Raw genomic sequence first — 44199 nt, forward strand, 5'->3', positions numbered from 1 at the left:
GACCTACTACGACCAGGTCTCCAAGCTGAACAACAACTACGACATCTTCCACACCGCGTGGGGTGCCGACTGGCCGTCCGCCTCGACCGTCATGCCGCCGCTGTACGACGGCCGCGTGATCGCCGACGGCGCGCAGAACTACTCGCAGATCAACGACCCGAAGATCAACAGCGAGATCGACCGGATCAACAAGATCACCGACCCGGTCAAGTCCGCGGCCGAGTGGGAGAAGCTGGACCAGTACATCGTGAAGGACAGCGTCAACGTCGTCCCGACCGCGTACTACAAGCAGACCCAGATCGCCGGCTCCAAGGTCGGCGGGCTCGTCTACGACGACGTGCTCGGCGGCATCGACCCGCGTCGCCTCTACATCAAGTAACCGTCCCCGTCCGGTACCCGGCGCGCTCCCGCAGAAGGGGTGCGCCGGGTACCGCCCGGACCGCCGACGTCTGAGAGCTGCCCTGTCATGCTGCGCTTCCTCGTCCGCCGGATCATCGGTGCCGTCGTCATTCTGTTCCTGCTGAGCATCGTCACGTTCGTGCTGTTCTTCGGGGTGCCCCGGGACCCGGCGTTGCTGATGTGCGGCAAGACCTGCAATCCCAACAGCATCGCGAACATCCACCATGTGCTCGGCCTGGACAAATCCATCCCCGAGCAGTACTGGATCTTCCTGCACAACCTCGTCATGGGCAGCGACCAGTTCGCCCAGGGCCCGTGCCCCGCTCCGTGCTTCGGCTACTCGTACCACACCAACGAGCAGGTCTGGAGCACGCTGCTGGACCGCCTGCCCACCACCATCTCGCTCACCCTCGGCGCGGCCGTGTGCTTCCTCGTCATCGGCCTCGGCACCGGCCTGCTCGCCGCCTGGCGGCGCGGCACGCTGATCGACAAGACGGCCACCGCGGGTGCCATGGTCATCAGCGCCCTGCAGATCTACTTCCTCGGCCCGCTGGCCCTGGCGATCCTCGTCTACCAGACGCACTGGTTCGACAAGCCCTCCTACACCGATTTCACCCGGGACCCCGTCACCTGGTTCTCGGGCCTGATCATCCCCTGGGTGGTCCTCTCCACGATCTTCGCGGCGCAGTACACCCGTATGTCACGGTCCTCGATGATCGAACAGCTGCAGGAGGAACACGTCCGCACCGCCCGCGCCAAGGGCATGTCCCGGCGGTACGTCTTCTTCCGCTACGCCTGGCGCGGCTCGCTGATCCCGATCGTCACCATCTTCGGCATCGACCTCGGCTCCCTGCTCGGCGGCGCGATCATCACCGAGTACACCTTCTCGCTGCCGGGCATCGGACAACTCGCCGTCCAGTCGGTCTTCTTCAGCGATCTGCCGCTGCTGCTCGGCGTGATGCTGTTCGCCGCCAGCATGATCCTGCTGTTCAACATCGTCGTCGACGCCGCGTACGCCTTCATCGACCCGCGCGTGCGGCTGTCCTAGGAGCACTGTCGTGACCACTCTGACCAAGGAAGCCGGTGCTCCCGTCCCGGCCGGCAGCGGGCCCCTGCTCTCGGTGCGGGACCTGCACGTGAGCTTCAAGACCGAGGACGGCGTCGTACGGGCCGTGGACGGGCTCTCCTTCGACCTGGAGCGGGGCAGGACGCTCGGCATCGTGGGCGAGTCCGGCTCGGGCAAGTCGGTGACGAACCTGACCGTCCTCGGCCTGCACAACCCGATGTTCACCACGGTCGAGGGTGAGATCCTGCTGGACGGGCAGGAGTTGACGACGGCCCGTGAGCCGGACCTGGAGAAGCTGCGCGGCAACAAGGTCGCCATGATCTTCCAGGACCCGCTCACCGCGCTCTCCCCGTACTACACCGTCGGCCGCCAGATCGCCGAGCCGTACATGAAGCACAACGGCGCCTCCAAGAAGGACGCCTGGGACCGTGCGGTGGAGATGCTCGGCAAGGTCGGCATCCCGAACCCCAAGGAACGGGCGAAGGACTACCCGCACCAGTTCTCCGGCGGTATGCGCCAGCGCGCGATGATCGCCATGGCGCTGATCTGCGACCCCGACCTGTTGATCGCCGACGAGCCGACGACGGCTTTGGACGTGACGGTCCAGGCGCAGATCCTGGACCTGCTGAAGGACCTGCAGCAGGAGTTCGGTACGGGCATCGTCTTCATCACCCACGACCTGGGGGTGATCGCCGACATGGCCGACGACATCATGGTGATGTACGCCGGCAGCGCGGTGGAGCGGGGCACCACCGACGAGGTGCTGCGCGCGCCCCGGCACCCGTACACCTGGGGCCTGCTGAACTCGATGCCGCGCCTGGACTCCGACCTCGGCGCCCAGCTGTCCCCGATCCCCGGCACCCCGCCCTCGCTGCTCAACCCGCCCTCCGGCTGCCGCTTCCACCCCCGCTGCACCTTCCAGGACCGGGTGGAGGGCTCGGGCCGCTGTGTGAACGAGCGCCCGCTGCTGGCCCCGGACCGGGCGTCGGCCTGCCACCTCACCGCCGACCAGAAGCGGACCATCTTCATCGAGGAGATCAAGCCCCGACTGGGCTAGGTCGTCATAGGAGGACACCGTCATGAAAGAGGACCTGGTCCTCCCGGCCCCGCGCGGGAAGAGCGCCGGCGCGGACGGGGAACCGCTGCTGGAGGTCTCCGGGCTGACCAAGCACTTCCCGGTGAAGGGTGGGTTCCCGATCCGCCGTACGATCGGCGCGGTGCAGGCCGTGGACGGGATCGACCTGGCCGTGCGCGCCGGCGAGAGCTTCGGCCTGGTCGGCGAGTCGGGCTGCGGCAAGTCGACCACGGGCCGGTTGATCACCCGGCTGATGGAGCCGACGAGCGGCACGATCACCTACCGCGGCCAGGACATCAGCCATGCCTCGCGCAGGGCGCTGGCGCCGATCCGGTCCGAGATCCAGATGATCTTCCAGGACCCCTACTCGTCGCTGAACCCGCGGCAGACGGTCGGCAAGATCATCGTGGGTCCGATGGAGATCAACGACATCAACCCGGCCGGGGGCCGCGAGAAGCGCGTCCGCGAACTCCTGGAGATCGTCGGCCTCAACCCCGAGCACTACAACCGCTTCCCGCACGAGTTCTCCGGCGGCCAGCGCCAGCGCATCGGTGTCGCCCGCGCCCTCGCCCTGGAACCGAAGCTGATCGTCGCGGACGAGCCGGTCTCGGCCCTGGACGTCTCCATCCAGGCCCAGGTCGTGAACCTGCTGCAGAAGGTGCAGCGGGAACTCGGCATCGCCTTCCTCTTCATCGCCCACGACCTGGCGGTGGTACGGCACTTCTCCCAGCGGGTCGCCGTCATGTACCTCGGCAAGATCATCGAGGTGGGTGACCGTGACTCCATCTACGCCCGCCCACGCCACCCGTACACCCATGCCCTGCTGTCCGCCGTCCCCGAGGTCAGCCTGGAGGAGGGCGGCGCGCCCGCACGCGAGCGCATCCGTCTGGCCGGCGACGTGCCGTCCCCCATCTCACCGCCCTCCGGCTGCCGCTTCCGCACCCGTTGCTGGAAGGCGCAGGACACGTGCGCGACGCAGGAGCCGCCGCTGATCCAGCTCTCCGGGAACCGGTCCGGCCATCTGACGGCCTGCCACTTCCCGGAGGAGCCGACCATCGAGGCCCGGGGCGAGGACATCGTGCTGGACCCGGCACTGGCGGCGCTGGAGGAGACGGCGACGGAGCAGAGGGCGACGGGGGAGGCGTAGGGCGAACCGATCCCGGCCGGCGGCCGCGGCCCATCGGCCCGGCCGTCGCGCCTACGCGTGCCGCCGTCGCTCGTAGACCGGCATCCGTCGGCCGCGGACCTGCTCGTCCGCCACCACGGTGAAGTACTTCCGCAGCACGGCGGTCTTCGCCTTGTCCCGCTCCGCCGACACCGGCCGGGCCACCTCCGGCGCATCGGTCACCAGCGGTATGCGCTGCTGCGCCGCCGCCACCATCCCTATCCGGTCCGGACGGCCGGTTCGCAGTCCCATGTGATGACCGGTCAGGTCAGTTGTCCCGCGGGTGCCTAGGCCTTCCGCGCCACGGTGATGATCTCGGGGGAGCTGGCGGTGAGCGGGCCCTGCTCCCAGTCCCCGTACTGCTCGACGACCGCCAGGCCGGCTTCCGTGAGGAAACCCTCCAGCGTCTCGGCGTCGAGGAAGCGCAGGACGCTGTGACTGACCCGGGGGGCGGGCCAGCGGGCGCCGTCATAGGTCTCGGTGAAGCGCACTCGTCCCCGGTCCGGGCCGTCGCCCTGCACCTCGTGCCACACGCGCACGGGCGTACCGTCGGCATCGGTGATCTCGTACACCCGCTCCGGCGTCCATCGTTCCCAGGCACGGGCGGCCGGATTACGGGTCTCGAACACCAACCGGCCGCAGTCGGCGAGGGCCGCGCGGATCCCGCTCAGACAGTCACGGACCTCGTCGTCCTTCACCAGTTCCTGGAAGGCGTGCCCGGTCATCACGACGAGGTCGAACTCCCCGTCCCACCGCCGCACCCGCACATCCCCGAGCACCCACTCGACGTCCGGACAGTCCCGTCGTGCCTGTACGAGCATGGCGGCGGCCGGATCGAGCCCCATCAGTCGGCCCCGGTGCCCCTCGGCCCGGGCCCGTCGCAGTAACTGTCCGGTGCCACAGCCGACGTCCAGCACCGAGCGGGCACCCATCACCAGACCGAGGTAGAAGTCGTCACCCGGTCCCCAGGGGTTGAGGGTGTCGTACAGCGCGGCGAGCGAGAGATCGGCGAACGAGTGATCTACCACCGCGGCAGTCTGTCACACGTTTGAACGGTGCGTCAGTTTTCGCCTCACTTCGCGTACTCCTGACTCCGGATGACCCTGACGGTGCCCGCAGGAGACGCGCGAGACCCCGCCCGTGTGACGGGCGGGGCCATCATGCCTTTGGGCGAAGTGGATCCCAGATGCGAAGGCTCAGTACTTGATGATCCACATCATCTTCGGCGAGTACTTGTGCCCGTGGTCGATCAGGATGCGCTTTCCGCACGAGACCTTTCCGCTGACGACCTTGAAGTAGCCGCACTGCAGAGCCCCGATGGTGGTCTGCGCGTTCGGGTTCAGGCTGGAGAAGAAAAGCTGATGAGCGTCACTGTACTGCCGACCGTAAACGGGCTTCTCGCGGCCGGCGTCGCCCAGGCAGAAGTCGCCTCCGGGGGAGACGTAGTTACACAGCTTCGCGGCCTTGTTGTTCCACCACTGCCACTGCGTCTTCTTGCACTTCTCCTGGGTGATCTCCTTGTTGTAGCCGTTCCATTCCAGACACTTGCCGGTGTCCTTGTTCACGATGTAGAAGGTGTGGCCTGGAGCGGCCTGGGCCGGCGAGGCCCCGCCGAAGAACGAGAAGGCAAGCGCCAGAATAGCCGCGATCAGCCCTGATTTCTGAATGTGCCTCATGAACAAATACCCCCAACTCACAGCGTTAGGTCAGTCGCTGTGGGATTAAGTGTTCCGTGATGTCGGGGCGGTGTATAGCTAATTGAGCAAGAATTGAGCCGAACGCTCCCGCTGCGGCCGATGGCTTCCGCCGGGGAGAAGGAAAGGCCCGCACCTGGGGAGGTGCGGGCCTCGTCCCCTGGAGCGGACGTTCATGGGCTCGGGTCAATGGGCCGTGAAAGTCCGTTCCGCAAGAGGGCGGCTGACGGAAAGGGGTGTGTCAGACCGCCGCCTCGGGGTCCTTGGAGAGGCGCGGGGCGGGGACGGCGTCCGCCGTCTCCGGGTAGTGGCACGCCGTCAGGTGGCCCGGCTTGTTGCCCTCCACCTGCACCAGCGGCGGTGCCTCCGTGGCGCATTTCTCGGTCGCCTTCCAGCACCGGGTGCGGAAGCGGCAGCCGGAGGGCGGGTTGATCGGGGACGGCACGTCTCCGACCAGGCGGATGCGCTCGCGCGGCTCCTTGTCCACCGTCGCCTCGGGCACGGCGGAGAGCAGGGCCCGCGTGTAGGGGTGGCGCGGGTTGTCGTACAGGTCCTCGCGGTCGGCGATCTCGACGATCTTACCCAGGTACATGACTGCGACGCGCTGCGAGAAGTGCCGCACGATCGCGAGGTCGTGGGCGATGAAGACGAACGCGATGCCCAGTTCCCGCTGCACCTTCTGGAGCAGGTTGACCACCTGGGCCTGGATGGAGACGTCCAGGGCGGAGACCGGCTCGTCCGCGACGATCAGCTTCGGCTCCAGGGCGAGCGCGCGGGCGACACCGATGCGCTGGCGCTGACCGCCGGAGAACTCGTGCGGAAAGCGGTTGTAGTGCTCGGGGTTGAGGCCGACCGTCTCCAGCAGCTCGCGGACGCGGTTCTCGCGGCCGCCGGCGGGGTTGATGCCGTTGATCTCCATCGGACCAGAGATGATCTTGCCGACCGTCTGCCGCGGGTTCAGGGAGGCGTACGGGTCCTGAAAAATCATCTGTATCTCGGAGCGGATCGGGGCCAGGCCCCTGCGACCCGCGTGCGTGATGTCCTGGCCGCGGTAGGTGATCTTGCCGCTGGTCGGCTCCAGCAGGCGGGTGATCAGCCGGCCCGTGGTCGACTTGCCGCAGCCCGACTCGCCGACCAGGCCCAGGCTCTCACCCTCGGCGACCTGGAAGTCCAGTCCGTCGACGGCCTGCACCGCGCCGACCGTGCGGCGGATCGGGAAGCCGCCCTTGATCGGGAAGTGCTTGGTCAGCCCCGAGACGTCCAGGAGGGGGTTCGTGTTGCTCATGTTCGTGAGTCCGCTCTCGTGTCCGTCAGTTGTGCTGGGTCGCGGCGTAGTCGGCGAAGAGTTCCCGCTTCTGCTCCGTGGTGAGGTGACACGCGGCACCGCGGCCGTCGACCACCTCGAGCAGGGGGCGCTCACCGGAGCACAGCTCGCCGGCGACCTTGTCGGTGAAGGCGCACCGCGGGTGGAAGCGGCAGCCCGACGGCGGGTTGAGCAGCGAGGGCGGCGAACCGGGGATCGGCGTCAGCGGAACGTCCACCGGCCCGGTCAGGCTCGGCATCGAGTTGAGCAGGCCCACGGTGTAGGGGTGCTGCGGGTCGCGCAGCACCTCCTCCTTGGTGCCGCGCTCCACACACCGGCCGCCGTACATCACCAGCACCTCGTCCGCGATATCGGCGATGACGCCGAGGTCGTGGGTGATGAAGATGATGGCCGTGCCGAACTCCTGCTGGAGGTCCTTGAGCAGGTCCATGATCTGGGCCTGGACCGTCACGTCGAGCGCGGTGGTCGGCTCGTCGGCGATCAGCAGCTCGGGGTCGCAGACCAGCGCCATGGCGATCATCGCGCGCTGGCGCATACCGCCGGAGAACTGGTGCGGGTAGTCGTCCACCCGCATGTCCGGCTGCGGGATGCCCACCCGGCGCAGCATCTCCACCGCACGCTTGCGGGCCTCGGACTTGGAGGCGCCGGTGTGCTTGCGGTACGTCTCGCCGATCTGCGCACCGATGGTGTGGTACGGCGACAGCGAGGCCAGCGCGTCCTGGAAGATCATGGACATCTTGTTGCCGCGCAGCCGCTCCAGCTCCTTCTCGGAGGCGGTGAGCAGCTCCTTGCCGTCCAGCACGATCTCGCCCTCGATCGCAGTGCGCTCGCGGTCGTGGAGGCCCAGGATCGTCAGGTTGGTGACGGACTTGCCCGAGCCCGACTCACCGACGATGCCGAGCGTCTGGCCCTTGGCGAGGTCGAAGCTGAGTCCGTCGACGGCCTTGACGATGCCGTCCTCGGTGGAGAAGTGGACCTTGAGGTCCCTGATGGAGAGGAACGGCTGCTGATCGGTGCTCGTCACGGGGACGCTCCTGGGGGGTGATGCGAGGTCGCCGGGTGGGGCGGTTGGGAAGGGACGGCGGGGCGGAGGTCAGGCGAGCCGGATCCGCGGGTCGATGAGGGCGTAGACGGCGTCCACGATGATGTTGAAGAGGACGATGGCGCCGGCGGCCAGCAGGGTCACGCCGAGCACCATGGGCAGGTCGCTCTGTTCCACCGACCTCAGCGCGAGCTGGCCGACACCCTGAAGGCTGAAGACCTGCTCCGTGATGATCGCGCCGCCGATGAGCGTGGCGAGGTCGATGCCGAAGATGGTAACGATCGGCCCCATCGCGCCGCGCCAGGCGAACCGGAAGAACACGTTGCGGCGGGACAGGCCCTTGGCGCGGGCGGTACGGACGTAGTCCTCGCTGAGCGTCTCGACCAGCTGGGAGCGCGTCATTCGGGTGTAGTTGGCGGTCCAGATCAGGGCCAGCACCAGCCAGGGCAGCAGCAGGCCGGAGACCCAAGCGCCCGGGTTCTCGGTGAGGGGCGTGTAGGAGGGGTTGTCGAGGATGTCGAGCTTCCCGACGAGGAAGTACATCGCGATGTACCCGACGAAGTAAATCTGCATCGACGACGCGACCAGCGAGGCGGAGCTGGCCGCCTTGTCCTGCCACTTGCCCTGCTTGACGGCGGCGGCCATGCCGGCGCCGACACCGAAGACGAGGAAGACGGCGGCGGAGCCGAAGGCGAGCGAGAGGGTCAGCGGAAGCCGGTCCAGGATGGTGCCCAGGACGGGCTCGCGGTTGGCGAAGGAGTAGCCGAGGCACGGCGCGTTGCAGTGCCCGAAGCTCCCGTAGTCCCGCCCGACGAAGATGCCCTTGAGCCAGTACCAGTACTGGACCGGTACCGGGTGGTCGATGCCCAGGTTGTGCCGCACCTGTTCGAGCATGGGCTTGGTGCAGTTCTTGCCGCAGGACATCATGGCGGGGTCACGCGGGATGGCGTAGAAGAGCCAGAAAGTGACGGCGCTGATGATCAACAGAATGACCAGCGCGCCGAAGGTTCGGCGGACAAGGAAGCGGAACATGGGGCGTGACTTTCCGGACGGGGCGCCGTCGCCGGGGTGAGGGGGGCGGAGGGGGCGGCCAGGTCGTGACCGCCCCCGTGGTCGAACGTGCTTACTTCTTCGCGTACAGCTTGCAGAGCGCGATGCAGGTGTTGGCGCTGTCGTAGACCACGTGGCCGACCTTGGAGCCGTACATCCAGTTACGAATGGGGTGGTAGTCCGGCACGCAGGCCGCCAGCTCCATGATCTGGCGGTCGATGTCGCCCCAGGCCTTGTTGGCCTTGTCCGGGTCCGCGATCTTCGACGCGGCCGCGATCGCCTTGTCCACGCTGGTGTTCTTCAGCTGCGCCCAGTTGGTGCCGCCGTCCATGACCTGGCTGCCGTCCCAGCACGGGAAGAACACCGAGTAACCGGCCGGCCAGTCCGGGCTCCAACCGGCGGCGAACATGTCGTAGCCGTTGTCGAGCTTGCTGATCTGAGTGTAGAAGGTCGACTTGTCGACCTGCTTGTTGACGACCTGGAAGCCGGCGGCCTCCAGCGCGTTCTTGATCGCGACGGCCTGCTTCACGGAGTTGTCCGACTGCTGGTAGGCGATGACCAGCTTCTGGCCGACCTTGCCGGCCTCCTTCAGCAGGGCCTTGGCCTTGACCGGGTCGCCGCCGCCCTTCTGGAGCTTCCCGTACAGGTCGAACTTGTGGTAACCGGGGGTCACCGGGCTGAAGATCGTGGTGGCGATCTCGCTGCTGGCCGCGCCGCCGCGGATGGTCTGCAGCTGCTGCACCGGCCAGGCGTAGTTGATGGCCTGGCGGACCTTCGGGTCCGTGATCCGCTTGGTGTTGATCGGCCAGTAGTAGGTGGCCGTGTCGACCTGGGTGAGGATGCGCGGCTTGTACTTCGCGTTGGTGAGGACCTGGGCGACGCGCTCGGGAGCGACCTCGTTGAAGATCGACATCGAGTACTGGTCGTTGCCCCGGTCCGAGATGTAGCGGTCGGTGGACGCCAGCGCCTGGAAGCCGAACTGGAAGACGAACTTGTCCGGGTAGGCGTTGCGGATCGAGTCGGTCTTCGGGTCCCAGTGCTCGTTGCGCACGTAGGTCATCGACTTGCCCGGCTGGCGGCTGTCGATCTTGTACGGTCCGCTGGAGAACGGACGCTTGTCGTACTTCTCCTTGGTGTCGTGCTTCTTGTTCACCAGGGCGTAGCCACGCATGGCGAGGGTGAAGTTGAAGTCACCGCGCGGCTCGTTGAGGTGGAAGGTGACGGTCTTGCCGGAGATCTCGATGGAGTCGAGGTGCTTGCCGCCGTACGGGCCCTTGTAGCCCTTGCCGCCCTCCAGCCAGTTCTGGATGTAGCGCGGGCCCTCGGTGATGAAGGAGGCGAAGAGGCGCTCGTAGGTGTGGCGGACGTCGTCCATGCTGATCTCGGACCCGTCCTCCCACTTGACGCCGTCCTTCAGCGTGAAGGACCAGGTCTTGCCGCCGTCCTTCATGGTGCCGGCGTCCGTGGCGAGGTCGCCGACGAGGATGGCGCCACCCTTGTCGTCGATCTTGTAGCCGGTCAGACCGCGCAGGACCGGGACGGTGATGGCCGCCTCGGTCGAGTTGTAGATCTGCGCCGGGTCCATGTGGTCCATGTCGAACGAGTCGAGCGACCAGATCGTCCCGCCCTTGACGGCACCGGTGACCTCGGGCGCCGGACCGGTCGAGTCGGCCTTGGTGCCGACGTCGATCTTGACGGTCTTGCTGCCGCTGACCGTGGGGACCTTGCCCGACGAGCCGCTGCCGCTGTCACTGCTGCAGGCACTCAGCACCGAGGTCGAGGCCGCCGCCACACCGGTGGCGATCAGGAAGTTTCTACGGGAAAAAGACATGCTGAGCCTGCCTCATGAGTCGATCGGAACAGACGGGACCAGCCGGTCGTCGTCGAACCGGGCCGGAGTGGGTTGTGGATTACCGCTTGGACTTCGGGTCGAGCGCGTCGCGCACCGAGTCACCGAGGAGGTTGAAGGCGAGGACGAAGATCACCATGGCCAGGCCCGGGAACAGCATGAAGGTGAGGTCCTCGGTGTAGAACTGGGCGCCGCGGGCGATCATGACGCCCCAGTCCGGGGTGGGGTCGATCATGCCGACGCCGAGGAACGCGAGGCCTGCCTCCGTGGTCACGAGGGTCGGGAGCAGCAGGGTGGACTGGATCAGTATCGGCGTCCACAGGTTGGGCAGCAGCTCCTTGAAGACGATGCGCATGGGGGACGCGCCCGTGACCTTCGCCGCCTCGACGAACTCCCGCTCGCGCAGGCCGAGTACCTGACCGCGCAGCAGACGCGCGATGGAGGCCCAGCCGAAAAAGGTCAGCACCACGATCAGGGCGGTGGCGCGCAGCGAGGTCGGGATGTCCTCGTCGGCGGCGATAAAGAGGCCAAAGACGACGGGCATGAAGGCGATGAAGAACAGCGTGGAGGGGAACGACAGCAGGATGTCGATGACCCGGCCGACGAAGTAGTCCACCTTGCCGCCCAGGTAGCCCGCGGTGACGCCGATCACGACGCCCAGAACGACGGTGAGCAGGGTGGTCGCCAGGGCGATGCCCAGCGAGTTGCGGATGGAGTACAGCAGGAAGGTGAAGACGTCCCGGCCCAGCTGCGGCTCGACGCCGAACCAGAAGTCCGAGCTCATCCCGCCGTTGGGGCCCGCAGGGTACGAGAAGGCGTTGAACAAGTCGGGCTGCTTGGTCACATACGTGGTGTACGGATCCTTGCCGTAAAGCTTCGCTATCAGCGGTGCCGCGATCGCGATCACGAAGAAGAAGATGACGACATAGGCGGATATGACGCCCGTCTTGTCGCGCTTGAAGCGCTTCCAGGCAAGCCGTCCCGGAGAGCGGCCTTCACTGCCCTTCGAGGTGTCCGGAGCGGTCGACTTCTCGACGGTCTCGTCGGTCACCTCAAGCGGGGCAGCCGCTGATGGAGTTGGGGGGGTCATGGTGCTCCTGGCCCAAGGGAGGGTCTGATGACTCCGCAGGGCGCTCCCCTACGGGCTACGCCGGACTTTTTCAACGCAATTCATTCAAGGTCAATAAATTCTCGGTCGCCTTGGTTGCCTCTTTACCTTCTTTACTCGCGCTTGACCGAACCGTAGCTACGCGGGTAGCACGCCGTAATCAATCCGTGCTTCACATCGGACCAATTGGACCAATCGGTCAATGAGTTCGATATGCGGACGGGGGAGTGTCGAAATGCGTACATCGGAACGCCGCAATCCAACGTTTCCGCATCGTTGCGCGAAGATCTATTGCGCTCCTCGCGCAAGATCACCGAGACGCCCGCCCGGTGATGCCTGCATTCGGATGACGTGTCCCTCTAAAGACCGCCCAATCGGGCAGTCCGCATGCGTTATGCGCGGTATGTGTCGGTACTGACCGAGGTGATCCACGCTCAGGGAGGAGGCGCGCCATGCGTGCAGGCACGCACGCGCGATGGGCCGCCGGCGCCGTGGCGGTGGCGCTCGCGGCCACGGGCTGCGGGGGCGGCTCGACCGGCGGCGGCAACGGCGGCACGGTGCTCAGCTCCTCGTGGGGTGACCCGCAGAACCCGCTGGAGCCGGCCAACACCAACGAGGTGCAGGGCGGCAAGGTCCTCGACATGATCTTCCGGGGCCTGAAGAAGTACGACCCGAGGACCGGGAAGGCCCAGGACTGGCTGGCCCGGTCCATCGACACCGAGGACTCGCGGAACTTCACCGTCAGGGTCAAGGACGGCTGGACCTTCTCCAACGGCGAGAAGGTGACCGCCCGGTCCTTCGTGGACGCCTGGAACTACGGGGCGAGCCTGCGGAACAATCAGAAGAACGCCTACTTCTTCGGCTACATCGACGGGTACGACAAGGTCCACCCCGACAGCGGCGAGCAGAGCGCCGGCACACTGTCCGGACTGAAGGTCCTCGACGACCTCACCTTCACCGTCAAGCTCAACCAGAAGTTCTCCGGCTTCCCCGACACCCTCGGCTACGCGGCCTTCGCCCCGCTGCCCCGCACGTTCTTCACCGACCACGCGGCCTGGGTGCGCAAGCCGGTCGGCAACGGCCCGTACACCATCGAGTCCTACACCAAGGGCTCCCAGATGTACCTGCGGAAGCGGGACGGCTACCCCGGCCCGGACAGGGCGCAGAACGACGGCGTGACGCTCATGGTCTACACCGACAGCAACACCGCCTACACCGACCTGCTGGCCGGCAACCTCGACCTCGTCGACGACGTCCCCGCCGCGCAGCTGAAGAACGTCAAGGGCGACCTCGGCGACCGCTACATCAACGCCCCCGCGGGCATCATCCAGACCCTCGCCTTCCCCTACTACGACAAGGCCTGGAACAGACCCGGCTCCGAGAAGGTCCGTACCGGCCTGTCCATGGCGATCAACCGCAAGCAGATCACCGACACGATCTTCCGGAAGACGCGGACCCCGGCCACCGACTGGACCTCGCCGGTCCTCGGCACCGACGGCGGCTTCAAGGCCGGCCTGTGCGGCAGGGCCTGCGACTACGACCCCGCCCAGGCGAAGAAGCTGGTCGAGGAGGGCGGCGGGATCCCCGGCGGCCAGGTCAAGATCACCTACAACGCGGACACCGGCTCGCACAAGGAGTGGATCGACGCGGTGTGCAACTCCATCAACAACGCCCTCGGCAACGACAAGGCCTGCGTCGGCAACCCGGTCGGCACCTTCGCCGACTTCCGCAACCAGATCGGGCAGCACAGGATGAGCGGCCCGTTCCGGGCGGGCTGGCAGATGGACTACCCGCTCATCCAGAACTTCCTCCAGCCGCTCTACTACACGGGCGCCTCCTCCAACGACGGGCAGTGGTCGAACAAGGACTTCGACAGACTCGTGAACCAGGCCAACGCCGAGACGGACATCGCCAAGGCGGTCGCCACCTTCCAGAAGGCGGAGGAGGTCGTACGGGACACCATGGCCGCCATCCCGCTCTGGTACCAGAACGGCAGCGCCGGCTACTCCGAACGGCTGTCCCACGTGGCGCTGAATCCCTTCAGCGTCCCCGTCTACAACGAGATCAAGGTCGGCTGAGCCGCCATGGGACGCTACGTCGTCCGGCGGCTGCTCCAGATGATCCCGGTGTTCATCGGGGCCACGCTGCTGATCTTCCTGATGGTGAACGTGATGGGCGATCCCGTCGCCGGCCTGTGCGGGGAACGGGCCTGCGATCCGGCGACCACCGCCCAGCTGGAGAAGGAGTTCGGCCTCGACAAGCCGCTGTGGCAGCAATACCTGACCTACATGGGGAACGTCTTCACCGGCGACTTCGGTACCGCGTTCAACGGGCAGCCGGTCACCGAGCTGATGGCGACGGCGTTCCCGGTCACCATCCGGCTGACCCTCGTGGCCATCCTCTTCGAGATCGTCATCGGCATCACACTGGGAGTCGTCACCGGCCTCAAGCGCGGCCGGCCCGTCGACACCGGTGTGCTCCTCGCCACCCTGGTCGTGATCTCCGTCCCGACCTTCGTCACCGGTCTGCTGCTGCAACTGCTGCTCGGCATCAAGTGGCAGTGGATCAGGCCCTCGGTGCGCACCGGCACCTTCGGCGAGCTGATCGTGCCCGGCCTGGTCCTCGCCTCCGTCTCGCTCGCCTACGTCACCCGGCTCACCCGTACCTCCATCGCGGAGAACAAGCGGTCCGACTACGTCCGCACGGCGATCGCCAAGGGGCTGCCCCGGCACCGGGTCATCACCCGGCACCTGCTGCGCAACTCCCTGATCCCGGTGATCACCTTCATCGGCACCGACATCGGCGCGCTGATGGGGGGCGCGATCGTCACCGAGCGGATCTTCAACATCCACGGCGTCGGCTACCAGCTCTACCAGGGCATTCTGCGGCACAACACGCAGACGGTCGTCGGCTTCGTGACCGTCCTCGTGCTGGTCTTCCTCGCCGCCAACCTGCTCGTGGACCTGCTCTACGCCGTACTCGACCCGAGGATCCGCTATGCCTGAACAGCCGTACGAGCCCGAGGGCGCGATCGCCGGCACCGGCATGGGCGGCGCGATGGACCTCGGCGCGAGCGAGGCCGTCACGCTGGAGAGGACTCCCGGGGGACCGAGGGGCACGGGACCCGCGGGCAGACCTCGTTCCCTCTGGTCCGACGCCTGGCGGGACCTGTGCCGCAACCCGGTCTTCATCGCCTCGGGGCTCGTCATCCTCTTCCTGGTCTTCATCTCGCTGTGGCCCTCGGCGATCGCCCCCGGCAGCCCGCTCAAGTGCGACCTGGCCAAGGCCCAGGACGGCCCGGGACCGGGCGCGCCCTTCGGCTACGACGGCCAGGGGTGCAACGTCTACACGCGCACCGTGTACGGCGCCCGCACGTCCGTCACGGTGGGCGTGTGCGCGACGCTCGGGGTGGCCCTGTTCGGTTCGGTCCTCGGCGGACTCGCGGGCTACTTCAGCGGGGTCTGGGACTCGGTCCTGTCCCGGGTGACCGACATCTTCTTCGCCATCCCTGTCGTCCTCGGCGGTCTCGTCCTGCTCTCCGTGGTGACCAGCAATACGGTCTGGCCGGTCATCGGGTTCATGGTGCTGCTCGGCTGGCCGCAGATCTCCCGCATCGCGCGTGGCTCGGTCATCGCCGCCAAGCACAACGACTACGTCCAGGCGGCCCGCGCCCTCGGCGCCTCCGACTCCCGCATCCTGCTGCGCCACATCGCCCCGAACGCCGTGGCGCCCGTGATCGTCGTCGCGACCATCGCCCTGGGCACCTACATCGCCCTGGAGGCGACCCTGTCCTACCTCGGCGTCGGCCTCAAACCGCCCAGCGTCTCCTGGGGCATCGACATCTCCGCCGCCTCCCCGTACATCCGCAACGCCCCGCACGCCCTCCTCTGGCCCTCGGGCGCACTGGCGGTCACCGTGCTGGCCTTCATCATGCTCGGCGACGCGGTCCGCGACGCCCTCGACCCGAAGCTGAGGTGATGGTGCGGTGCTGCTCGAAGTGTGCGACCTGCGGGTGGAGTTCCGCAGCCGGGACGGGGTCGCCCATGCCGTCAACGGGGTGAGCTACGCGGTCGACGCGGGGGAGACGCTGGCGGTGCTCGGCGAGTCCGGCTCCGGGAAGTCGGTGACCGCGCAGGCGGTGATGGGGATCCTGGACACGCCGCCCGGGAGGATCACGGGGGGGCAGATCCGCTTCCAGGGGCAGGACCTGCTCACGCTGAAGGAGGAGGAGCGGCGGAGGATCCGGGGCGCCGGGATGGCGATGGTCTTCCAGGACGCGCTGTCGGCCCTGAACCCCGTCATGACCGTGGGGGACCAGCTCGGCGAGATGTTCGTCGTGCACCGGGGGATGTCGAGGAAGGACGCGCGGGCCAAGGCCGTCGAGCTGATGGAGCGGGTGCGCATCCCGGGCGCCGCGCAGCGGGTGCGGGACTATCCCCACCAGTTCTCCGGCGGCATGCGCCAGCGCATCATGATCGCCATGGCGCTGGCCCTGGAGCCGGCGCTCATCATCGCCGACGAGCCCACCACCGCTCTGGACGTCACCGTGCAGGCCCAGGTCATGGACCTGCTCGGTGAGTTGCGGCGCGAGTACCGCATGGGGCTCATCCTCATCACCCATGACCTGGGTGTCGTCGCGGACGTCGCCGACCGGATCGCGGTGATGTACGCGGGGAAGATCGTCGAGTCCGCGCCCGTGTACGACATCTACAAAGCACCCGCCCACCCCTACACCCGAGGCCTGCTGGACTCCATCCCGCGCCTGGACCAGAAGGGCCAGGAGCTGTACGCCATCAAGGGCCTCCCGCCGAACCTGACGCACATCCCGCCGGGCTGCTCCTTCCACCCGCGCTGCCCGATGGCCCAGGACGTCTGCCGCACCGACGAACCCCCGCTGTACGAGGTCTCCGGGGAACGGGGCAGCGCCTGCCACTTCTGGAGGGAGTGCCTGCATGGCCACGACCAGTGAGCCGATCCTCGAGGTCAGCGGCCTCGTCAAGCACTACCCGCTGACGCGGGGCATCCTGTTCAAGAAGCAGATCGGCGCGGTGAAGGCGGTCGACGGCGTCGACTTCACGCTCGGCAAGGGCGAAACCTTCGGCCTCGTCGGCGAGTCGGGCTGCGGCAAGTCGACGGTCGCCAAGCTGCTCTGCAACCTCGAGCGGCCGACGGCCGGCTCCATCAGGTTCAAGGGCGAGGACATCACCACCCTGTCCGGCAGGGCCCTGAAGGCCGTCCGCCGCAACATCCAGATGGTCTTCCAGGACCCGTACACCTCCCTGAACCCCCGGATGACCGTCGGCGACATCATCGGTGAGCCCTACGACATCCACCCCGAGGTCGCACCCAAGGGCGACCGCCGCCGCCGGGTCCAGGAACTGCTCGACGTCGTCGGCCTCGACCCCGAGTACGTCAACCGCTATCCGCACCAGTTCTCCGGCGGCCAGCGCCAGCGCATCGGCATCGCACGCGGGCTGGCGCTGCGGCCGGAGGTCATCGTCGCCGACGAACCGGTCTCCGCCCTGGACGTCTCCGTCCAGGCCCAGGTCATCAACCTCCTGGACCGCCTCCAGGCGGAGTTCGACCTCTCCTACGTCTTCATCGCGCACGACCTGTCCATCGTCCGGCACATCTCCGACCGGGTCGGGGTCATGTACCTGGGCCGGATCGTGGAGACCGGACGGGACGCCGAGATCTACGACCACCCCACCCACCCCTACACCCAGGCTCTCCTCTCCGCGGTCCCGGTCCCCGACCCCGAGGCCCGCGAACACCGCGAACGGATCATCCTCACCGGAGACGTGCCCTCCCCGACGAACATCCCGACCGGCTGCCGCTTCCGCACCCGCTGCTGGAAGGCCCAGGAACGCTGCGCGCGGGAGGTCCCGGCCCTCGCGGTCCCCGCCGCCTTCCGGGACACGGCCGGCCCCGCGGCCCACGACTCGGCGTGCCACTTCGCGGAGACGCTGCCCCCCGCGCGCTCCGCGCCGGGACAGGGGGTGCCGCCGGTGGAGCGGGAGCGATACGGCAACGGGCCGGGGTGACTTGCTGCACCCCGGCCCGTTTCACGGCACCCGCACGGCCGTACGCTGGTCAGCCTCCCGCGTCCGTATATCGGTGCCGCTTCCGTGAAGTTGCCTGCGTGTTAACGCCGTTCACTCGGATTTGTCCCGTTCCGCCAGCGAACGCTTGAGGAAGTCCACCTGGAGCAGCAGCAGGTTCTCGGCGACCGTCTCCTGGGGGGTCATGTGGGTCACCCCGGACAGCGGCAGGACCTCGTGCGGGCGGCCCGCGGCCAGCAGGGCGGAGGACAGCCGCAGCGAGTGGGCGACGACCACGTTGTCGTCCGCCAGGCCGTGGATGATCATCATCGGGCGGTGCGGCTCGGCCGGGTCGACCAGACCCGCGTCGTCGATCAGCGAGTTGCGGCGGTAGACCTCCGGCTGCTCGTCCGGGTGGCCCAGGTAGCGCTCCTGGTAGTGGGTGTCGTACAGCCGCAGGTCGGTGACGGGCGCACCGACCACCGCCGCGTGGAAGACGTCCGGGCGGCGCAGCGCCGCCAGCGCAGCCAGATAACCGCCGAAGGACCAGCCCCGGATGGCCACCCGGTCCAGGTCCAGCGGGAACCGGTCGGCGAGGGCGTGCAGGGCGTCGACCTGGTCCTGGAGCGTGATGGCCGCCACGTCGTCCAGGATCGCCTTCTCCCAGGCCGGCGAGCGGCCCGGCGTGCCCCGGCCGTCGGCGACGATCACCGCGAAGCCCTGGTCGGCGAACCACTGCGAGGTCAGATGGGTGTTGTGTGCGGCGACGACCCGCTGGCCGTGCGGACCGCCGTAGGGGTCCATGAGGACGGGCAGGGGAGTGTCACCGTGGTAGTCCCGTGGCATAAGCACGGCGCATGGAATTCGGCGTGCGCCCCCCTCGACCAGGGTCACTCGGGGGGACATACCGGGATCTTCGGCGTACGACCGGACAGTGGCCGCCGGTTTTCCGTCACGCAGCACCTGGACACGGGCGCCCGGCCTGTCCAGGGCCGCGGACACGAGCACGGTCACACCCCCGGCCCGTACCGCCGAGTGCACACCGGGTTCCTGCGACACGCGCTCCACGCCCAGCTCGTTGACCCGGTACACATGGACTTCGCCGATCTCCGGTGTCTCCGCCTCCGCACCCGCCGAGGCGGAAACCAGTACGTCGTCCGCGCCCACGTCCAGGACGGCCCGGATGTGCAGTTGGCCCCTGGTCAGCGGCCGTTCGCCCACCGCCAGGACCCGCGCGCCCCCCTCGTCCGCGATCCGGACAAGCTGCCCGGAGGGGCTCCAGCAGGGCACGCCAGGGAAAAGTTCAAGCCATGTTGGATCTTCATCGGCGTGCACCATCCGCGTCACACCCGTGTCGGGGTCCACGGCCAGGAAGAGCTGGCTGCGCTGGTCCCGCGCCTGCACCAGCAACAGCGGCGCACCCGCCTCTGACCAGTGCGCATGGGCCAGATACGGATAGCGGGCCCGGTCCCACGCGACCTCCGTGCGCTCCCCGCCGAGGCCGAGCACGAACAGCCGTACGTCCGCGTTGGGTGTGCCCGCCGCGGGGTACGCGACGTTGTTCGGCTCACACCCGGGATTGGCCGGGTCCGCGATCCACCACCGCCGTACCGGCGTGTCGTCCACGCGTGCCACGAGCAGCCGGCGGGAGTCCGGAGCCCACCAGAACCCCCGCGAACGCCCCATCTCCTCGGCCGCGATGAACTCCGCCAGGCCGTAGGTCACGTTCTCGGACTCCGCCGCCGCGAGCGCCCGGTCGTCCTCGCCGTCGGCGCCCACCACCCGCAGCGCACCCCGCGCGACATACGCGACGTGCCGTCCGTCGGGGGCCGGACGCGGGTCGATCACCGGTCCCGGGACACGGAGTTCGCGTGCCGTACCGGCCCGCAGGCCGGCCGTGAAAAGCCGCCCTGACAAGGCGAAAGACGCCAACTCCACAGCGGCGTCGGTGGCGTAGCCGACGATGCCGGCACCGCCCTCCCGGCTGCGCTCCCGGCGCGCCCGTTCCTGCGGCGAGAGCTGTTCGGCGGCGCCTTGGAGGAGGGCGCCGGGGTCGGCCGCCAGGCGCTCCCCGCCCTCCGGTAGATCCAGTACCCACAGGGAGTTGGCACGGTCGGTGCCGGAGCCCGAACGCAGGAACGCGACACGCGAACCGTCGGGTGCCACGGTGAACGCACGCGGCGCGCCGAGCGTGAACCGCTGGGTCCGGGCGTGCCGACGGGGGAAGGAGTCAGCCTCTGTCGTCATACCCCGACCATATTGGCCATGCGCCCCCTTGTGCGGCCGTGCGCCGAGCGATGCGCGAGTACGGATAGTTATGATCAATACCGCTGTGTGGGTATGAACCTGCTGGCGTCTGCATGGAGTTGCTCTACACCCCCCGCGTCCCTGGGATCTTTGGAGGTGAGCCGCCGTGGCACTCTCGATTTCGGCGGTGGTGCTGCTGGCGATCATCGTCTTCTTGCTGGTCAAGAAGTCCGGGCTGAAGGGCGGCCACGCGGTCGTCTGCGTCCTGCTCGGTTTCTATCTCGCCTCTTCGACCGTCGCTCCCACGATCAGCGAGCTGACGACGAACGTCGCCAGCATGATCGGCAGCATCAAGTTCTGACGACGGCCGAGGCGATGGCGTCCGGACGGCCGGCGGCTGTCCTGTGCCGGTGATCTCCGGTCCACCCACGGCCATCGCCCGCTCACTGGGCGGCGACGTGGACGTACCGGAGGCCGAGGTCGAGCAGGCGTCGCTGAGTCAGCCCCTGACCGCGTACGGCAGGAAGCCGGCCCACGCGGCGGGGGCGAAGGCCAGCGGGGGGCCCTCGACGTTCTTCGAGTCACGGACGTGGACGGTGCCGGGCTCGGTGGCTACCTCGACGCAGGAGACGCCTTCTGGGCCGCTGCTGCGGCTGCTCTTGAACCACGCCAGGTCGGAGGTGTCCCTGGCGGAGGCCTTGTGGATCATGTTTCTCCCAGCAGTCGCTCGATGAGGGCCAATACCCCCCGCAAGCCGCTCCCCGCCGTGCCGAGCCCCGCGTAAGCCGCCCCCGCGCTCCTGGAGGCCGCCACCGGGCCTCCTCGCGGACCTCCACCGCCACGAGCCCCGGCTTCCTCTCCGCCCGCGACACGGCTCATCTGGCTCCCGGCGTCGCCGCCCGGCTGGAGCGCGACGTCGTCCCCGCCGTCGTACGCCGTGCCCTGACCGCGCCTGCGACCGCGGCTTCCGCTCACCCGAACCCGAAGCCCGCTGCCGAGACTGCCGAACCGAACTCCAGGAGGCCGCCTAGCATGAACGTGACGATCCTTGCCCCTGGGCACAGACGACGAGGAGCGAGCGCCATGACCATCGCACCCGACAGCGCGCAGCAGGGCGCCTCCCACGTGTACCGGGCCATGCGCGACTTCGTGCAGTCCATGGACGACACGCTGCCCGGCAAGTTCGAGATCACCAAGGAAGGGATCGTCCACGACATGATGTCGCCCGTGAAGCAGCACGAACTCACCGTGCTGCGTCTCCGGAAGCGCCTGGAGAAGGTCATGCCGGAGGAGATCGTCGCGCACACGGGTGAACCCGACGTGGAGGGCGAGTTCGAGGGGATCATGCGTCGTCCCGACGTCATGGTGATCGCTGAGGAGGACATGGAAGGGGATGGGACCTTCGATCCCCGTACCCTTCTCGCGGCCGTAGAGATCATCTCCCGCTCCAACCCGGACAATGACTGGGTCGGCAAGATGCGTGACTACCCGCTGCTCGGTATTCCGGTCTACGGCGTGTTCGACCCACGTACCGGCACCGGTGCCGTATGCACGGACATCCACTCCACCCCGGACGGCCCCCGCTACGCCACCCGCAAGGACTTCGTCTACGGCGAGGACGTCACCATCGGGGAGTGGACCATTCCGACCGACGGTCTGCCGCGCTACCAGGACGATGATGCGGAACGTGGTGAGGAGTGATCGACGACGACGGGGTGACCGGCCGGGGTTCGGCGAACCGCCCGGCCGCCTCATAGGCTGACCCCATGACGGAACTGCCAGCCCGGCGTCTGCTGCTGGTGCACGCGCACCCGGACGACGAGTCGATCAACAACGGCGCGACCATGGCCCGGTACGCGGCCGAGGGTGCCCATGTGACCCTGGTCACCTGCACGCTCGGCGAGCGGGGCGAGGTCATTCCGCCGGAGCTGCGGCAGCTGAGCGGCCCCGCGCTGGGCGCGCACCGGCGCGGCGAGCTGGCCGCCGCCGTGCGTGAGCTGGGCGTGAGCGACGCCCGGCTGCTCGGCGGGGCGGGCCGGTACGGCGACTCCGGGATGATGGGCATCCCCGACAACGACGACCCCGGCTGCTTCTGGCAGGCCGACGTGGACGAGGCCGCCGGCCGCCTCGCCGAGGTGATCCTGGAGGCCCGCCCCCAGGTCCTCGTCACCTACGACGACCACGGCGGCTACGGCCACCCGGACCACATCCAGGCCCACCGGGTCGCCATGCGCGCCGTCGACCTCGCGGCCGAGCGGGGCCACCGGATCGCCAAGGTCTACTGGAACCGGGTCCCGCGCTCCGTCGCCGAGGCCGCTTTCGCCCGCCTCCAGGACGAGTTGCCCCAACTGCCGTTCGGCAAGGGTGCGGCCGTGGACGACGTGCCGGGCGTCGTGGACGACGAGCGGATCACCACCACGATCGACGGCGGCGCGTACGCCTCCGCCAAGGCCGCCGCGATGCGCGCCCACGCCACCCAGATCCAGGTGGCCGAGCCGTACTTCGCGCTCTCCAACGAACTCGCCCAGCCGCTGTTCACCACCGAGTACTACGAGTTGGTGCGCGGCCCCGGGCAGCCCGGGGAGACCGACCTGTTCGCCGGCCTCGGCGCCGGGGAGGCGTCATGAGCAACAGTGGACAGGGCTCGCTGCTCGCCCAGCCGCTGCGGCGGCCTCCGGCCGGACGGGTGGCCGCCCACCTCGGCCTCTTCCTGCTCGGTGCCGTCACGGGATTCGCCGGGGCCCTCGTCCAGGCCGCCTGGTTCCCCGGCGGGCTGCTGCTCGCCCTCGCGGGCGCGGCCGGGCTGTTCCTCGGCGGTGCGCACGCCACCGGCGGCCGGGGCGGAGCGGTGGCACCGGTGGCCGGCTGGATCATCGCCGTCATCCTGCTCACCGCCTCACGCCCCGAAGGCGACTTCCTCTTCGGCGCCGGAGGCGGCTCCTACCTCTTCCTGCTCGGGGGCATGGCTCTCGCTGTGATCTGCGCCACGCTTAGCGTCGGGCGGCAACCCCGTGGCGGCTCCGCCCGACTTGACAAGTGACGTACCACTTCGCCGTGCGGCGCACGTGCGAGTCCGGTGTGGGTTTCCTCAGCGGTCACGGGATGAGCGCCAGAAGTGGCCAGTATGGTGGTGCGCGCCGCCGAGCCTCCCCCAGCTCTCGACTTTGCTCGAGTCGGGGGGACCGCCAGAGCAGTGAGGTCGTAACGGGCGGTGGAGCCAACTGGGAGAACCTGCCTTGAGTCGTGAAACTGACACTCCGTCCACCGGGCCCAACGGGCGCGGCGGAGCCGCATACCCTTCCGGCACGCCGCCGTACGGGACCCCCATGGCTTCCGACGACGGTGCGCCCGCGGGCCGTCCGGGCACGCGGCCGGAGGAGAAGAAGACCGAGACCACGCTGACGACCCGGATCCGGATCAACATCCCCGGATCGCGGCCCATCCCGCCGGTCGTCATGCGCAAGCCCGTCGGGGACACCGACGGCGCCGGGGACGAGGCGCCCGCGGCCGACACGCGGCCCGCGGCCGACACGCGGCCCGCGCCCGACCGGACGGCCACCGGCACCGCCGAGGCCCCCGCCGAGCCCGCGCCGCAGGCCGGGGAGAAGACCAGCGACTGGTTCGCGCCCCGCAAGTCCGGCGCCGGAAAGGGCGGTCCGGGCGGCGGCGGCACGAACGGCGCAGGAATCCCCGGTGGTTCCGCCGCCTCCGGCGCGCCGGGAGCCCGTACGGGTGGTCCCGGAACGTCCGGCGCGGCCGGTACCACCAGCGCACGCCCCGGCGCCGGGCGCCCCGGCGGTGTGGTCGGCGCCATGAGCGTGCCGGGCGCCTCCCGTCCCGGCGCCACGAACGGCAAGGGCCTGCCCGGCGCCACCGGCGGCCCTGTCGCCCCGGGCCACGGCGGTGGCACCGGCTCCTTCGACGTGACCGAGGCGCTGACCGCGGGCCCCCTCGGCGGCGGCTCCCGCCCCGGCGCGAGCGGTGGCGGCGAACCGCGCCGCGACGACCTGCCGTACTTCGCGGAGAACGGCGACGGCCAGGGCGGCCTCGGTACCGGCGCGAACAGCCACGACGGTTTCGGCACCGCGGGCACGAACGGCCACGACGGCTTCGGCGGCACGGGGGCGAGCGGCCAGGACGGCTTCGGTGGCAGCGCGGGCGTCGGCGGCGCGAACGGACGCGGTGGACCCGGCGGCCCCAGCGGCTTCAGCGGGCCCGGCGGCCAGGGCGGCCCGGGCGGCCCCCACGGTCCGGCCGGCCCCACCAGCGGCCCGGTCACCGGCAACGGCCCCCTCGGTCCGGACGCCGGCGAACCCTTCGACGGCCCCGGCGGCTACGGCGTCCCCGGCGGCCAGAGCGCCCCGCCCGCCCGCAGCGCCCTCGCCGATCTCGACGGGCCCTCCGGTACCACCGGGCGCGGTCCCGGTGGCGGGCTCAGCGACGACACCGCCATCCTCACCCCGCAGAAGCCGGCCCCCGAACCGGGCACGCCCGGCTACCGCTCCCCGGCCGCGGACAACATCTCCGGGCACACGGTCACCAGCGGCATCCCGGTCGTCCCCGGTGCCGGCAGCGCCCCGTTCGGCTCCGCCGGGCACACCGACGGCCCGGTGCCGCACACGGCACCCAAGCCCGGGCCGGCCGCCACGCCCAAGGCGGCGGCCAAGCCGAAGAAGAAGGGCCGCAGCAAGCTGGTGCTGCTCACCGTCGCCGTGGTCGTCGTCGCGGGCGGTGCCTACGGCGCCGGGCTGCTGATGAACCGCACCGACGTGCCCAAGGGCACCACGGTGCTCGGTGTCGACATCGGCGGCGGCACCCGCGACGACGCCGTCAAGAAACTCGACGACGCGTTCGGCAGCCGGGTGAACAAGCCGCTGAAGCTGGCGGTGGGCGGCAAGACCGTCACCCTCACCCCGGAGAACGCGGGGCTGCAGTTCGACTTCCAGGCCACGGTGAGCCAGGCCGCGAAGAGCGACTACAACCCGGCCCACGTGGTCGGTTCCCTCTTCGGGCAGAAGCGTGTGGTCGAGCCGGTCATGCCGGTGGACGAGGAGAAGCTGCAGGCCGCCCTCCAGCAGGCCGGCGGCGGCTCGGGCTCGGTCACGGACGGCACCATCGACTTCAGCTCCGGCAAGGCCGTGGCCGTCTACGGCAAGGCGGGCAAGGCCATCGACGCGGGCCGGTCGACCCAGGCGGTCGAGCAGGCGTACCGCACGCTGGTGGAGACGGGCGCCGTGACCCCGGTCACCGTACCGACGGCCACCAAGCAGCCGACGGTCTCGAACGCCGAGGTCGACCGGATGATGAAGGAGTTCGCGCAGCCGGCGATGTCGGGCAACGTGACCGTGCAGACGGACGCGGCCCACTCGGTGCCGATGAGCCCGCAGAAGTCGCTGCGGAAGTTCCTCAAGGTGACGGCCGTCAACGGCAAGCTGGTCGACAAGCCCGACCTGACGGCCCTGCAGCAGCTGTACGGCCAGGCCTTCGACGGCGTGCTGATCACCCGCGGCAACGGCAAGAAGACCGCCGTCACGCCCCAGGACGTCTATGTCGCCCTGCGCCAGGCGCTGATGAGCAGGACCAACCGGGTCGCGGTCATCGAGACGAACCCGAGCTAGCCAAGAGCGTCACGAAAGGGGCGTCCGGCACCTGGCCGGGCGCCCCTTTCGGGCATGTCACCCGATCCGCATGACATCTGTCATCCGGCAGTCAGGACCGCCGGCACTGCCGGACCCGGGGCCCTCCCGGCCAGCATGGACACCATGACAACGACAGCGGCGCCGGCCACCACCACCCAGGTGGTCGGGTTCGACCAGGTGACCAAGACCTACGGCAGCACCCGGGCCGTCGACGGACTCTCGCTCCGGCTGTACCCCGGCGAGACCGTCGCCCTCCTCGGCCCGAACGGAGCCGGCAAGTCCACCACCCTCGACCTGCTCCTCGGGCTCAAGCAGCCCGACAGCGGCACGGTGCGGGTCTTCGGGACCAGCCCGCGCGAGGCGATCGTCGCCGGCCGGGTCGGGGCCATGCTGCAGAGCGGCGGCCTGATGGACGAGGTCACCGTCGCCGAACTGGTCAAGCTGGCCTGCTCGCTGCATCCGAGGCCGTACCGGGCCACGGACGTGCTGGCCCGGGCGGGCATCACGCAGATCGCGGACCGCAAGGTCAACAAGCTCTCCGGCGGCCAGGCCCAGCGGGTCCGCTTCGCCCTCGCCACCGCCGGCGACAGCGACCTGATCATCCTCGACGAGCCCACCACCGGCATGGACGTCTCCGCCCGCCACGCCTTCTGGGCCACCATGCGCGAGCAGGCGGACCAGGGCCGCACGGTCCTCTTCGCCACCCACTACCTCGAAGAGGCCGACGCCATCGCCGACCGGGTCCTGGTGCTGCACCGCGGCCGGCTGCTCGCCGACGGCACGGCCGCCGAGATCAAGGCCAGGGCGGGGGCGCGGCGGGTCTCCTTCGACCTGGAGGGCGCCGTCGACGAGGCCGCCCTGCGCGCGCTGCCGTTCCTGACCTCCCTCGATGTGTCCGGGCAGACCGTCCGCATCCAGTCCTCCGACGCCGACGCGACCGTCCACGCCCTGTACGGCCTCGGTGTCTACCCCCGCAACCTCGAAGTCGCCGGCCTCGGCCTGGAGCAGGCCTTCGTCGCCATCACCGAGGCCGAGGAGGCCAAGCAGTCATGAACTCACTGATCAAGCTCGAACTCGCCCGCGCCCTGCGCAACAAAAAGTTCCTGTTCTTCTCGGTGCTCTATCCCTCGTTCATCTACCTGATCTTCTCCAGCAGCGCCGGCTCCGGCGACAAGGTCGACGACAGCGGCCTGACCGTCGCCACCTACCTGATGGTCTCCATGGCCTCCTTCGGCGCCCTGACCGCCGTGCTGATGGGCAACAGCGAGCGCATCGCCAAGGAGCGGGAGAGCGGCTGGGTACGGCAGCTGCGGCTGACCCCGCTGCCCGGGCGCGGTTACGTCCTCGCCAAGACCGCCAGTGCCGCGGTGGTGAGCCTGCCGTCCATCGTCGTCGTGTTCCTCGTCGCCGCCGCCGTGAAGCACGTACGCCTCGACGCCTGGCAGTGGCTCGCCCTCACCGGTGTCATCTGGGCCGGCAGCCTCGTCTTCGCGGCCCTCGGCGTCGCCATCGGGTACGTCGCCTCCGGGGACGCGGTCCGCCCGATCACGATGATCGTCTACTTCGGTCTGTCGATCCTCGGCGGTCTGTGGATGCCGTCCACGACCTTCCCGCAGATCCTTCAGGACATCGCCAAGTGGCTGCCCACCCACGCGTACGCTGCCCTGGGACGGGCGGTCGAACAGAGCCAGGCCCCGCACGGGACGGACATCGCCGTCCTCGCCGTCTACTTCGTCCTCTTCGCGGGCGGCGCGGCCTGGCTGTACCGGAAGGACACGCTGAAGGCGTGAGCGCGATGACACAAGACCGGCAGGCGGCAGCCGCGAAGCACGCCCCCGTGGGCTGGCCGCCCCGCAACCGGCGCGAGCTGCTGGTCAAGACGTTGTGGATCGGGGTGTGGCTGGTCTTCCTCAGCTCGCCGGTCGACGATCTGCTCCACGGCGGCCACACCACCGGCGCCACCGTGGCCGGCTCACTCGGCCTCACCGCGTTCGTAGGGGTCTACCTGACGTTGGTGTTCCGCAACATGGGCCGCCCGTTCTCGCCGCGCGTCGTGCTCACTCTGGGCGGGATCCTCGGCGTCCTCGCCCCCGTGCTGGCGGTCACCCTAGGCAGCGCCTGGCTGGGCCTCTTCGTCTACCTCTCGGTCGCCTGGGGGGCCACCCTGCCGCTGTGGGCGGCCTACTGGGCCATCCCGGCCTCCGCGGTGGTGATGTACCTGATCGGCCTGCACTCCGACGAGAAGGAGGCACGAAGTCTGTTCCTGCTGGTTCTGCTCATCGGGTTCGCGATGACCGGCGTCGGCCAACTCGTGCGTACCACCGTCGAGCTGCGCAAGGCCCGGGCCACCGTCGCCCAGCTCGCCGCCAACGAGGAACGCCTGCGCCTCGCCCGCGACCTGCACGACCTGCTCGGCCACTCCCTGTCCCTCATCACGCTGAAGAGCGAGCTGGCCGGCCGCATGCTGCCCGGCCAACCCGACAAGGCGGCCCAGCAGGTCGCCGACATCGAACAGGTCAGCCGGCAGGCACTGGTGGACGTCCGGGAGGCCGTCACCGGCTACCGGCGGCCCCGGCTCGCCGCCGAACTCGCCGGCGCCCAGGTCGCCCTGACCGCCGCCGGGGTGGTCGCCGAGGTGCCCGGCGAGCCCGACCTCACCGGTGTCCCCGAGGAGGCCGAGCCCGCGCTCGCCTGGGCACTGCGCGAGGCGGTCACCAATGTGGTCCGGCACAGCGGCGCCGACCGCTGCCTCGTCCAGCTCACGCACCGCCAGACCCTGGACGGGCCGGTGCTCGAGCTCACCGTCGAGGACAACGGCTCCGGCGGTTCCGGCAACGGCCCGGGCAACGGTCTGACCGGCCTGACGGAACGTCTGGAGAAGGCCGGCGGGACCCTGGAGGCGGGCCCGGTCAAGCACGGGTTCCGGCTGGTCGCCCGCATGCCCACGGCCTTCCCGGGGGACGTAGGATCCGGGGCATGACGAGCACGATCAAGGTCCTGCTGGCCGAGGACCAGTCGATGGTCCGCGAGGCGCTGGCCGCGCTGCTGGGCCTGGAGGACGACATCGAGGTCGTCGCCCAGGTGGCCCGTGGGGACGAGGTGCTGCCGGCCGTCGGCGCGCACGGCGTGGACGTGGCGCTGCTCGACATCGAGATGCCGGGCTGCACCGGCATCGAGGCGGCCGCCCGGGTGCACCGCGAGCACCCGCGGGTCAAGCTCGTCGTCCTGACCACCTTCGGCCGGCCCGGTTATCTGCGCAGCGCCATGGAGGCGGGCGCCGACGCCTTCCTCGTCAAGGACGCCCCGGCCGCCCAACTCGCCGAGGCGATCCGCAAGGTGCTGTCCGGCGAGCGCGTCATCGATCCCACGCTCGCCGCCGCCGCGCTCGCCGACGGCGCCAACCCGCTCACCGAGCGCGAGCGCGAGGTGCTCCGCGCGGCGGCCGACGGCGCCACCAACGCCGAACTGGCCAAGGCCCTCCACCTCTCCCAGGGCACGGTGCGCAACTACCTCTCCACGGCCATCCAGAAGCTGGCGGTACGCAACCGGGCGGAGGCCGTGCGGACCGCCCGGGAGAAAGGGTGGCTGTGAGGGCTCAGTTGAGCATCGAGCGGGCGGTGTGGGCCTGTTGCCGTACCTTGCGGGCGGCCGGTTCGTCGACGACCTCGATCAGGTCGGCGTAGGCGTCGAGTTCCTCGGCACCCGCGACGAACTCTCCCCGCTGTACGAGGAGCTGCCCGCGCTCGTACCGCAGCCGGGCCGGATGCGAGGGGACCAGCAGCGCCGACTCCACGGCCCGCAGGGCGACGTCGGACCTCTCGGGCCGGGCGGCGGCCCACGCCCGGATGTTGTTCAGGATGCGCTGTACGACCTCCAGCGGCGCGGCGGGCTCCAGCATCGAGGTGTCCAGCGGCGCTCCGGTGGCCCCGGCCACGAGCAGCTCGGCATCGGAACCGGTGAGCACGCGGCCCCCGTCGAACGGATCGGCCAGCACCTGTTCCTCCGCCGTGCCGAACCCGACGACGAAGTGTCCCGGCAGCGCGACCCCGTACACCGGGGCGCCCGCCCTGCGCGCCACCTCCAGCCACACCACCGACAGCAGGATCGGCAGCCCGCGCCGCCGCCGCAGCACCTCGTGCAGCAGCGAGGACTCCAGCCGCTGGTAGTCGGCCGGGGTCCCGTGGAACTCGTACCGCGCGCCGAGCAGCCGCCGTACGGCCTCGGCCCACGCGCGCGGCCCGCCGGGACGGTACGGCAGCTCGCCCGCCAGCCGGTCCAGCTCGAGCTGCGCGGCGTCGATGCCGGCCTCGTCCAGCGAGCCGTCCGCCTGCGCGCCGATCAGCAGGCACAGCGCCGACAGGTCCGGCCGCTCGGAGCGGGCCTCCTCGGCGAACCGCTGCCGCAGCTCGGCGGCCCGCTCCGGCGGGGGCGGGTACGGGGGCGGCAGATAGGTGTGACCCATGACAGGCTCCTGCCCTTCCACGACGGTTGCTACGGCCGCCCGGGACCGGATCGGTCCGGCGCCCGGTAGTGGTGGTACGCGTGATGCGGCGTGAAGCCCAGGGCGGCGTAGAGCGCGCGGGCGCCCTCGTTGTCCGTCTCGACCTGCAGCCAGGCCGCCGACGCGCCCTCGTCCAGCGCGCGCCGGGCGAGCGCGGCCATCACCTCGGTGGCGAGCCCCTGCCGTCGCCGGCCGGGATCCACCTCGACCGCCGCGAACCCGGCCCATCGCCCGTCCACGACACACCGCCCGATCGCCGCCGGCGGCTCACCCACGGGCCCGGGCACGGACGCGAACCACACCGACGGGCCCGATCCGAGCACCCGCAGGGCCACCTCGCTCATCCCCTTGCGCTGGTACCGCGCGAGCCAGGCCTCGTCCGCCTCCCGGGACAGGACCACGTCCGCGCCCTCCGCCCGGTCCGCGACCGGCGCCAGGGCGCCCGTCCACAGCTCGGCGGTCACCTCCCGCACCCAGCCGCGCCGCTCCAGCTCCGCGCACAGCAGCTCCTGCGTGCCCTCGGCCCCGGTGGCGGTCTGCACGTAGGCGGGCAGGCCGCGCTCGCCGTACCAGCGTCGTACGGCCTCCAGGGCCGCGTCGAGCGGAAGACCGGGGTCGCCGAGCGGCAGCACGCTGTTGGCCCGCCGCGTGAAGCCCGTCCGGCGCCCGGCCACCGGCCCTCCGGGACCCGTTTCGCTCGGCCCCTCCTGGACCGCCGCCCGCAACTCCCACTCGCCGAGCCGCTCGCTCTCCACCGGCCGCCACCCGCGCGAGGCGATGCGGGCGAGTTCCCGGTAGCTCGCCGCGGGGCCGCTCCGGCGGGCCGGAGCGGCCGGTACGACCTTCCCCGCGACCAGCGAGGATTCCGGGATCCGGACACTCCGGCCGTCCCGTCGTGTGATCATGAGCACGCCATCATCCCATGATGTGAGAACACCGACCGTGTCGGTGAACTTCCGGTGCGTCTCTCCGGGTTCGCTCAAGCACCGTACCGACACTCGTTTTCCCACGTCAGCAGGGGTGATACGGACTTCCAGACGTCCTGCCGCCGAGATTTCCACTGGTCAGTTCACCCCTCCTGTTCGGATCATGCTCCGGAACGGAGATACTAGGGGTGGGCATCGACGACGCCGCGCTCCCGCGCGCCAGGCGGCGGAGCCTGAGGAGGCCCGCCAGCGCCCTATCGAGGAGGAACGACAGCGTGACCTACGTCATCGCGCAGCCTTGTGTCGACGTCAAGGACAAGGCGTGCATCGAGGAGTGCCCGGTCGACTGCATCTACGAGGGCCAGCGGTCCTTGTACATCCACCCGGACGAATGCGTCGACTGTGGTGCCTGTGAGCCGGTCTGCCCGGTCGAGGCGATCTTCTACGAGGACGACACTCCGGAGGAGTGGAAGGACTACTACAAGGCGAACGTCGAGTTCTTCGACGATCTGGGCTCTCCCGGCGGTGCCAGCAAGCTGGGGCTGATCGAGCGCGACCACCCCTTCGTCGCCGCGCTCCCGCCGCAGGGCGAGTGACCGTTTAAGCGCCAAGCGGCCCGTCCGACGCGCCGCCTCGGTCCCGTACGGCCCGATCGCCCAGATCACCGCCGTACGGGCCGAGGCGTTTGCCGCACCAGACAAAAGGGAGCCCCTGATCGTGTCCGCAGTCTCCGACCTGCTGCCCGCCTTCCCCTGGGACAAGCTGGACCCGTACAAGAAGACCGCCGCGGCCCACCCCGACGGCATCGTCGACCTCTCCGTCGGCACCCCGGTCGACCCGGTCCCCGAGCTGATCCAGAAGGCCCTGATCACGGCGGCCGACTCCCCGGGCTACCCGACCGTGTGGGGTACGCCGGCCCTGCGCGACGCGATCACCGGCTGGCTGGAGCGCCGCCTGGGCGCCCGCGACCTCACCCACCGCCATGTCCTGCCGGTGGTCGGCTCCAAGGAACTGGTGGCCTGGCTGCCGACCCAGCTGGGCCTCGGTCCCGGCGACAAGGTGGCCTACCCGCGCCTCGCCTACCCGACCTACGAGGTCGGCGCCCGCCTGGCCCGCGCCGCGTACGAGGTCTACGACGACCCGCGCGAGCTGGACCCGGCCGGCCTGCGGCTCCTGTGGCTGAACTCCCCGTCCAACCCCACCGGCAAGGTCCTGTCGAAGCAGGACCTGACCGCCATCGTGGCCTGGGCCCGCGAGCACGGCGTCCTGCTGGTCTCCGACGAGTGCTACCTGGAGCTGGGCTGGGAGGCCGACCCGGTCTCGGTCCTGCACCCGGACGTCAACAACGGCTCCCACGACGGCATCGTCGCCGTCCACTCCCTGTCCAAGCGCTCGAACCTGGCGGGCTACCGGGCGGCGTTCATCGCCGGCGACCCGGCCGTCCTGGGCCCCCTGCTGGAGATCCGCAAGCACGGCGGCATGATGACCTCCGCGCCGACCCAGGCGGCCGTCGTGGCGGCCCTCGGCGACGACGAACACGTCCGCGTCCAGCGCGAGCGCTACGCGGCCCGCCGCGAGGCCCTGCGCGCGGCTCTGCTCGGCCACGGCTTCCGCATCGAACACAGCGAGGCCAGTCTGTACCTCTGGGCCACCCGGGACGAGTCCTGCTGGGACACGGTCGCCCACCTGGCCGACCGGGGCGTCCTGGTGGCTCCCGGGGACTTCTACGGCGAGGCGGGGAGGAAGTTCGTCCGAGTGGCCCTCACTGCCACGGACGAGCGGATCCGCGCGGCGGTGTCCCGCCTGGCGGCGTAGGCCGTTCCCGCTGTGGGCAAACAGGCGAACGGGGTCCAGGGAAGTCCCTGGACCCCGTCACCGTCCGGCTCAGCCGGCCTCAGCCACCCAGCGGCAGACCGTGCGTCGGCAGGGACGAGGTGGGCAGCCCGCCCTTGCCCAGCGCGTCCGTCGGCAGCCCACCCTTCGTCGCGGTGGTCGCGGCGCCCCCCAGGACGCTCCCAGCGGTCCCGGCCGCGCCCCCCGCGGTCTTCTGAGCCGCGGACGTCGTCTTCTTCACGGCACCGCCGCCGGTCTTGCCCGCGGCCGCCTGCTTGACCGCCGTGCCGCCCATGTCGCCGGCGAGAGAGGTGGCGCTGTGCGCCGCGCCGTCGACGGTGTTGGCCACGTGCGCTCCGTCCAGGGCGGTCAGACCGCCCAGGTTGGGGGTGGCCGCCGGCAGATTCGTGGCCGCGCCGGCGGAACCGGCCGCACCGACCCCGGCTGCCGCTCCCGCTGCGACGAGCAGCGCTGCACGGGCGATCCGGCGGGTCAGAGGGAGGGACATGATGCTCCATTCGACGGGAGAGAACAGTCTGTGTCCGGGCTCGTGTCCGGGCTCGGACGCCGTGACTACCGCTCGAGGACCGCGAAGGTTGCGGACGCCCCAGGTAAAGAATGGATAACGCATCGCATTATCAGGTGTGGATAAAAACGGGCAAAGAACGTTTGCCCGTCCCTCCGCAGAATCCTTACGGCCCTTGATTTCCAAGGGTTTCCCACCTCGGTACGAGACCGGCTCGGACAGCCGGGCGAACCGGAGCCGCACAACCCGCCGGAGTGAGGCCCCGCACTACTGTCCGGTCACGATCCGGACGGCCCCCACCGCATTCTCCGCGCCCGCGGTCCCCGCGCCGGCGGTCCCGTCCGAACCCACCGACCGCCACCGGCCGCTGTCGCTGCCGGCGGTCCACTCGCGCCCCGCGTACGAGACCCGCTCGATGTGCAGCGCCGAGGAGTTGGCGACCGCCCACTGCGCCAGCTGCCAGCCCCGTTCCCGCTCGGTACGCCCGGACGCGTCCTGCTTCGCGCCCTCGGACACCGGAACGGTCACGGTCCGCCCGTGCGCGGTCGCGGTCACGCTCGGCGAGGGGGACGGCGACGGCACGGGCGTACCGCCCACCTCCGCACCGGTCTCCTGCAGCGCGTCCCGCCCGAAGTCCCGTACCAGCGCGGCGCGTACCGCGTCCGGGCCGGTCGCCGAGGCCGTGCGCGCCGGGCGCCCGGCGCAGGTCAGCGTGGCCGCCGCCCGGCCGGTCAGGGCCGCCGCCAGCAGCGTGGCGTCCGGTTCGTGCTTGGCGTACGCCTCCGGGTAGCCGCTGCGCTGCACCCGCTGCGCGGCCACCGTCAGCGGCAGGGCGGTGTAGTCGGGCACCTTGGCCAGGTGTGCGTAGAAGATGCCCGCCGCGTACGCCGGGTCCATGATCTGCCGCTCGGTGCCCCAGCCCTGCGAGGGCCGCTGCTGGAACAGGCCGAGCGAATCCCGGTCGCCGTGCTCGATGTTGCGCAGCCCCGACTCCTGCAGGGCGGTCGCGAGCGCGATCGTCACGGCCCGCCGGGGCATCCCGCGCCCGGTGCCGACGGCGGCGATCGTCGCCGCGTTCACCGCCTGCTCCGGAGTGAACTCGTACGACGTCCCGTCGCCCGCGGCCGAGACCACCGTGCAGCCGCGTGCTGCGCCGCCTCCGGTGACGTACTGCACCACGAGGTAGGCGGCGACGCCGCACAGGACCAGCAGGGCTGCTGCGAAACGGAAGAGGCGGCCGCGACGCTTGGGACGGGTGGGGGACGGCTCTGACACGCGTACAAGGTACTGGAGCCGTCCAAGGCCCCCACGGGGGGTCCGCGCAGCGCCGCGCCCTCGGCCCCGGAAGAGGGCGCGCTAGGGTCGGGGCCATGGCCGACACCTCGCTTGACCTCACGCTCGACGCCGCCGCGCTCACCGCCCAGCTCGTGGACTTCCCCTCCGAGAGCGGCACCGAGAAGCCGCTCGCGGACGCGATCGAGGCGGCCCTGCGCGCCCTGCCGCACCTGACGGTCGACCGCCACGGCAACAACGTGATCGCCCGCACGAACCTGGGCCGCGTCGAGCGCGTGATCCTGGCCGGCCACATCGACACCGTCCCGATCGCGGACAACGTGCCCTCGCGCCTCGACGAGGACGGCGTGCTGTGGGGCTGCGGCACCTGCGACATGAAGTCCGGCGTGGCGGTACAGCTGCGCATCGCGGCCACGGTCCCGGCGCCCAACCGCGACCTGACCTTCGTCTTCTACGACAACGAGGAGGTCGCCGCCGACCTCAACGGCCTCAAGCACGTCGCCGAGGCCCGCCCCGAGTGGCTGACGGGCGATTTCGCGATCCTGCTGGAGCCCTCCGACGGCGAGGTCGAGGGCGGCTGCCAGGGCACCCTGCGCGTGCTGCTGAAGACCACGGGCGAGCGGGCCCACTCGGCGCGCGGCTGGATGGGCTCCAACGCCATCCACGCGGTGGCCCCCATTCTGGCCCGCCTGGCGTCCTACGAACCCCGCTACCCGGTGATCGACGGCCTGGAGTACCGCGAGGGCCTGAACGCGGTGGGCGTCAGCGGCGGGGTCGCGGGCAACGTCATCCCCGACGAGTGCGTGGTCACGGTCAACTTCCGCTACGCCCCCGACCGCACCGAGGAGGAGGCGATCGCGCACGTCCGCGAGGTGTTCGCGGACTGCGGTGTCGAGGAGTTCGTGGTCGACGACCACAGCGGTGGCGCGCTGCCCGGCCTCTCCCACCCGGCCGCGGCGGCCTTCATCGAGGCGGTGGGCGGCACCCCGCGGCCCAAGTACGGCTGGACGGACGTGTCCCGCTTCTCCGCGCTCGGCATTCCCGCGGTCAACTACGGCCCGGGCAACCCGCACCTGGCCCACAAGCGTGACGAGCGGGTGCAGACGGCGAAGATCCTGGCGGGTGAGGAGCGCCTGCGGAACTGGCTCACCGCGTAGGCCGTGCCGGGCGCCGACGCACGCCGGACATGCTCACATCCCCCCTCTGTAACCCGCGCAGATCTAGGCTGAGATCGAACTACCGGCAAGCGGAGGGAGCGCTACATGGCTACCGGCAACCCCGAGGGGAAGAAGCAGCCGCCGGACGAGCAGCGGCTCGGACCGGTCCTCCGGCGGCGGGGACAGGTGACGGCCAGCACGACCGACCAGCGGCTGCTGGATGAGCGCGCCCCCTCGGACTGGGTCCACACCGACCCCTGGCGGGTCCTGCGCATCCAGTCGGAGTTCATCGAGGGCTTCGGTACCCTCGCCGAACTCCCGCCCGCGATCAGCGTGTTCGGCTCGGCCCGTACGCCGGCGGACTCGCCCGAGTACGACGCGGGCGTGCGGCTCGGCCGCGGTCTGGTGGAGGCCGGCTTCGCTGTGATCACCGGCGGCGGCCCGGGCGCGATGGAGGCGGCCAACAAGGGCGCGTCCGAGGCGGGCGGCACCTCGGTGGGGCTCGGCATCGAACTCCCCTTCGAGCAGGGGCTGAACCCGTACGTCGACATCGGCCTGAACTTCCGCTACTTCTTCGTCCGCAAGATGATGTTCGTGAAGTACGCGCAGGGATTCGTGGTGCTGCCCGGCGGTCTCGGCACCCTGGACGAACTCTTCGAGGCCCTCACCCTGGTCCAGACCCAGAAGGTCACCCGGTTCCCGATCGTCCTCTTCGGTGCCGAGTACTGGGGCGGCCTGGTGTCCTGGCTGAAGGGCACACTGGTCGCCCAGGGCAAGGCCGCCGAGAAGGACCTGCTGCTGTTCCATGTGACGGACGACGTGGAGGAAGCGGTGGCCCTGGTCTCGAAGGAGGCGGGCCGCTAGCGCGGGCGGCGAGCGCCGGGCGCGGGCCGCTGTCGCGGCCTCGCCCGGCGCCCACCGGCCCGGCGCCACAGCACCGTCCGTGTCCCCCCGGGAGATGGGACTCTAGGCGAGACCCCGGCGCGCCACCGCGGGGACGCGGTGCCCGGCGATCGACGCCACCATGTCCAGTACCTGCCGGGTCTCGGCCACCTCGTGGACCCGGTACACCTGCGCGCCCAGCCACGCGGACACCGCGGTCGTCGCCAGCGTACCGATCAGCCGCTCTTTGACCGGCCGGTCCAACGACTCGCCGACGAAGTCCTTGTTGGACAAGGACACCAGCACCGGCCACCCCGTGGCGACCATCTCGTCCAGCCGCCGCGTCGCCTCCAGGCTGTGCCGCGTGTTCTTCCCGAAGTCGTGCCCGGGGTCGATCAGCACCGACTCCCTCGGCACCCCCAGCGCCACCGCCCGCTCGGCCAGCCCCACGGTCACCTTCAGGATGTCGGCCATGACGTCGTCGTAGGTCACCCGGTGGGGCCGCGTCCGCGGCTGCACACCACCGGCGTGCGTGCACACCAGTCCCGCCCCGTACCGCGCCGCGACCTCCGCGAGCCCCGGGTCGACCCCGCCCCACGCGTCGTTCAGCAGGTCGGCGCCCGCCTCGCAGACCGCCTCGCCGACCTCGGCCCGCCAGGTGTCCACACTGATGATCACATCGGGGAACCGGCGCCGTACCTCCGCGACGAAGCCGACCGTCCGCCGCGCCTCCTCGGCCGCCGTGACCTCCTCGCCGGGACCGGCCTTCACCCCGCCGACGTCGATGATCGCGGCGCCCTCGGCCACCGCCCGCTCCACGCGCGCGAGGGCCGGCTCGTCGCGGAAGGTGGCCCCTTGGTCGTAGAAGGAGTCCGGGGTCCGGTTCACGATCGCCATGATCACCGGCTCGTGGGGCCCGAATTCCCGCTTGCCCAGCCTGAGCATCCGCTGTGCCCTCTCCTAGTACGTCCCGCAGTACGGCCGCCTGCGACCCTAACTGTCAGACTCGCATGGCACGATCGGACCCTGACAGATTCAGCGTCCGGCACAACTGTCCGGTACCGAGCGTGGGGACCTCTGGCGATGGTGATGTTCTTGTTCCTGGTCGTCGCGCTGGCCGTCGTGGTCGCCGCGGTGACACTCGCCGTGGTGGGCGGCGGCGAGAGCGGCCCGCTGCCCGAGGCGGCGCCGGAGCGGCTGCGGGATCCGCTGCCCGTGGACCGCCCGGTGGACCGCGCGGACGTGGAGAGCCTGCGCTTCGCGGTCGCCCCGCGCGGCTACCGCATGGCCGACGTCGACGACGCGCTCGGCCGTCTCGCCGCCGAACTCGCCGAGCGGGACGCCCGGATCGCCGACCTGGAGTCCGCGCTGGCCGGAGCCCGGGCCGCCGCCGCCGCGCACGCCCGCCCGGACAAGCCCGGGCAGGAGGACCAGGGATGAGCGCCGGAACCGCCCTCGCCGGACCCGACGGCGCCCTGCGCTGCCCCTGGGCCCTGTCCACCGACGACTACGTGTCGTATCACGACGAGGAGTGGGGCCGCCCGGTCCACGGCGACGACGCCCTCTTCGAGCGGATCAGCCTGGAAGCCTTCCAGTCGGGCCTGTCCTGGATCACGATCCTGCGCCGCCGCCCGGGCTTTCGGGCGGCCTTCGCGGACTTCCGGATCGAGAAGGTCGCCGCCTTCACGGAAGCCGACCGCGAGCGACTGCTGGCCGACCCCGGCATCATCCGCAACCGCGCCAAGGTGGATGCGACGCTCGCCAACGCGCGCGTGCTCGCCGACTGGCCGGAGGGCGAGCTGGACCGGCTGATCTGGTCCCACGCCCCCGACCCGGCCGGCCGCCCGGTCCCCACGAGCCTGGCCGACGTCGCCGCGGTGACCCCGGAGTCGACGGCCCTGTCGAAGGACCTGAAGAGGCGGGGCCTGAGATTCGTCGGCCCGACGACGGCGTACGCCTTGATGCAGGCGTGCGGCTTGGTCAACGACCACTTGGAGACCTGCGTGGCGAGAAGCGCCCCTTGAGGGACGCGGGGAACCGCGGGAGCGGCCACCACGCGCCCGCGGTTCCCCACGACGCGCTACCGCCCCAGATACTTCGGCTTCTCCTTGTTGACGAACGCCTGCACCGCGATCGCGTGGTCCTCCGACTGCCCCGCCCGCGTCTGCAGCTCGTCCTCCTTCTCCAGGGTCTCGGCGAGGGAGTGCGTGAGGCCGTAGGCCACCGCCTCCTTGAGCGCCGCGTACGCCACCGTCGGGCCCTCGGCCAGCGCCCGCGCCGTCTTCTCGGCCTCGGCGCGCAGCTCACCGGCGGGTACGACCCGGTTGGCGATACCCAGCTCGAGCGCGTCCTGGGCGCTGATGCTGCGCGGGAAGAGCAGCAGGTCGGCGGCGCGGCCGGGGCCGATCACGCGGGGGAGCGTCCAGGAGATGCCTGAGTCGGCGGTCAGCGCGACCCCGGCGAAGGAGGTGTTGAAGCCCGCCGTGTCGGCCACGACGCGGTAGTCCGCGGCGAGCGCGAAGCCGAAGCCGGCACCGGCCGCGACGCCGTTCACCGCGGCGACCACCGGCTTGGGCGCCCCGGCGAGGGCCCGCACGATCGGGTTGTAGTGCTCCTTGACCGTGGTCATCGTCTGCCCGGACCCGGTCTGCCGGTCACTGGCGAGCAGCCCGATGTGTTCCTTGAGGTCCTGGCCCACGCAGAACGCCCGCTCGCCGGCGGCGGTCAGCAGGATCGCCCGTACGGCCGTGTCCCCGGCTGCGGATTCCACCGCCTCCCGGAGAGCGACCTTGGTCGCGATGTTCAGCGCGTTCATCGCCTCCGGGCGGTTCAGCGTGATCGTCGCGAGTCCGTCGCTCACCTCGTAGAGCACGGTGTCGGCCATGGCGTATCCCCTCCGGTGTCGCGGCTGGTGACGTACCGCTCAGTACGCCCCTGTCAGGGGACAGCATGGCGGAGATCGGCGCCCGGGCGCCGGACCGGACGTGTGACCTGCGTCAAAGAAAACCGGAGCGGAGCCGGTTGGCGGATGTCCGTGCGGTGGCGCAGTATCGCAGCCACATCGCCGAATTGAGTGGTTTTGCTCGCGCGCGTTGCCCAAGCGATGCCGACTGATGTTGGTCATCGGGTCCTGCGATGCGGGATAATGGCCTGGAAGCAATGTGTTCGATGCCGGTGACGCGCGTCTGCTTCGGACGGCGCGGGCCCTCCCTGGGCGGTCGGCAGACGATGAGCTGGTTTCAGGAAGGGGAACGAGGATGGCGGCCATGAAGCCGCGGACGGGCGATGGCCCGCTCGAGGTGACCAAGGAGGGGCGGGGCATCGTCATGCGCGTTCCGCTCGAAGGCGGCGGTCGACTCGTCGTCGAGCTGACCCCTGACGAGGCCGAGGCGCTTGGCGACGCCCTCAAGAAGGTCGTCGTCTGACGTCCCAGAAATCCTGTCCTTGCGGCTGCCCCGGCATCGTACGCGGTGTCGGGGCAGTGGCGTCCGCGGGCCTGCCGGGGGCCGCGGTCACCGTTTGACGGCGCACAGCAGCCCGTCACCCACCGGCAGCAGCGACGACACCAGCTCCTGGCTCTCCCGCATCGTGCGCAGCAGCTCCCGCAGCCGCAGCACCTCCGTGGGCTGCGGGCCGGAGTCGATGGTGCGGCCGTTGGCGAAGATCCCCTCGAAGACCACCAGGCCGCCCGGACGGAGCAGGCGCAACGATTCAGCGAGATAGTCCAGGTACTCCAGCCGGTCCCCGTCGCAGAAGACCAGGTCGTACCCCGCGTCCGCGAGCCGGGGCAGGACGTCCAGGGCGCGGCCCGGGATGAAGCGGGCGCGGTTGCTGGCGAAGCCGCAGGCGCGGAAGGCCTGCCGGGCGGACTGCTGGTGCTCCGGCTCCGGGTCGACGGTGGTGAGTACCCCGTCCGGGCGCATGCCGTGCAGCAGATGGATCCCGGACACTCCGCAGCCGGTGCCGATCTCCGCGACCGCCTTCGCGTCCACGGAGGCGGCGAGCAGTCGCAGCGCGGCGCCCGTGCCGGGCGACACCGAGCGCAGCCCTGCCTCGCGGGCCCGGTCGCGGGCCCAGCGCAGCGCTTCGTCCTCGGCGACAAAGGCGTCGGCGAACGCCCAGCTCGTCTGCCGGTTGCCGGTAATGACCCTCTCCCGTCCCCATGGTTGCCTGGGCGTGACTGTATCCGTTGGCGTCGGGAACCCGCAGATGAGGCCGGGCGTTTATAAGGGTTGAGCCGGTGGCCCGGGACGCGACGGGGGGTAAGAGGTGGATCAGGACGCCGAGCAACTGCTGACGCGGCCGTATGAGCTGTATCAGCGTGTATCAAATTCTCGTAAAACCGCTTATCCGGAGCTAACGGGCGAGGTGGCTATGGTAGGGGCTCCACTGGACACCACCAGAGCCGACAGGGGAGGTGCGGCTGCGCTCGGGGACCGGGGCGGAGTGCTGCGGCGCTTCCTCGGGTCGGCGGGCAGGCCGAAATCCGTGACCGACACCGCTGCTGACCGCCACGCCGCCGGCTTCGCCGCGGGCGACGCCCAGACCGCGACCTTCTCCACCGACGCGGACGGGCAGGCGTGGACTCCGCCCACGTGGGACGAGATCGTCAGCACGCACAGCGCCCGGGTCTACCGCCTGGCCTACCGCCTGACGGGCAACCAGCACGACGCCGAGGACCTCACCCAGGAGGTCTTCGTCCGCGTCTTCCGCTCACTGTCGACGTATTCGCCGGGCACCTTCGAGGGCTGGCTGCACCGCATCACCACGAACCTCTTCCTGGACATGGTCCGGCGAAAGCAGCGCATCCGCTTCGACGCCCTCGGCGAGGACGCGGCCGAGCGTCTGCCCAGCCGCGAACCCAACCCGCAGCAGCTCTTCAACGACGCCCACTTCGACGCCGACGTCCAGCAGGCCCTCGACACGCTCGCGCCCGAGTTCCGTGCCGCCGTCGTCCTGTGCGACATCGAGGGGCTGTCGTACGAGGAGATCGCCGCGACCCTCGGCGTGAAGCTCGGCACCGTCCGCTCCCGCATCCACCGCGGGCGCTCCCAGCTCCGCAAGGCCCTCGCGCACCGCTCCCCGGAGGCCCGCGCGGCCGAGCGGCGCTCCTTCATGGCCCGTGTCCCCGCTCTGGGGGGAGGGGGCGCGCCCGCGTGAGTGGATCCCGACCGAAACCTGTCGAGGAGGCGCACCTCGCAGAGCAGCACCTGGGAGACCGACTCTCCGCGCTGGTGGACGGAGAGCTGGGTCATGAGACGCGTGAGCGCGTCCTCGCGCACCTGGCGACCTGCGCCCGCTGCAAGGCGGAGGCGGACGCCCAGCGCGCGCTGAAGAACGTCTTCGCGGAGGCGGCCCCGCCCCCGCCCTCGGAGAGCTTCCTGGCCCGCCTGCAGGGCCTTCCCGGGGGAGGCGACCTGGACGGTGGCGGCACGCCGCCGCCCGGCGGCGGATTCCCCGGACGGGACGCCGACGTCGGGACCACCGGAGTCTTCGGCGTGAGGCGCGGCGAGCGCTTCGCGTTCGGGTACGTCCCGGCCGGCCCGCACCACGCCGTCCCCCTCCCCGGGGAGCGCGGCTTCCGTATCCACCCCGTCGACCGCCCGGACGACGGCCGCTCCGCCTCGCGCGGGTTGCGGTTCGCGTTCGCCGCCGCCGGCGCGGTCTCGCTGGCCGCCGTCGCCCTCGGTGGCGTGACCACCGCCGTCCCCGGCGACCTGACCGGGGAGGCACGCGGCTCCGGCACCGGCAGCAATGTCCTCCCGGCGCGCTCGGCGGGCACGGGTACGGGCACAGGCACGAGCGGTGTCGCCGGCGCGGCCACGCCCGACACCCAGCGCCGCCGCGCGATAGGACCGCTGCTCGCCTCGGGCGGCGCGCTGCTCGGCCAGACGCCGGTGGTGCCGACGTCCCTGTCCGCACCGCTGCTGCCGGGAGCGCCGTCCCCCGCCGCCGTGCAGACCGGGACCGACCTCGTCCGGGGTCTGACCGGGCCGGTGATGGCCGGAGCGGCCGCCGTGTCCCCACTGATACGTGCCCTGGACGCGACGGTGGACCCCCCGCTCACCGACTGGTCCACGCTTCCCGGAGCCACCGGCCCGAGCCTGCTGTCCGCCCCCGTCCCCGACCACACCCCCGCGTCTTCGGCATCCCCCGCCACACCACACCAGCTCCCCTGACCGGCCACTTCGCCACGGCCCGCGAACCTGGTTGAATCCGGTGAGGGCCGCGCCCGCGGTGATGACCGGGGGCGCAGTCGACGTTCCGCGGCCGCCGCCCGAGCGCGCCGCCGCGGCCAGCCGTGGGGAGAGCATGAACGAGGGGAACCGTGTCCCGCCGGAGGAAGGTCCGGAGGGAGCGGCGGGGGCGACACGAGCCGGTGCCCACGAGGGTGCCGAGCACGCGGGCGCGGTGCCGGCAGGCGTCCAGGCCGATGAGGTCCCGGCCGACTTCGAGCTGGCCCGTCCGGTGACCGGACCGGCGCCCGTGGAACAGGGCGACAGGGACGAGACCGGGGCCGCCGGCGACTTCGAACTGCCCAGGCCGACTCCGGCGCGCGGCGCCACACCCCTTACGGAGGCCGCCGCGACCGCGGGAGGGGCCGGAACCCAAGCAGGAACAGGAACAGCTGTGTCAGGGGCAGGGGCAGGGGCAGGGGCTGGGTCGGGCACGGCGGCCGGGGAAACCGCCTGGGCGGCTCCCGTCGGGCGGCCGAAGCCGTTGCACGATCCCGACCCCTACAGCACCCCGCCGTACGGCGAGCCCGGCCCCTGGGCGCCGGCACCCCCCGTGCAGCACCCGGCAGCCACACCGGCGCAGGGCACGGCAGTATCCCCGCCCGGGTCTCCGATGCAGGGCACGGCAGTATCCCCGCCCGGGTCTCCGATGCAGGGCACGGCCGTACTCGCGCCCGGCACTGCCGCGCCCGCGCCACTTGCCGGGACCTCCGCGCTGATGCCTGAACATTCCGCCCCCGGCGCTCCTGTGCCCGCGCCACTGCCCGGGCTTTCCGCCCCTGGCGCTCCGCTAGCCGGTTCTCCCGCCGCTGGGTCTCCCGCCCCCGGCGCTGCAGCCCTCGGCTCTCCTGCGCCCGCGTCGGTGCCCGGGCTTTCCGCCCCTGGCGCTCCGGTACCCGGCTCTCCCGCCCCCGGCTCTCCCGCCCCCGGCTCTCCCGCCCCTGGGTCTCCCGCCCCCGGCGCTCCAGCCCTCGGCGCTCCTGCCGCTGGGTCTCCCGCCCCCGGCGCTGCAGCCCTCGGCTCTCCTGCGCCCGCGCCGCTGCCCGGGCCCCCCGCGTCGGTGCCCGGGCTTTCCGCCCCTGGCGCTCCGGTACCCGGCTCTCCCGCCCCCGGCTCTCCCGCCCCCGGCTCTCCCGCCCCTGGGTC

Annotated in this window: 44 protein-coding genes (1 of these 44 only partly in view); 27 read left to right on the plus strand and 17 right to left on the minus strand. The window is 70.6% G+C overall.

Features of this window, described 5'->3' with window-relative positions; all coding sequences use genetic code 11:
- The 4 genes from AC07C1_RS17005 to AC07C1_RS17020 form a co-directional block, all read left to right on the plus strand.
- Positions 1–379, plus strand: the 3' portion of a protein-coding gene (locus tag AC07C1_RS17005; protein WP_478939727.1) for an ABC transporter substrate-binding protein. Its footprint begins 1430 nt before the window's first position; only the last 379 of its 1809 coding nucleotides appear in the window; its start codon lies beyond the left edge, outside the window; the stop codon is at positions 377–379.
- Between the two features lie 87 nt (positions 380–466).
- Complete coding sequence (locus tag AC07C1_RS17010) at positions 467–1447, plus strand: ABC transporter permease (protein WP_478939728.1); 981 nt, start codon at positions 467–469, stop codon at positions 1445–1447.
- 10 nt (positions 1448–1457) lie between these two features.
- Positions 1458–2522: an ABC transporter ATP-binding protein gene (locus AC07C1_RS17015; RefSeq protein WP_478939729.1), complete on the plus strand. Its 1065-nt coding sequence runs from the start codon at positions 1458–1460 to the stop codon at positions 2520–2522.
- A 22-nt stretch (positions 2523–2544) separates the two neighbouring features.
- On the plus strand, positions 2545–3687 hold the full coding sequence (locus AC07C1_RS17020; protein ID WP_478939730.1) for an ABC transporter ATP-binding protein: 1143 nt from the start codon (positions 2545–2547) through the stop codon (positions 3685–3687).
- Positions 3688–3738: 51 nt separating this feature from the next.
- Here the strand turns inward: AC07C1_RS17020 and AC07C1_RS17025 are convergent, their stop codons facing one another.
- The 8 genes from AC07C1_RS17025 to AC07C1_RS17060 all read right to left on the minus strand — a co-directional run bounded on the left by AC07C1_RS17025 (position 3739) and on the right by AC07C1_RS17060 (position 11754).
- A complete protein-coding gene (locus AC07C1_RS17025) occupies positions 3739–3957 on the minus strand; it encodes a hypothetical protein (protein ID WP_478939732.1) in 219 nt (72 codons plus the stop codon).
- A 35-nt stretch (positions 3958–3992) separates the two neighbouring features.
- The gene (locus tag AC07C1_RS17030) at positions 3993–4733 is read right to left on the minus strand and encodes a class I SAM-dependent methyltransferase (RefSeq protein WP_478939734.1); all 741 of its coding nucleotides are present in this window, start codon (positions 4731–4733) and stop codon (positions 3993–3995) included.
- 168 nt (positions 4734–4901) lie between these two features.
- Positions 4902–5381, minus strand: a complete 480-nt coding sequence (locus AC07C1_RS17035) for a hypothetical protein (protein ID WP_478939736.1) — start codon at positions 5379–5381, stop codon at positions 4902–4904.
- A gap of 259 nt (positions 5382–5640) precedes the next feature.
- Positions 5641–6684, minus strand: a complete 1044-nt coding sequence (locus tag AC07C1_RS17040; protein ID WP_478939738.1) for an ABC transporter ATP-binding protein — start codon at positions 6682–6684, stop codon at positions 5641–5643.
- A 25-nt stretch (positions 6685–6709) separates the two neighbouring features.
- Positions 6710–7747 (minus strand): ABC transporter ATP-binding protein, encoded by a 1038-nt coding sequence (locus tag AC07C1_RS17045; RefSeq protein WP_478939739.1) that lies wholly within the window; start codon positions 7745–7747, stop codon positions 6710–6712.
- 69 nt (positions 7748–7816) lie between these two features.
- A complete protein-coding gene (locus AC07C1_RS17050; protein ID WP_478939741.1) occupies positions 7817–8797 on the minus strand; it encodes an ABC transporter permease in 981 nt (326 codons plus the stop codon).
- 91 nt (positions 8798–8888) lie between these two features.
- On the minus strand, positions 8889–10646 hold the full coding sequence (locus AC07C1_RS17055) for an ABC transporter substrate-binding protein (protein WP_478939743.1): 1758 nt from the start codon (positions 10644–10646) through the stop codon (positions 8889–8891).
- Between the two features lie 79 nt (positions 10647–10725).
- Positions 10726–11754 (minus strand): ABC transporter permease, encoded by a 1029-nt coding sequence (locus tag AC07C1_RS17060; RefSeq protein ID WP_478939744.1) that lies wholly within the window; start codon positions 11752–11754, stop codon positions 10726–10728.
- A gap of 470 nt (positions 11755–12224) precedes the next feature.
- Between AC07C1_RS17060 and AC07C1_RS17065 the strand changes: the two genes are divergently transcribed.
- Genes AC07C1_RS17065 through AC07C1_RS17085 form a run of 5 tightly spaced genes read left to right on the plus strand, consistent with a single transcriptional unit; the run spans position 12225 to position 17816 of the window.
- Positions 12225–13850, plus strand: a complete 1626-nt coding sequence (locus AC07C1_RS17065) for a peptide ABC transporter substrate-binding protein (RefSeq protein ID WP_478939745.1) — start codon at positions 12225–12227, stop codon at positions 13848–13850.
- A gap of 6 nt (positions 13851–13856) precedes the next feature.
- Positions 13857–14777 carry an ABC transporter permease gene (locus tag AC07C1_RS17070; RefSeq protein WP_478939747.1) on the plus strand — a complete coding sequence of 307 codons (921 nt, stop codon included), beginning with the start codon at positions 13857–13859 and terminating at the stop codon, positions 14775–14777.
- Entirely contained in the window at positions 14770–15750 is a 981-nt protein-coding gene (locus AC07C1_RS17075) for an ABC transporter permease (RefSeq protein ID WP_478939749.1), read from the plus strand. The genes AC07C1_RS17070 and AC07C1_RS17075 overlap by 8 nt, the downstream gene beginning before the upstream one ends.
- 7 nt (positions 15751–15757) lie before the next feature.
- Positions 15758–16741 carry an ABC transporter ATP-binding protein gene (locus AC07C1_RS17080; protein ID WP_478939751.1) on the plus strand — a complete coding sequence of 328 codons (984 nt, stop codon included), beginning with the start codon at positions 15758–15760 and terminating at the stop codon, positions 16739–16741.
- Positions 16725–17816, plus strand: a complete 1092-nt coding sequence (locus AC07C1_RS17085) for an ABC transporter ATP-binding protein (RefSeq protein WP_478939753.1) — start codon at positions 16725–16727, stop codon at positions 17814–17816. Before AC07C1_RS17080 ends, AC07C1_RS17085 begins: the two co-directional genes overlap by 17 nt.
- Positions 17817–17927: 111 nt before the next feature.
- Here AC07C1_RS17085 and AC07C1_RS17090 read toward each other — a convergent pair whose 3' ends face one another.
- Positions 17928–20060, minus strand: a complete 2133-nt coding sequence (locus AC07C1_RS17090) for a S9 family peptidase (RefSeq protein WP_478939754.1) — start codon at positions 20058–20060, stop codon at positions 17928–17930.
- Positions 20061–20226: 166 nt separating this feature from the next.
- On the opposite strand from AC07C1_RS17090, the gene AC07C1_RS17095 reads away from it, so the two are divergent.
- Entirely contained in the window at positions 20227–20421 is a 195-nt protein-coding gene (locus tag AC07C1_RS17095) for a hypothetical protein (protein ID WP_361447744.1), read from the plus strand.
- Positions 20422–20559: 138 nt separating this feature from the next.
- Here AC07C1_RS17095 and AC07C1_RS17100 read toward each other — a convergent pair whose 3' ends face one another.
- Entirely contained in the window at positions 20560–20769 is a 210-nt protein-coding gene (locus AC07C1_RS17100; RefSeq protein WP_478939756.1) for a DUF397 domain-containing protein, read from the minus strand.
- A gap of 374 nt (positions 20770–21143) precedes the next feature.
- Here AC07C1_RS17100 and AC07C1_RS17105 point away from each other — a divergent pair, with 374 nt between their 5' ends.
- The 8 genes from AC07C1_RS17105 (at position 21144) to AC07C1_RS17140 (ending at position 29290) form a co-directional block, all read left to right on the plus strand.
- Positions 21144–21761 carry a Uma2 family endonuclease gene (locus AC07C1_RS17105; RefSeq protein WP_478939758.1) on the plus strand — a complete coding sequence of 206 codons (618 nt, stop codon included), beginning with the start codon at positions 21144–21146 and terminating at the stop codon, positions 21759–21761.
- A gap of 65 nt (positions 21762–21826) precedes the next feature.
- Complete coding sequence (gene mshB / locus AC07C1_RS17110) at positions 21827–22687, plus strand: N-acetyl-1-D-myo-inositol-2-amino-2-deoxy-alpha-D-glucopyranoside deacetylase (RefSeq protein WP_478939760.1); 861 nt, start codon at positions 21827–21829, stop codon at positions 22685–22687.
- The gene (locus AC07C1_RS17115) at positions 22684–23100 is read left to right on the plus strand and encodes a DUF6113 family protein (RefSeq protein WP_478939762.1); all 417 of its coding nucleotides are present in this window, start codon (positions 22684–22686) and stop codon (positions 23098–23100) included. The genes mshB and AC07C1_RS17115 overlap by 4 nt, the downstream gene beginning before the upstream one ends.
- Before the next feature lie 196 nt (positions 23101–23296).
- Positions 23297–25678 carry a hypothetical protein gene (locus tag AC07C1_RS17120; protein WP_478939764.1) on the plus strand — a complete coding sequence of 794 codons (2382 nt, stop codon included), beginning with the start codon at positions 23297–23299 and terminating at the stop codon, positions 25676–25678.
- A 144-nt stretch (positions 25679–25822) separates the two neighbouring features.
- A complete protein-coding gene (locus AC07C1_RS17125) occupies positions 25823–26752 on the plus strand; it encodes an ABC transporter ATP-binding protein (RefSeq protein WP_478939766.1) in 930 nt (309 codons plus the stop codon).
- Positions 26749–27489 (plus strand): ABC transporter permease, encoded by a 741-nt coding sequence (locus tag AC07C1_RS17130; RefSeq protein WP_478939767.1) that lies wholly within the window; start codon positions 26749–26751, stop codon positions 27487–27489. The genes AC07C1_RS17125 and AC07C1_RS17130 overlap by 4 nt, the downstream gene beginning before the upstream one ends.
- Positions 27486–28679, plus strand: a complete 1194-nt coding sequence (locus AC07C1_RS17135; protein WP_478939769.1) for a sensor histidine kinase — start codon at positions 27486–27488, stop codon at positions 28677–28679. Before AC07C1_RS17130 ends, AC07C1_RS17135 begins: the two co-directional genes overlap by 4 nt.
- The gene (locus AC07C1_RS17140; RefSeq protein ID WP_478939770.1) at positions 28676–29290 is read left to right on the plus strand and encodes a response regulator; all 615 of its coding nucleotides are present in this window, start codon (positions 28676–28678) and stop codon (positions 29288–29290) included. Before AC07C1_RS17135 ends, AC07C1_RS17140 begins: the two co-directional genes overlap by 4 nt.
- Before the next feature lie 4 nt (positions 29291–29294).
- Here AC07C1_RS17140 and AC07C1_RS17145 read toward each other — a convergent pair whose 3' ends face one another.
- Positions 29295–30161, minus strand: a complete 867-nt coding sequence (locus AC07C1_RS17145; RefSeq protein WP_478939771.1) for a transglutaminase family protein — start codon at positions 30159–30161, stop codon at positions 29295–29297.
- A 29-nt stretch (positions 30162–30190) separates the two neighbouring features.
- The gene (locus tag AC07C1_RS17150; protein ID WP_478939773.1) at positions 30191–31261 is read right to left on the minus strand and encodes a GNAT family N-acetyltransferase; all 1071 of its coding nucleotides are present in this window, start codon (positions 31259–31261) and stop codon (positions 30191–30193) included.
- A 140-nt stretch (positions 31262–31401) separates the two neighbouring features.
- Between AC07C1_RS17150 and fdxA the strand changes: the two genes are divergently transcribed.
- Both fdxA and AC07C1_RS17160 read left to right on the plus strand, forming a co-directional pair.
- Positions 31402–31722, plus strand: a complete 321-nt coding sequence (fdxA, locus tag AC07C1_RS17155; RefSeq protein ID WP_121787075.1) for a ferredoxin — start codon at positions 31402–31404, stop codon at positions 31720–31722.
- Positions 31723–31843: 121 nt separating this feature from the next.
- Positions 31844–32941, plus strand: a complete 1098-nt coding sequence (locus AC07C1_RS17160) for a bifunctional succinyldiaminopimelate transaminase/glutamate-prephenate aminotransferase (protein WP_478939775.1) — start codon at positions 31844–31846, stop codon at positions 32939–32941.
- A gap of 79 nt (positions 32942–33020) precedes the next feature.
- Here the strand turns inward: AC07C1_RS17160 and AC07C1_RS17165 are convergent, their stop codons facing one another.
- Both AC07C1_RS17165 and AC07C1_RS17170 read right to left on the minus strand, forming a co-directional pair.
- Entirely contained in the window at positions 33021–33467 is a 447-nt protein-coding gene (locus AC07C1_RS17165; RefSeq protein ID WP_478939777.1) for an ATP-binding protein, read from the minus strand.
- Between the two features lie 285 nt (positions 33468–33752).
- Positions 33753–34760, minus strand: coding sequence for a VldE C-terminal domain-containing protein (locus tag AC07C1_RS17170; RefSeq protein ID WP_478939779.1), 1008 nt, complete (start codon positions 34758–34760; stop codon positions 33753–33755).
- A gap of 95 nt (positions 34761–34855) precedes the next feature.
- Here AC07C1_RS17170 and dapE point away from each other — a divergent pair, with 95 nt between their 5' ends.
- Together dapE and AC07C1_RS17180 are read left to right on the plus strand one after the other, a co-directional pair.
- On the plus strand, positions 34856–35935 hold the full coding sequence (gene dapE / locus AC07C1_RS17175; RefSeq protein ID WP_478939780.1) for a succinyl-diaminopimelate desuccinylase: 1080 nt from the start codon (positions 34856–34858) through the stop codon (positions 35933–35935).
- Positions 35936–36040: 105 nt separating this feature from the next.
- The gene (locus AC07C1_RS17180; protein ID WP_478939782.1) at positions 36041–36799 is read left to right on the plus strand and encodes an LOG family protein; all 759 of its coding nucleotides are present in this window, start codon (positions 36041–36043) and stop codon (positions 36797–36799) included.
- A 102-nt stretch (positions 36800–36901) separates the two neighbouring features.
- Here AC07C1_RS17180 and folP read toward each other — a convergent pair whose 3' ends face one another.
- Positions 36902–37762: a dihydropteroate synthase gene (gene folP, locus AC07C1_RS17185; protein ID WP_478939783.1), complete on the minus strand. Its 861-nt coding sequence runs from the start codon at positions 37760–37762 to the stop codon at positions 36902–36904.
- Positions 37763–37900: 138 nt separating this feature from the next.
- On the opposite strand from folP, the gene AC07C1_RS17190 reads away from it, so the two are divergent.
- Positions 37901–38257, plus strand: coding sequence for a DivIVA domain-containing protein (locus AC07C1_RS17190; protein ID WP_478939785.1), 357 nt, complete (start codon positions 37901–37903; stop codon positions 38255–38257).
- On the plus strand, positions 38254–38841 hold the full coding sequence (locus AC07C1_RS17195) for a DNA-3-methyladenine glycosylase I (RefSeq protein ID WP_478939787.1): 588 nt from the start codon (positions 38254–38256) through the stop codon (positions 38839–38841). The genes AC07C1_RS17190 and AC07C1_RS17195 overlap by 4 nt, the downstream gene beginning before the upstream one ends.
- 56 nt (positions 38842–38897) lie before the next feature.
- Here AC07C1_RS17195 and chcB read toward each other — a convergent pair whose 3' ends face one another.
- Positions 38898–39701, minus strand: coding sequence for a 2-cyclohexenylcarbonyl CoA isomerase (gene chcB / locus AC07C1_RS17200; protein WP_478939789.1), 804 nt, complete (start codon positions 39699–39701; stop codon positions 38898–38900).
- A 373-nt stretch (positions 39702–40074) separates the two neighbouring features.
- Here chcB and AC07C1_RS17205 point away from each other — a divergent pair, with 373 nt between their 5' ends.
- The gene (locus AC07C1_RS17205; RefSeq protein ID WP_018544333.1) at positions 40075–40242 is read left to right on the plus strand and encodes a DUF3117 domain-containing protein; all 168 of its coding nucleotides are present in this window, start codon (positions 40075–40077) and stop codon (positions 40240–40242) included.
- A gap of 87 nt (positions 40243–40329) precedes the next feature.
- Here the strand turns inward: AC07C1_RS17205 and AC07C1_RS17210 are convergent, their stop codons facing one another.
- Entirely contained in the window at positions 40330–41028 is a 699-nt protein-coding gene (locus tag AC07C1_RS17210; protein WP_478939948.1) for an O-methyltransferase, read from the minus strand.
- 163 nt (positions 41029–41191) lie between these two features.
- On the opposite strand from AC07C1_RS17210, the gene sigE reads away from it, so the two are divergent.
- Complete coding sequence (gene sigE, locus AC07C1_RS17215; RefSeq protein ID WP_478939791.1) at positions 41192–41977, plus strand: RNA polymerase sigma factor SigE; 786 nt, start codon at positions 41192–41194, stop codon at positions 41975–41977.
- Positions 41974–42996 carry an anti-sigma factor family protein gene (locus tag AC07C1_RS17220; RefSeq protein WP_478939793.1) on the plus strand — a complete coding sequence of 341 codons (1023 nt, stop codon included), beginning with the start codon at positions 41974–41976 and terminating at the stop codon, positions 42994–42996. Before sigE ends, AC07C1_RS17220 begins: the two co-directional genes overlap by 4 nt.
- Positions 42997–44199 lie beyond the last annotated feature (1203 nt).

The organism is Streptomyces sp. NPDC045022 (assembly GCF_056432605.1).

Bases quoted from the DNA above. Each gene is read 5' to 3' on its own strand.
- AC07C1_RS17010 (WP_478939728.1), top strand. From the start codon at position 467: ATGCTGCGCTTCCTCGTCCGCCGGATCATCGGTGCCGTCGTCATTCTG.
- AC07C1_RS17020 (WP_478939730.1), top strand. From the start codon at position 2,545: ATGAAAGAGGACCTGGTCCTCCCGGCCCCGCGCGGGAAGAGCGCCGGC.
- AC07C1_RS17025 (WP_478939732.1), bottom strand. From the start codon at position 3,957: ATGGGACTGCGAACCGGCCGTCCGGACCGGATAGGGATGGTGGCGGCG.
- AC07C1_RS17035 (WP_478939736.1), bottom strand. From the start codon at position 5,381: ATGAGGCACATTCAGAAATCAGGGCTGATCGCGGCTATTCTGGCGCTT.
- AC07C1_RS17040 (WP_478939738.1), bottom strand. From the start codon at position 6,684: ATGAGCAACACGAACCCCCTCCTGGACGTCTCGGGGCTGACCAAGCAC.
- AC07C1_RS17050 (WP_478939741.1), bottom strand. From the start codon at position 8,797: ATGTTCCGCTTCCTTGTCCGCCGAACCTTCGGCGCGCTGGTCATTCTG.
- AC07C1_RS17055 (WP_478939743.1), bottom strand. From the start codon at position 10,646: ATGTCTTTTTCCCGTAGAAACTTCCTGATCGCCACCGGTGTGGCGGCG.
- AC07C1_RS17060 (WP_478939744.1), bottom strand. From the start codon at position 11,754: ATGACCCCCCCAACTCCATCAGCGGCTGCCCCGCTTGAGGTGACCGAC.
- AC07C1_RS17065 (WP_478939745.1), top strand. From the start codon at position 12,225: ATGCGTGCAGGCACGCACGCGCGATGGGCCGCCGGCGCCGTGGCGGTG.
- AC07C1_RS17070 (WP_478939747.1), top strand. From the start codon at position 13,857: ATGGGACGCTACGTCGTCCGGCGGCTGCTCCAGATGATCCCGGTGTTC.
- AC07C1_RS17075 (WP_478939749.1), top strand. From the start codon at position 14,770: ATGCCTGAACAGCCGTACGAGCCCGAGGGCGCGATCGCCGGCACCGGC.
- AC07C1_RS17085 (WP_478939753.1), top strand. From the start codon at position 16,725: ATGGCCACGACCAGTGAGCCGATCCTCGAGGTCAGCGGCCTCGTCAAG.
- AC07C1_RS17090 (WP_478939754.1), bottom strand. From the start codon at position 20,060: ATGACGACAGAGGCTGACTCCTTCCCCCGTCGGCACGCCCGGACCCAG.
- AC07C1_RS17100 (WP_478939756.1), bottom strand. From the start codon at position 20,769: ATGATCCACAAGGCCTCCGCCAGGGACACCTCCGACCTGGCGTGGTTC.
- AC07C1_RS17105 (WP_478939758.1), top strand. From the start codon at position 21,144: ATGACCATCGCACCCGACAGCGCGCAGCAGGGCGCCTCCCACGTGTAC.
- mshB (WP_478939760.1), top strand. From the start codon at position 21,827: ATGACGGAACTGCCAGCCCGGCGTCTGCTGCTGGTGCACGCGCACCCG.
- AC07C1_RS17115 (WP_478939762.1), top strand. From the start codon at position 22,684: ATGAGCAACAGTGGACAGGGCTCGCTGCTCGCCCAGCCGCTGCGGCGG.
- AC07C1_RS17125 (WP_478939766.1), top strand. From the start codon at position 25,823: ATGACAACGACAGCGGCGCCGGCCACCACCACCCAGGTGGTCGGGTTC.
- AC07C1_RS17130 (WP_478939767.1), top strand. From the start codon at position 26,749: ATGAACTCACTGATCAAGCTCGAACTCGCCCGCGCCCTGCGCAACAAA.
- AC07C1_RS17140 (WP_478939770.1), top strand. From the start codon at position 28,676: ATGACGAGCACGATCAAGGTCCTGCTGGCCGAGGACCAGTCGATGGTC.
- AC07C1_RS17145 (WP_478939771.1), bottom strand. From the start codon at position 30,161: ATGGGTCACACCTATCTGCCGCCCCCGTACCCGCCCCCGCCGGAGCGG.
- AC07C1_RS17165 (WP_478939777.1), bottom strand. From the start codon at position 33,467: ATGTCCCTCCCTCTGACCCGCCGGATCGCCCGTGCAGCGCTGCTCGTC.
- dapE (WP_478939780.1), top strand. From the start codon at position 34,856: ATGGCCGACACCTCGCTTGACCTCACGCTCGACGCCGCCGCGCTCACC.
- AC07C1_RS17180 (WP_478939782.1), top strand. From the start codon at position 36,041: ATGGCTACCGGCAACCCCGAGGGGAAGAAGCAGCCGCCGGACGAGCAG.
- folP (WP_478939783.1), bottom strand. From the start codon at position 37,762: ATGCTCAGGCTGGGCAAGCGGGAATTCGGGCCCCACGAGCCGGTGATC.
- AC07C1_RS17190 (WP_478939785.1), top strand. From the start codon at position 37,901: ATGGTGATGTTCTTGTTCCTGGTCGTCGCGCTGGCCGTCGTGGTCGCC.
- AC07C1_RS17195 (WP_478939787.1), top strand. From the start codon at position 38,254: ATGAGCGCCGGAACCGCCCTCGCCGGACCCGACGGCGCCCTGCGCTGC.
- chcB (WP_478939789.1), bottom strand. From the start codon at position 39,701: ATGGCCGACACCGTGCTCTACGAGGTGAGCGACGGACTCGCGACGATC.
- AC07C1_RS17205 (WP_018544333.1), top strand. From the start codon at position 40,075: ATGGCGGCCATGAAGCCGCGGACGGGCGATGGCCCGCTCGAGGTGACC.
- sigE (WP_478939791.1), top strand. From the start codon at position 41,192: ATGGTAGGGGCTCCACTGGACACCACCAGAGCCGACAGGGGAGGTGCG.